This is a genomic window from Neorhizobium alkalisoli, assembly GCF_007829835.1.
Classification (GTDB): Bacteria; Pseudomonadota; Alphaproteobacteria; order Rhizobiales; family Rhizobiaceae; genus Neorhizobium.
Window position 1 is genome coordinate 171,570 of sequence record NZ_VIWP01000006.1, and the last position, 54,415, is coordinate 225,984.

59 protein-coding genes (2 of these 59 only partly in view) are annotated in these 54,415 nt (G+C 60.8%); 32 read left to right on the forward strand and 27 right to left on the reverse strand.

All coding sequences use genetic code 11. The features are described 5' to 3' along the window. The 4 genes from FHW37_RS22440 to ahpC form a co-directional block, all read right to left on the reverse strand. A protein-coding gene (locus tag FHW37_RS22440) for a basic amino acid ABC transporter substrate-binding protein (protein WP_145640432.1) crosses the window boundary here: on the reverse strand, positions 1 to 164 show its 5' portion. It extends 634 nt beyond the left edge of the window; 164 of the gene's 798 nt are visible here — the first part of the coding sequence; it begins with the start codon at positions 162 to 164; the stop codon falls past the left edge of the window. A gap of 107 nt (positions 165 to 271) precedes the next feature. Further along, positions 272 to 1,195 (reverse strand): LysR substrate-binding domain-containing protein, encoded by a 924-nt coding sequence (locus tag FHW37_RS22445; RefSeq protein WP_145640434.1) that lies wholly within the window; start codon positions 1,193 to 1,195, stop codon positions 272 to 274. 28 nt (positions 1,196 to 1,223) lie between these two features. Continuing rightward, positions 1,224 to 2,801 (reverse strand): alkyl hydroperoxide reductase subunit F, encoded by a 1,578-nt coding sequence (gene ahpF, locus FHW37_RS22450; RefSeq protein ID WP_145640436.1) that lies wholly within the window; start codon positions 2,799 to 2,801, stop codon positions 1,224 to 1,226. Between the two features lie 112 nt (positions 2,802 to 2,913). After that, positions 2,914 to 3,477 carry an alkyl hydroperoxide reductase subunit C gene (ahpC, locus tag FHW37_RS22455; RefSeq protein ID WP_145640438.1) on the reverse strand — a complete coding sequence of 188 codons (564 nt, stop codon included), beginning with the start codon at positions 3,475 to 3,477 and terminating at the stop codon, positions 2,914 to 2,916. Positions 3,478 to 3,732: 255 nt separating this feature from the next. Between ahpC and FHW37_RS22460 the strand changes: the two genes are divergently transcribed. Then, positions 3,733 to 5,052, forward strand: coding sequence for an MFS transporter (locus FHW37_RS22460; protein WP_145640439.1), 1,320 nt, complete (start codon positions 3,733 to 3,735; stop codon positions 5,050 to 5,052). 73 nt (positions 5,053 to 5,125) lie between these two features. On the opposite strand, the gene rplS is transcribed toward FHW37_RS22460, so the two are convergent. After that, positions 5,126 to 5,665 carry a 50S ribosomal protein L19 gene (gene rplS / locus FHW37_RS22465; RefSeq protein ID WP_145640441.1) on the reverse strand — a complete coding sequence of 180 codons (540 nt, stop codon included), beginning with the start codon at positions 5,663 to 5,665 and terminating at the stop codon, positions 5,126 to 5,128. Between the two features lie 299 nt (positions 5,666 to 5,964). On the opposite strand from rplS, the gene FHW37_RS22470 reads away from it, so the two are divergent. Beyond that, on the forward strand, positions 5,965 to 6,711 hold the full coding sequence (locus FHW37_RS22470) for a sulfite exporter TauE/SafE family protein (RefSeq protein ID WP_145640443.1): 747 nt from the start codon (positions 5,965 to 5,967) through the stop codon (positions 6,709 to 6,711). Positions 6,712 to 6,722: 11 nt separating this feature from the next. Here FHW37_RS22470 and trmD read toward each other — a convergent pair whose 3' ends face one another. From trmD to ffh, 5 genes are all read right to left on the reverse strand, one after another. Next, positions 6,723 to 7,415: a tRNA (guanosine(37)-N1)-methyltransferase TrmD gene (gene trmD / locus FHW37_RS22475; protein WP_186458371.1), complete on the reverse strand. Its 693-nt coding sequence runs from the start codon at positions 7,413 to 7,415 to the stop codon at positions 6,723 to 6,725. Between the two features lie 20 nt (positions 7,416 to 7,435). After that, positions 7,436 to 8,014: a ribosome maturation factor RimM gene (gene rimM, locus FHW37_RS22480; RefSeq protein WP_145640445.1), complete on the reverse strand. Its 579-nt coding sequence runs from the start codon at positions 8,012 to 8,014 to the stop codon at positions 7,436 to 7,438. 114 nt (positions 8,015 to 8,128) lie between these two features. Further along, complete coding sequence (gene rpsP / locus FHW37_RS22485; RefSeq protein ID WP_145640447.1) at positions 8,129 to 8,494, reverse strand: 30S ribosomal protein S16; 366 nt, start codon at positions 8,492 to 8,494, stop codon at positions 8,129 to 8,131. A gap of 87 nt (positions 8,495 to 8,581) precedes the next feature. Continuing rightward, positions 8,582 to 8,896 (reverse strand): chorismate mutase, encoded by a 315-nt coding sequence (locus FHW37_RS22490; protein WP_145640449.1) that lies wholly within the window; start codon positions 8,894 to 8,896, stop codon positions 8,582 to 8,584. Positions 8,897 to 8,908: 12 nt separating this feature from the next. After that, positions 8,909 to 10,486 (reverse strand): signal recognition particle protein, encoded by a 1,578-nt coding sequence (gene ffh / locus FHW37_RS22495; RefSeq protein WP_145640451.1) that lies wholly within the window; start codon positions 10,484 to 10,486, stop codon positions 8,909 to 8,911. A 65-nt stretch (positions 10,487 to 10,551) separates the two neighbouring features. Here ffh and FHW37_RS34175 point away from each other — a divergent pair, with 65 nt between their 5' ends. From FHW37_RS34175 to FHW37_RS22545, 10 genes are all read left to right on the forward strand, one after another. Further along, complete coding sequence (locus tag FHW37_RS34175) at positions 10,552 to 11,046, forward strand: type II toxin-antitoxin system VapB family antitoxin (RefSeq protein ID WP_246690873.1); 495 nt, start codon at positions 10,552 to 10,554, stop codon at positions 11,044 to 11,046. Next, positions 11,046 to 11,483, forward strand: coding sequence for a type II toxin-antitoxin system VapC family toxin (locus FHW37_RS22505; RefSeq protein WP_145640453.1), 438 nt, complete (start codon positions 11,046 to 11,048; stop codon positions 11,481 to 11,483). Before FHW37_RS34175 ends, FHW37_RS22505 begins: the two co-directional genes overlap by 1 nt. A 19-nt stretch (positions 11,484 to 11,502) precedes the next feature. Beyond that, positions 11,503 to 12,501: an MBL fold metallo-hydrolase gene (locus FHW37_RS22510; protein WP_145640455.1), complete on the forward strand. Its 999-nt coding sequence runs from the start codon at positions 11,503 to 11,505 to the stop codon at positions 12,499 to 12,501. Positions 12,502 to 12,578: 77 nt separating this feature from the next. Next, positions 12,579 to 13,166 (forward strand): biliverdin-producing heme oxygenase, encoded by a 588-nt coding sequence (locus FHW37_RS22515; RefSeq protein WP_145640457.1) that lies wholly within the window; start codon positions 12,579 to 12,581, stop codon positions 13,164 to 13,166. 117 nt (positions 13,167 to 13,283) lie between these two features. Then, the gene (gene dapF, locus FHW37_RS22520; protein WP_145640459.1) at positions 13,284 to 14,189 is read left to right on the forward strand and encodes a diaminopimelate epimerase; all 906 of its coding nucleotides are present in this window, start codon (positions 13,284 to 13,286) and stop codon (positions 14,187 to 14,189) included. Beyond that, complete coding sequence (gene mtaB / locus FHW37_RS22525) at positions 14,186 to 15,472, forward strand: tRNA (N(6)-L-threonylcarbamoyladenosine(37)-C(2))-methylthiotransferase MtaB (RefSeq protein ID WP_145640461.1); 1,287 nt, start codon at positions 14,186 to 14,188, stop codon at positions 15,470 to 15,472. Before dapF ends, mtaB begins: the two co-directional genes overlap by 4 nt. Before the next feature lie 16 nt (positions 15,473 to 15,488). Then, positions 15,489 to 17,003, forward strand: a complete 1,515-nt coding sequence (gene ftsY, locus FHW37_RS22530; protein ID WP_145640463.1) for a signal recognition particle-docking protein FtsY — start codon at positions 15,489 to 15,491, stop codon at positions 17,001 to 17,003. 71 nt (positions 17,004 to 17,074) lie between these two features. After that, on the forward strand, positions 17,075 to 17,725 hold the full coding sequence (locus FHW37_RS22535) for a septation protein A (RefSeq protein ID WP_145640465.1): 651 nt from the start codon (positions 17,075 to 17,077) through the stop codon (positions 17,723 to 17,725). Beyond that, positions 17,722 to 18,300, forward strand: a complete 579-nt coding sequence (locus FHW37_RS22540) for a DUF2585 domain-containing protein (protein WP_145640466.1) — start codon at positions 17,722 to 17,724, stop codon at positions 18,298 to 18,300. The genes FHW37_RS22535 and FHW37_RS22540 overlap by 4 nt, the downstream gene beginning before the upstream one ends. 114 nt (positions 18,301 to 18,414) lie before the next feature. Next, positions 18,415 to 19,608, forward strand: a complete 1,194-nt coding sequence (locus FHW37_RS22545; protein ID WP_145640468.1) for a GGDEF domain-containing protein — start codon at positions 18,415 to 18,417, stop codon at positions 19,606 to 19,608. Between the two features lie 13 nt (positions 19,609 to 19,621). Here the strand turns inward: FHW37_RS22545 and FHW37_RS22550 are convergent, their stop codons facing one another. The 5 genes from FHW37_RS22550 to ccmA all read right to left on the reverse strand — a co-directional run bounded on the left by FHW37_RS22550 (position 19,622) and on the right by ccmA (position 22,734). After that, positions 19,622 to 20,230 carry a DsbE family thiol:disulfide interchange protein gene (locus FHW37_RS22550; RefSeq protein WP_145640470.1) on the reverse strand — a complete coding sequence of 203 codons (609 nt, stop codon included), beginning with the start codon at positions 20,228 to 20,230 and terminating at the stop codon, positions 19,622 to 19,624. Beyond that, positions 20,227 to 20,415, reverse strand: a complete 189-nt coding sequence (gene ccmD, locus FHW37_RS22555) for a heme exporter protein CcmD (RefSeq protein ID WP_145640472.1) — start codon at positions 20,413 to 20,415, stop codon at positions 20,227 to 20,229. Before ccmD ends, FHW37_RS22550 begins: the two co-directional genes overlap by 4 nt. Next, entirely contained in the window at positions 20,412 to 21,179 is a 768-nt protein-coding gene (locus FHW37_RS22560; protein ID WP_145640474.1) for a heme ABC transporter permease, read from the reverse strand. Before FHW37_RS22560 ends, ccmD begins: the two co-directional genes overlap by 4 nt. A 57-nt stretch (positions 21,180 to 21,236) precedes the next feature. After that, entirely contained in the window at positions 21,237 to 21,896 is a 660-nt protein-coding gene (gene ccmB / locus FHW37_RS22565) for a heme exporter protein CcmB (RefSeq protein WP_145640476.1), read from the reverse strand. Between the two features lie 193 nt (positions 21,897 to 22,089). Beyond that, positions 22,090 to 22,734 carry a heme ABC exporter ATP-binding protein CcmA gene (gene ccmA / locus FHW37_RS22570; RefSeq protein WP_145640478.1) on the reverse strand — a complete coding sequence of 215 codons (645 nt, stop codon included), beginning with the start codon at positions 22,732 to 22,734 and terminating at the stop codon, positions 22,090 to 22,092. Positions 22,735 to 23,002: 268 nt separating this feature from the next. On the opposite strand from ccmA, the gene acnA reads away from it, so the two are divergent. From acnA to FHW37_RS22585, 3 genes are all read left to right on the forward strand, one after another. After that, entirely contained in the window at positions 23,003 to 25,696 is a 2,694-nt protein-coding gene (gene acnA / locus FHW37_RS22575) for an aconitate hydratase AcnA (protein WP_145640480.1), read from the forward strand. 317 nt (positions 25,697 to 26,013) lie between these two features. Beyond that, a complete protein-coding gene (locus tag FHW37_RS22580) occupies positions 26,014 to 26,781 on the forward strand; it encodes a DUF1223 domain-containing protein (protein WP_145640481.1) in 768 nt (255 codons plus the stop codon). Between the two features lie 344 nt (positions 26,782 to 27,125). After that, positions 27,126 to 27,524, forward strand: coding sequence for a DUF2794 domain-containing protein (locus FHW37_RS22585; protein WP_145640482.1), 399 nt, complete (start codon positions 27,126 to 27,128; stop codon positions 27,522 to 27,524). 16 nt (positions 27,525 to 27,540) lie between these two features. Here FHW37_RS22585 and FHW37_RS22590 read toward each other — a convergent pair whose 3' ends face one another. The 4 genes from FHW37_RS22590 to FHW37_RS22605 all read right to left on the reverse strand — a co-directional run bounded on the left by FHW37_RS22590 (position 27,541) and on the right by FHW37_RS22605 (position 32,450). Next, complete coding sequence (locus FHW37_RS22590; protein WP_145640484.1) at positions 27,541 to 28,098, reverse strand: GNAT family N-acetyltransferase; 558 nt, start codon at positions 28,096 to 28,098, stop codon at positions 27,541 to 27,543. Positions 28,099 to 28,220: 122 nt separating this feature from the next. Then, positions 28,221 to 29,003 carry a Bax inhibitor-1/YccA family protein gene (locus FHW37_RS22595; RefSeq protein WP_145640485.1) on the reverse strand — a complete coding sequence of 261 codons (783 nt, stop codon included), beginning with the start codon at positions 29,001 to 29,003 and terminating at the stop codon, positions 28,221 to 28,223. Positions 29,004 to 29,199: 196 nt separating this feature from the next. Beyond that, on the reverse strand, positions 29,200 to 31,743 hold the full coding sequence (locus FHW37_RS22600; protein ID WP_145640487.1) for an ABC transporter permease: 2,544 nt from the start codon (positions 31,741 to 31,743) through the stop codon (positions 29,200 to 29,202). Next, positions 31,740 to 32,450, reverse strand: a complete 711-nt coding sequence (locus tag FHW37_RS22605; RefSeq protein ID WP_145640488.1) for an ABC transporter ATP-binding protein — start codon at positions 32,448 to 32,450, stop codon at positions 31,740 to 31,742. The genes FHW37_RS22600 and FHW37_RS22605 overlap by 4 nt, the downstream gene beginning before the upstream one ends. Before the next feature lie 74 nt (positions 32,451 to 32,524). On the opposite strand from FHW37_RS22605, the gene FHW37_RS22610 reads away from it, so the two are divergent. From FHW37_RS22610 to FHW37_RS22625, 4 genes are all read left to right on the forward strand, one after another. Beyond that, on the forward strand, positions 32,525 to 33,187 hold the full coding sequence (locus FHW37_RS22610; protein ID WP_145640489.1) for an arylesterase: 663 nt from the start codon (positions 32,525 to 32,527) through the stop codon (positions 33,185 to 33,187). 66 nt (positions 33,188 to 33,253) lie between these two features. Further along, complete coding sequence (thpR, locus tag FHW37_RS22615; RefSeq protein ID WP_145640491.1) at positions 33,254 to 33,841, forward strand: RNA 2',3'-cyclic phosphodiesterase; 588 nt, start codon at positions 33,254 to 33,256, stop codon at positions 33,839 to 33,841. Between the two features lie 22 nt (positions 33,842 to 33,863). Beyond that, positions 33,864 to 34,166, forward strand: coding sequence for a 4a-hydroxytetrahydrobiopterin dehydratase (locus FHW37_RS22620; RefSeq protein WP_145640492.1), 303 nt, complete (start codon positions 33,864 to 33,866; stop codon positions 34,164 to 34,166). A gap of 67 nt (positions 34,167 to 34,233) precedes the next feature. Next, positions 34,234 to 34,632, forward strand: a complete 399-nt coding sequence (locus tag FHW37_RS22625; RefSeq protein WP_145640799.1) for a YkvA family protein — start codon at positions 34,234 to 34,236, stop codon at positions 34,630 to 34,632. A gap of 20 nt (positions 34,633 to 34,652) precedes the next feature. Here FHW37_RS22625 and FHW37_RS22630 read toward each other — a convergent pair whose 3' ends face one another. Beyond that, the gene (locus tag FHW37_RS22630) at positions 34,653 to 35,219 is read right to left on the reverse strand and encodes a sigma-70 family RNA polymerase sigma factor (protein WP_145640494.1); all 567 of its coding nucleotides are present in this window, start codon (positions 35,217 to 35,219) and stop codon (positions 34,653 to 34,655) included. Between the two features lie 324 nt (positions 35,220 to 35,543). Between FHW37_RS22630 and FHW37_RS22635 the strand changes: the two genes are divergently transcribed. Next, positions 35,544 to 36,047 carry an invasion associated locus B family protein gene (locus FHW37_RS22635; protein WP_145640495.1) on the forward strand — a complete coding sequence of 168 codons (504 nt, stop codon included), beginning with the start codon at positions 35,544 to 35,546 and terminating at the stop codon, positions 36,045 to 36,047. A gap of 222 nt (positions 36,048 to 36,269) precedes the next feature. Continuing rightward, positions 36,270 to 37,511 carry a 23S rRNA (adenine(2503)-C(2))-methyltransferase RlmN gene (gene rlmN / locus FHW37_RS22640; RefSeq protein WP_145640497.1) on the forward strand — a complete coding sequence of 414 codons (1,242 nt, stop codon included), beginning with the start codon at positions 36,270 to 36,272 and terminating at the stop codon, positions 37,509 to 37,511. A gap of 27 nt (positions 37,512 to 37,538) precedes the next feature. On the opposite strand, the gene FHW37_RS22645 is transcribed toward rlmN, so the two are convergent. Continuing rightward, positions 37,539 to 38,180, reverse strand: a complete 642-nt coding sequence (locus tag FHW37_RS22645) for a LysE family translocator (RefSeq protein ID WP_145640499.1) — start codon at positions 38,178 to 38,180, stop codon at positions 37,539 to 37,541. Between the two features lie 61 nt (positions 38,181 to 38,241). After that, entirely contained in the window at positions 38,242 to 39,099 is an 858-nt protein-coding gene (locus FHW37_RS22650) for an SDR family NAD(P)-dependent oxidoreductase (RefSeq protein WP_145640500.1), read from the reverse strand. 113 nt (positions 39,100 to 39,212) lie between these two features. Here FHW37_RS22650 and FHW37_RS22655 point away from each other — a divergent pair, with 113 nt between their 5' ends. The 3 genes from FHW37_RS22655 to FHW37_RS22665 all read left to right on the forward strand — a co-directional run bounded on the left by FHW37_RS22655 (position 39,213) and on the right by FHW37_RS22665 (position 41,099). Continuing rightward, positions 39,213 to 39,473, forward strand: a complete 261-nt coding sequence (locus tag FHW37_RS22655) for a type II toxin-antitoxin system ParD family antitoxin (RefSeq protein ID WP_145640502.1) — start codon at positions 39,213 to 39,215, stop codon at positions 39,471 to 39,473. Beyond that, entirely contained in the window at positions 39,463 to 39,765 is a 303-nt protein-coding gene (locus FHW37_RS34670) for a type II toxin-antitoxin system RelE/ParE family toxin (RefSeq protein ID WP_145640504.1), read from the forward strand. The genes FHW37_RS22655 and FHW37_RS34670 overlap by 11 nt, the downstream gene beginning before the upstream one ends. Positions 39,766 to 39,875: 110 nt before the next feature. Further along, positions 39,876 to 41,099, forward strand: a complete 1,224-nt coding sequence (locus FHW37_RS22665) for an argininosuccinate synthase (protein ID WP_145640505.1) — start codon at positions 39,876 to 39,878, stop codon at positions 41,097 to 41,099. Between the two features lie 60 nt (positions 41,100 to 41,159). Here FHW37_RS22665 and FHW37_RS22670 read toward each other — a convergent pair whose 3' ends face one another. Genes FHW37_RS22670 through FHW37_RS22680 form a run of 3 tightly spaced genes read right to left on the reverse strand, consistent with a single transcriptional unit; the run spans position 41,160 to position 43,336 of the window. Next, positions 41,160 to 42,335, reverse strand: a complete 1,176-nt coding sequence (locus tag FHW37_RS22670; RefSeq protein WP_145640800.1) for a multidrug effflux MFS transporter — start codon at positions 42,333 to 42,335, stop codon at positions 41,160 to 41,162. A 43-nt stretch (positions 42,336 to 42,378) separates the two neighbouring features. Continuing rightward, positions 42,379 to 42,861: a MarR family winged helix-turn-helix transcriptional regulator gene (locus FHW37_RS22675; RefSeq protein WP_145640507.1), complete on the reverse strand. Its 483-nt coding sequence runs from the start codon at positions 42,859 to 42,861 to the stop codon at positions 42,379 to 42,381. A 52-nt stretch (positions 42,862 to 42,913) separates the two neighbouring features. Beyond that, positions 42,914 to 43,336: a hypothetical protein gene (locus FHW37_RS22680; RefSeq protein ID WP_145640509.1), complete on the reverse strand. Its 423-nt coding sequence runs from the start codon at positions 43,334 to 43,336 to the stop codon at positions 42,914 to 42,916. A gap of 173 nt (positions 43,337 to 43,509) precedes the next feature. On the opposite strand from FHW37_RS22680, the gene FHW37_RS22685 reads away from it, so the two are divergent. The 7 genes from FHW37_RS22685 to ppa all read left to right on the forward strand — a co-directional run bounded on the left by FHW37_RS22685 (position 43,510) and on the right by ppa (position 52,827). After that, positions 43,510 to 45,597, forward strand: a complete 2,088-nt coding sequence (locus tag FHW37_RS22685; protein WP_145640510.1) for a M3 family metallopeptidase — start codon at positions 43,510 to 43,512, stop codon at positions 45,595 to 45,597. Positions 45,598 to 45,710: 113 nt separating this feature from the next. Further along, a complete protein-coding gene (locus FHW37_RS22690) occupies positions 45,711 to 46,826 on the forward strand; it encodes an ABC transporter ATP-binding protein (RefSeq protein ID WP_145640512.1) in 1,116 nt (371 codons plus the stop codon). Continuing rightward, positions 46,819 to 47,778 (forward strand): ABC transporter substrate-binding protein, encoded by a 960-nt coding sequence (locus FHW37_RS22695; protein ID WP_145640514.1) that lies wholly within the window; start codon positions 46,819 to 46,821, stop codon positions 47,776 to 47,778. Before FHW37_RS22690 ends, FHW37_RS22695 begins: the two co-directional genes overlap by 8 nt. A 4-nt stretch (positions 47,779 to 47,782) precedes the next feature. Then, entirely contained in the window at positions 47,783 to 49,468 is a 1,686-nt protein-coding gene (locus FHW37_RS22700; protein WP_145640516.1) for an ABC transporter permease, read from the forward strand. A gap of 133 nt (positions 49,469 to 49,601) precedes the next feature. Continuing rightward, positions 49,602 to 51,422, forward strand: coding sequence for a translational GTPase TypA (gene typA, locus FHW37_RS22705; RefSeq protein ID WP_145640517.1), 1,821 nt, complete (start codon positions 49,602 to 49,604; stop codon positions 51,420 to 51,422). Positions 51,423 to 51,626: 204 nt separating this feature from the next. Continuing rightward, entirely contained in the window at positions 51,627 to 52,133 is a 507-nt protein-coding gene (locus FHW37_RS22710; protein ID WP_145640519.1) for a GNAT family N-acetyltransferase, read from the forward strand. 160 nt (positions 52,134 to 52,293) lie between these two features. Then, the gene (gene ppa, locus FHW37_RS22715; protein ID WP_145640521.1) at positions 52,294 to 52,827 is read left to right on the forward strand and encodes an inorganic diphosphatase; all 534 of its coding nucleotides are present in this window, start codon (positions 52,294 to 52,296) and stop codon (positions 52,825 to 52,827) included. Positions 52,828 to 52,832: 5 nt separating this feature from the next. On the opposite strand, the gene FHW37_RS22720 is transcribed toward ppa, so the two are convergent. Both FHW37_RS22720 and FHW37_RS22725 read right to left on the reverse strand, forming a co-directional pair. Further along, on the reverse strand, positions 52,833 to 53,147 hold the full coding sequence (locus FHW37_RS22720; protein WP_145640522.1) for a DUF167 domain-containing protein: 315 nt from the start codon (positions 53,145 to 53,147) through the stop codon (positions 52,833 to 52,835). Between the two features lie 16 nt (positions 53,148 to 53,163). Beyond that, a complete protein-coding gene (locus tag FHW37_RS22725; protein WP_145640524.1) occupies positions 53,164 to 53,454 on the reverse strand; it encodes a YggT family protein in 291 nt (96 codons plus the stop codon). Positions 53,455 to 53,589: 135 nt separating this feature from the next. Between FHW37_RS22725 and FHW37_RS22730 the strand changes: the two genes are divergently transcribed. Continuing rightward, positions 53,590 to 54,415, forward strand: the 5' portion of a protein-coding gene (locus FHW37_RS22730) for an MFS transporter (RefSeq protein WP_145640526.1). 413 nt of this gene lie beyond the right edge of the window; the window shows 826 of its 1,239 coding nt (coding positions 1–826); the start codon lies at positions 53,590 to 53,592; its stop codon lies off the right edge, out of view.

A 54,415-nucleotide genomic window follows, 5' to 3' on the forward strand; every position in this document is an offset into this window, starting at 1 on the left:
GCCTGGCCCGACTTGGGGTCGACGAATTGCAGCGGCGGATAGGCATTTTCCGTGACGACGACGACCTTGCGGCCCTTGAGATCCGGCAGTTCAGCGGCAAGGCCGACGGCGGGCAGAAGGCTGAGCGCGGCGAGGCCGGCGAGAAGTGTGCGGCGGATGATCATCTGGTTGTCCCCCATATCGATTATGGCCCGATCCTCACGAAATCGGCGAGAATGACAAGCACCGAATTCTTACGGGGTTGGCCGATGGAGAAATAGCTTTCCGGCTTTCATTCCGCCGCGATGGCGACGTCTTCCAGCATCGGGGCGATGACATCGCGGATGACGGCGGCGAGATCGCGAAACAGGTTTTCGCGCGCCGAGCTTTTGCGCCAGACAAGCGCGATGCGGCGGCTCGGGGCAGGCGAGGCTTCGAAACGAACGAGGCCGAGTGTGTCGACGGCAGTCGAGGGCGCGAGCGTCGCGAGTTTCGGCAGAAGCGTGACACCGATGCCGGATGCCACCATGTGCCGCAGTGTCTCCAGGCTGGTGCCGCGAAACGTCGGGCGTTCGAAGGCGCCGGACAGGGTGCAGACTTCCAGCGCCTGGTCGCGCAGGCAATGGCCTTCCTCCAGCAGCATCAGCTCTTCGCCTAGAAGTTCCGATGTGGCGATCGTTTCCTGCCGGTTGAGCCGGTGGTTGCGTGGCACGGCAAGCAGAAATGCTTCCTCGAACAGGAAGTCGCTGACGAGCTGGTCGTCGGCGACCGGCAGGGCAAGGATGGCGGCGTCGATCTCGCCGTCGCGCAGGCGGTCGATCAGGCCGTCGCTCTTTTCCTCGATCAGCAGGGTCTGCAGGCTTTTGAAACGCTCGGCAATTCTCGGCATGACGAAGGGCAGAAGATAGGGGCCGAGCGTCGGGAAAATGCCGAGCCGAAGGGCGCCGCTTTCCGGGTTGCGGCTTTCCTGGGCGGCGTCCTTGATGTGTTCGACTTCGGCCAGAATACGTTTCGCCCGCTCGGCCGTCTTCTTGCCGAAGGCGGTCAGGATGGCGCCGCGGGCATCACGTTCGATCAGCTGGACGCCGAGCTCGGCTTCCAGCTTCTTGATCTGCGCCGACAGGGTCGGCTGGCTGATCAGGCATGCCTCCGCGGCCCGTCCGAAATGGCGGTACTTTGCCAGTGCCACCAGATATTCGAGTTCGCGGAGCGTCATGCCTGTCCTGTTGGATGAAGGCGGCCGCTCAGGCCGCCTTGACCTCGACTTCGGCCGGAGCCGAGCTGCGGATCAGGTGATCGAAGGCGGCGAGCGAGGCCTTGGCACCTTCGCCGAGCGCAATGACGATCTGCTTGTAAGGCGTCGTCGTGCAGTCGCCAGCGGCAAAGACGCCCGGCAGCGAAGTCTGGCCGTGCTGGTCGACGATGATTTCGCCGCGCGGCGAAAGTTCGATCGTGCCCTTCAGCCATTCGGTGTTCGGCAGAAGGCCGATCTGGACGAAAATGCCTTCGAGCGCAATCGTGTGGATCTCGCCGGTGACGCGGCTTTCGTAAACGAGGCCGTTCACCTTGGAACCGTCGCCCTTGACTTCGGTCGTCTTGGCCGAGGTGAGGATGGTGACGTTCGGCAGGCTTTTGAGCTTGCGCTGGAGAACATCGTCGGCGCGCAGCTTTGCGTCGAATTCGATCAGCGTCACATGCTGGGCGATGCCGGCCAGATCGATCGCAGCCTCAACGCCGGAATTGCCGCCGCCGATGACGGCCACGCGCTTGCCCTTGAACAGCGGACCATCGCAATGCGGGCAATAGGCGACACCCTTGTTGCGGTACTGTTCCTCGCCGGGAACGCCCATCTGCCGCCAGCGGGCGCCGGTCGACAGGATCACGGTTTTCGACTTCAGCGTCGCGCCGCTGGCGAGAGCAATTTCGAAATGATCGCCATGCTGCGTCAGGCGCTCGGCCGTCTGCAGGTTCATGATGTCGACTTCATACTGCTTGACGTGCTGCTCAAGCGCCGTCGCGAACTGCGGGCCTTCGGTATGCGGCACGGAGATGAAGTTTTCGATCGCCATCGTGTCCAGCACCTGGCCGCCGAAACGTTCGGCCGCGACACCGGTGCGGATGCCCTTGCGGGCAGCGTAGACGGCAGCCGCAGCGCCGGCCGGGCCACCGCCAACGACCAGAACCTCGAACGGTGCCTTGGTCTTGATCTTTTCCGCCGCGCGGGCCGTGGCACCCGTGTCGATCTTGGCAAGGATCTGCTCCGCTTCCATGCGGCCCTGACCAAAAACTTCGCCGTTCAGATAGACGGTCGGCACAGACATGACCTGACGCGCCTCGACTTCCTTCGGGAAGAGGGCGCCGTCGATTGCGACGTGGTGGATGTTCGGGTTGAGCACGGCCATCAGGTTCAGCGCCTGCACGACGTCGGGGCAATTCTGGCAGCTCAGCGAGAAATAGGTCTCGAAGCGGAATTCGCCCTCGATATCCTTGATCTGGTCGATGATCGCCTGCTCGACGCGCGGCGGATGACCACCGACCTGCAGCAGGGCGAGGACCAGCGAAGTGAATTCATGGCCGAGCGGAATGCCGGCGAATTTCAGATGGATGTCGTGGCCGGGGCTGGTCAGCGCGAAGGCCGGGGCGCGGTCGCCGCCTGCATGTTCCGTCACGGTGATCTTGTCGGAGAGCGCTGCGATCTCGGACAGTAGTTCCGCCATCTCGCGGGATTTTGGCGTGTCGTTGACGGAAGCGGTGATCTCGATCGGGCGAACCACCTTTTCGAGATAGGCCTTGAGCTGGGTTTTGAGATTAGCATCAAGCATTGGAAAGCTCCGTTTCATGCGACAGGCCTGATAGGAAAAGGCGGCGCGCTAAAAATTGACGATCAGGAAATGGTCGGTCCGGCGCGGTGCCGGACCGACAGAGCTTTTAGGCTCAGATCTTGCCGACGAGGCTCAGCGAAGGAGCAAGCGTTTCTTCGCCTTCTTCCCACTTGGCCGGGCACACTTCGCCCGGATGCGAGCGCACGTACTGGGCAGCCTTCAACTTGCGCAGCAGGTCGGCAGCGTTGCGGCCGATGCCTTCGGCAGTGATTTCCATGGCCTGGATGATGCCATCCGGGTCGACGATGAAGGTGCCGCGGTCGGCCAGGCCTTCAGCTTCGCGCATGACGTCGAAATTGCGGGTGATCGTGCCGGTCGGGTCGCCGATCATCGTGTATTCGATCTTGCCGATCGTTTCCGACGAATCGTGCCAGGCCTTGTGGGTGAAATGCGTGTCAGTGGAAACCGAGTAGACTTCGACGCCGAGGCGCTGCAGTTCAGCGTAATGGTCGGCAACGTCGCCGAGCTCGGTCGGGCAGACGAAGGTGAAATCGGCCGGGTAAAAGAAGAAGACAGCCCACTTGCCGGCAACATCGGCCTCGGTGACTTCGATGAATTTGCCCTGCTTGAAGGCCTGCGCCTTGAAGGGCTTAATCGCGGTGTTGATAACAGCCATTGGTAATCCTGTTTTTTGGGACAAAAGCGGGAGGGGCTTTCGCGGCGCAACATAATCACCGCAGCGCAATAAAGGAAATAGATAGTTTTGTGAAATCCGATAGATTTTATCTATGGATAAGCGCGAAAGTTGATCGCTCACAGGATCGGCATCCTGCACTTGTCGTCACCTTGGCCCGGCCTAGATCCTTTTGAAGGATACGGAGCGACCGGTACCCCCAAAGCATCCGGGGGACGACTGGTCAGGAGGACTACCATGGTTTCAGAAAGCCGTTTGATTTCAAAGATTACCTGGCGGCTGATGCCGTTTCTCGGGCTTCTTTACTTGATTGCGTATATCGATCGACAGAACGTCTCTTTCGCCAAGCTGCAGATGGTCGATGCGCTCCACATGAGCGAATACGCGTTCGGTCTCGGGGCTTCGCTTTTCTTTATCGGCTATTTCATCTTCGAAGTGCCGAGCAATCTGTTTCTCGAAAGGTTCGGTGCCAGCCGCTGGTTTGCGCGCATCATGATTTCCTGGGGCCTGGTGACGATCGCGCTCGCCTTCACCCAGAACGCGACGATGTTCTACATCCTGCGCTTCCTGCTCGGCTTGGCGGAGGCCGGCTTCTTTCCCGGCGTGCTCTATCTGCTGACTTTGTGGTTCCCGAAGGATTATCGCGGCCGCATGGTCGGCCTGTTCATGATTTTCAGTGCGCTGGCGAATGCGGTGGGGGCTCCGATCGGCGGGTCGCTTCTCGATCTCGACGGCCTGCTCGGGCTTGCCGGCTGGGAATGGGTCTTCATGGCAACCGGCATTCCGGCCGTCATTGCGGGCATCGTGACGATCTTCTATCTCGATGACACGCCGGAAAAGGCAAAGTTCCTGTCCGACGAGGAAAAGCGCTGGCTGGCCGACCGGCTCGCGAAAGAAAATGCCGGCATGGAAAAGCAGGCGGATAACGGCTTCAAGGCACTGGTCAATCCGCGTGTGCTGTTGATGGCGCTTTGTTATGTGGGTTTCCCGCTTGCCGCCTATGGTCTCAGCTACTGGCTACCGACCATCGTCAAGGGGTTCGGCGTTTCGAACACCGTCAACGGCTTCATCAACGTCATTCCCTGGCTGATCGTGGCGATCGCGCTCTGGGCGGTTCCTGCTGCGGCCGATCGTACCGAGAACAAGACACCCTATATCGTCGCGCCTGCTTTTATCGGTGCGGCCTGCCTTTGCCTCTCGGTTCTGGTCGGCTCGCCGATCCTGCAGTTCGCTTTCCTGTGCATTGCCGCTGCCGGCATTTTTGCGGGCCAGCCGGTGTTCTGGAGCCTGCCGTCACGCTTCCTGAAAGGTGCCGGCGCTGCGGCGGGGCTTGCGGCGATCAACTCGGTCGGCAATCTCGGCGGCTTTGTCGCCCAGAATGTCGTGCCCTGGATCAAGGATGCGACGGGCAGCAATTTCCTGCCGATGTTCTTCCTCGCGGCCTGCCTTGCCGCCGCCGGCCTGCTGGTGATCATCGTCGGCAGGATCATGGGGCGCGAACCGGACAAGGTCGCACCCACTGTCGCCTCGGGTGGAATGAGCGGGCGGCATTCCTGAGACAGGCGATGCAGGGAGCAGAAACAAAAAAGGCGGCCGAAAGGCCGCCTTTTCAAATCCATAAGCGAAAAGCTTATTCGGCTGCATTGCCTTCAGCGGCAGCTGCTGCTTCTGCAGCGGCCTTGGCTTCAGCGGCTTCTGCTGCTGCCTTTTCGGCGGCCAGAGCCTGTGCTGCTGCAATCTTTTCGGCTTCGATCTTTGCCTTCTCTTCGGCAGCTGCGGCGCGTTCGGCGTCGTTCAGCTTGCGGGCGCGCGTGCCGGTGTTCTCGACGATACGAGCCGACTTGCCGCGACGATCGCGCAGGTAGTAGAGCTTGGCGCGACGGACCTTACCGCGGCGAACGATTTCGACGCCTTCGACGAGCGGCGAGTAAACCGGGAATACGCGCTCTACGCCTTCGCCGTAAGAAATCTTGCGAACGGTGAAGCTCTCGTTGAGGCCGCCACCCGAACGGGCAATGCAGACGCCTTCATAGGCCTGCACGCGGGTACGGTTGCCTTCCGTCACGCGGACGTTGACGCGGACGGTGTCGCCCGGGGAGAATTCAGGGAGGGTGCGCTTGGCTTCGATCTTGGCGACCTGTTCGGCCTCAAGCTGCTGAATGATGTTCATCGTCTCAAACCTTTGGTTCTTCTTCAAACAGCCAGAGCGCTCGATACTCCCTTTGGTCAAAGCCTCGGGATTTGCCGGTGACGGCAGAGCGAATTCGCCATTCTTTGTTGCTGTCGGACGGGAGCATTTCCCATTTCCGGGTGCGCAAATACACGAAACAAACGGCCTTGTCATCCCATCCCGGCCGGGAGATTGCGATTTTATGACGCCTCTTAAGCCTTTCGGATCATGGCCGTGTTCGCCACTTGCTCCGTTCGCGCCGCATGTTATTGCCTGTGCGGGAGAATTGGGAGGACATCATGACGATCACCATGATCGCGCTGCTGGCTGCGGCGGGCTTTTTTGCGGGCGCGGTCAATGCGATTGCCGGTGGCGGTACGTTTCTCGTGTTCGGCGCCATGACGCTTGCCGGCATTCCGCCGATCGTCGCCAATGCCACCTCCGCCATCGTGCAGTTTCCGGGCTATGTCACGTCAACGCTCGCCTATCGCGACGAGATTTCCAGCCGCTGGCGCAGCGCAATCGTGCTTGTCGTTGTTTCGATCATCGGTTCGACCGGCGGCGCGCTTCTGCTTCTCGCGCTCGATAACCGCTCCTTCCATCTGATCGTGCCCTGGCTGCTTGCAGCCGCGACGCTGATTTTTGCGGCCGGCCCGTGGCTCAGGCCCGCAGGTTCGGCGGAACGCCCGGCCGGCTCGCCGCTTTCCGTCGTCAGCCAGTTTCTGAATTCCATCTATGGCGGTTTTTTCGGTGCCGGCATGGGCGTGATGATGCTCGCCGTGCTGGGCCTGACGACCGGCGGCAGCTATCACCATCTCAATGCGCTCAAGAACATGCTGGCGATGACCATCGCCTCGGTCGCGATCGTCGTCTTTATCGGTGGCGGGGTGATTGCATGGCCGGAAACGATCGTGATGATGCCGGCCGGTGCGCTTGGCGGTTATTCCGGCGTTTGGCTGGCCCGGCGGGTGCCGCAGGTCATTTTGCGCTGGTGCGTGATCGTGGTCGGGGCGGCGCTGACTGTCTATTATTTCGCGAAGGCGTAATTGGCCGCGGGCTATTCGTCGCCGGCATTATCGAGCAGATCCGGCCGCCGCTCCTGCGTCAGCCTTACTGCCTGTTCCAGCCGCCATTTCTCGATGGCGCCGTGATTGCCAGAGGTCAGCACGGCCGGAATTTCGCGGCCTTCAAAGACCTGTGGGCGGGTGTAATGCGGATGTTCGAGCAGACCATGCTCGAAGCTTTCGTTGATGCCCGAGACGGCATTGCCCATCACGCCCGGCAGGATGCGCACGACGCTGTCGAGCAGGGTGAGTGCCGCCGGTTCGCCGCCGGAAAGGATATAGTCGCCGATCGAGACTTCCTCGAGGCCGCGGGCGTCGATGACACGCTGGTCGACACCTTCGAACCGGCCGCAGACGATGACGACGCCTTCGCCTTCCGCCAGCTCGCGCACACGCTTCTGGGTCAGCGGTTTTCCGCGCGGGCTCATCAGGAGCCGGGGGCGCTTGTCTTCGCCGAGCGAATCGATCGCCTTGGCCAGTACATCCGGCTTCAACACCATGCCGGCGCCGCCACCGGCCGGCGTGTCGTCTACCGTGCGGTGACGATCCTCGGCGAAATCGCGGATCTGCACGGCTTCAAGCGACCATTTTCCCTGCTCCATAGCCTTGCCGGCGAGCGAGAAGCCGAGATGGCCGGGAAACATTTCCGGATAAAGCGTGAGGAGGGTGGCGCGGAACGGGATGATGCTGGAAGACATGGCGGCCGTCATCCCTTGCGTGGGCCGGCGCCTTTCGGGAAGCCCGGAGGCGGGCCGTCTTCATCCGGGTCCTCGATCAGGCCGGCCGCACGCGGATCGATGAGGATCTTTCCGCCCTCGAGATCGATCTCCAGAACGGCCGCTTCGGAAAAAGGAATGAGTGCCGGGCGGCGGCCCGGGCCTTTGAGTTCCAAAAGATCGCCGGCGCCGAAATCATGGACGGCGGTTACCGTGCCATAGCTCTTGCCGTCCTGATCGACGGCTTCCAGCCCTTCGAGATCGGCATAATAAAATTCGTCGTCCTCGAGCTCGTCATCCGGCAGGTTGTCGCGGTCGACAAAGAGTTCCAGGCCGTTCAGGGCTTCGGCAGTTTCGCGACTATTGATGCCGCGGAAACGGACAATCACGACGGTCTTTGCCTCGCGGATTTCGAGGATTTCGAAAACCCGGCCGTCCTCGCTGCGCAGATGACCGTAATCGCCGAGAGCCGTCGGATCCTCGGTATAGGAGCGCACGCGCACCTCGCCTCGCAGCCCTTGGGCGGCGCCGATAGTCGCCATCAGAACGGGGTTTTCGAGCTTGCTCATAAAGATCGGTCCGGTTTCATCGCGCTCATTTAAGCGCAACAGTGTTAAATGCAAACGGCAAAACGGGCGGCGCGTTGCCGCGCCACCCGTTCTTCAAGACTTAAAACCTGAAACTCAGGCTTCAGCAGCAGCTTCTGCAGCGTCAGCGGCCTTCTGGGCGCGCTCGGCAGCACGTTCCTGAGCCTTCTTGCCCGGCTTTGCCTTTTCCGGGTTGTTCTTGGCGTCGCGGGTGGCAATGCCGGCTTCAGCGAGGAAGCGCAGAACGCGGTCGGTCGGCTGGGCGCCCTGGGCGATCCAATGCTGGATGCGCTCGTTGTTCAGCTGAACGCGCTGGGCATTGTCCTTGGCGAGCATCGGGTTCCAGGAACCGAGGTTTTCGAGGAAGCGGCCATCGCGCGGCGAACGGGCGTCAGCCAGAACGACGTGGTAGTAAGGACGCTTCTTGGAGCCGCCACGGGCGAGACGAATTTTAAGGGCCATTTCAATTACTCCGAGGGTTCTGTTGGGCCACCGTCAGGTGGTCCGGTTCTTGTTGAGGCCGCCATCAGGCGGTCCGTTTCAGTCTGGTTATGCAGTTTCCTTGCCGCCATGCTCTGCAGCGATGGCTTCATGGTGCCGGATGACTTCCTTGATGACGAAGTTCAGGAACTTCTCGGCGAAATCCGGGTCCAGATGAGCGTCATCCGCCAGGCGACGCAGACGTTCGATCTGGAATTCCTCGCGCGCCGGGTCGGCCGGCGGCAGATCGTACTGGGCTTTCAGGTAGCCCACTTCCTTGGTGCAGCGGAACCGTTCCGCCAGCATATGCACCAGTGCCGCGTCGATATTGTCGATCGACTGGCGGTAGCTCAAAAGCTTTGCTTTGACTTCGGGATCAACCATGGTGGTACTTCCTCACTTCTTCTTCGGCAGGCCGGGAAGGCCCGGCAGGCCACCGAGACCGGGGAGCTTTGCCCCGCCAAGCCCCGGCATGCCGCCCATTCCACCCATGCCGCCGAGACCCGGCATGCCGCCCGGCTTCAGGCCGGCAGCTTCCGCCTGCTTCTGCAGGGCTTCCAGCTGTTTCGGATCCATCTTGGAAAGGTCGGGCATGCCCATACCGCCGCCCATGCCGCCAAGACCCATCTTGGAGGCAAGGCCGCCCATCATCTGCTTCATCATGCCGCCCTTGCCCTTGCCGCCCATCATTTTCATCATGTCGGCCATCTGGCGGTGCATTTTCAGAAGCTTGTTGATTTCCGCAGCATCCGTGCCGGAGCCGGCGGCGATGCGCTTCTTGCGGGAATGTTTCAGCATGTCCGGGTTGGCGCGCTCTGCCTTGGTCATCGAACCGATGATGGCGAGCTGGCGGTCGAACATCTTGTCGTTCATGCCGGATGCGGCGAGCTTGTCCTTCATGCCGGCCATGCCCGGCATCAGGCCCATGATCCCGCCCATGCCGCCGAGCGATTTCATCTGCTTCAGCTGTTCGGCGAGGTCGTTCAGGTCGAACTTGCCCGACTGCATCTTCTTGGCCATCGCCGCGGCCTTTTCCGCGTCGATGTTTTCGGCAGCCTTTTCGACCAGCGAGACGATATCGCCCATGCCGAGAATGCGGTCGGCGATGCGGCGGGGATGGAATTCTTCCATCTCCGTCATCTTTTCGCCGGTACCGATCAGCTTGATCGGCTTGCCGGTGACGGCGCGCATCGAAAGCGCTGCACCACCACGGCCATCGCCGTCCATGCGGGTCAGAACGAGGCCGGTAATGCCGACGCGTTCATCGAAATTGCGGGCAAGATTGACGGCGTCCTGACCGGTGAGGCTGTCGGCAACGAGCAGGATTTCATGCGGATTGGACTTCCGCTTGATTTCCGCCATTTCCTGCATCAGCGGTTCGTCGATATGGGTGCGGCCGGCGGTGTCGAGGATGACGACATCATGGCCGCCGAGCTTGGCCGCCTGCACGGCGCGGGCGGCAATATCGGTCGGCGACTGGCCGGCGATGATCGGCAGCGTATCGACGCCGGTCTGGACGCCGAGCTGGCGCAACTGTTCCTGGGCTGCCGGGCGGCGCGTATCGAGCGACGCCATCAGCACCTTTTTCTTTTCGCGGTCGGTGAGCCGCTTGGCGATCTTGCCGGTCGTCGTCGTCTTACCGGAACCCTGCAGACCGACCATCATGATGACGACGGGCGCTGCGGCGCGCAGATCGATGGAGACGCCTTCGGCACCCAGCATCTCGATCAGTTCGTCATGGACGATCTTGACGACCATCTGGCCGGGCTTGATCGACTTCAGGACTTCGGCGCCAACGGCCTTTTCACGCACCTTGTCGGTGAAGGAGCGGACGACTTCCAGCGCCACGTCCGCTTCGAGAAGCGCACGGCGAACCTCGCGCAGAGCCGCGGAAACATCCGCCTCGCTCAATGCGCCACGGCCGGTCAGTCCACTCAAGATGGAGCCAAGACGGTCCTGGAGGCTTTCGAACATCGTTTCATCCTTCTAGACGTTTTGGGGGAGCCCAGAACGTCGGGTCTTTCTGCGACAAAAACAAGGTGCCCGGAAACGCGCAAAGCCAAAAAGCACCCGAGGGCGCAACGCGCTGTCGGGTGTTGACCTCCGGGCTCAGTGTATCGGCCCCGGTCGGCGGCTCCAAGTTCTCGACTTGTCAGCAGATTGCCGGGCTTAAACAGGAAATGGGTGGGAAAGTCAAGGCAAGGTGGCGCGCTGGGGCGCTGCTTGCGGGAATATGCAATCGGATTATATTGAATATCTATAAGCTGTCCAACCAGATGGTGGCACGTGTGTCTCTTTATATTCGTGATCCGGAGGTCAACGACCTTGCCGACGAAGTGATGCGCCGGTTCGAGACCAAGACAAAAACCGAAGCTGTGCGTATGGCGCTTCAGAACCAGCTGAAGCTGGCCGGCGAAGAACTGTCCATGGAAGAGCGCATACGGCGTATTCAGGAGCGCGTGGCAGCACGGATGGGCCCGCTTAAGGTGGAATTCGATCAGAAGGCTTATATGGACGAGATGTGGGAGGATTGATGTTTCTGGATGCCTCTGCGGTCGTTGCCATTCTGACAGGCGAAACCCAAGCGAGCGCCCTGATCGGGAGGATCAGTAATTCCCGGACGCCGATCTCATATTCATCCATTACCGTTTTCGAAGCGGTCATCGCCATATCGCGCAAGAATGCAGTCAGCCTTTATGGAAGCCAGCGCCCGACACCGCCGGATCTGATCGTCGAAGCACAGCGCGACGTCGACGATTTCATGGTCGGCATTGGTGCAGTCGAGATCGCGATTGAAGCCGGTACGCATCGTGCGGCGCTCGCCGCCGCCCGCACCTACGGTCGTTTCGTCGGCCATCCCGCAAAACTCAATTTTGGTGATTGCTTCACCTACGCCGCCGCAAAATCTCTGAACACACCGCTTCTCTTCGTCGGCGCCGACTTCTCCAAGACCGATATTGCGGTCGCTTGAACTGGATCCTTCTCACCGCATGAGTAAGTCTGCCAATCCCTACTATTCCGGCCCCGTCACCGACCATTTTGACGGTACCTCCTTTTTCAATCCCGGTGGCATCGAACCTCGGGGTGGCACGGATCTGCTGCGCTGGAAATTCGGCGGCGGTAACAAGCCGTGGCCAAAAGCCTATCCGAGTCCGTTTCCACCGGCCGCGCCGGAAAGGCGGGTAAAGGGCGAGCGGCTGGTCGTCACCATGGTCGGGCATGCCTCGATGCTGGTTCAGGTGGCCGGGCTCAATATCCTGACCGATCCGGTCTGGAGCGAAAGGACGAGCCCGTTTTCTTTTGCCGGGCCGAAACGGGTCAATCCGCCCGGCATCCGGTTCGAGGACCTGCCGCCGGTCGATATCGTGCTCGTCACGCATAATCACTACGACCACATGGATCTCGCAACGCTGCGACGGCTGCAGGCTAAGCACAAGCCAAACTTCGTCACGCCACTCGGAAATGATGCGATCATGCGCCCGGTACTCGGTGATGCCAGGATCAGCACGATGGACTGGGGCGGGGCGCTTGCCGTTTCCGGTGATGTCACATTCCATTGCGAGCCCTGCCATCACTGGTCCGCGCGCGGCACAAAGGACAGAAAAATGGCGCTTTGGGCCGCCTTCGTGTTCGAGACGCCGGCCGGCAAGGTTTATCACATCGGCGATACCGGCTTTCACGGCGGCAGGAACTATCGGGCCGCGCAGGAAAAGCATGGCGCGTTCCGTCTCGCCAACCTGCCTTTCGGGGCCTATGAGCCGCGCTGGTTCATGGAAGGGCAGCACCAGAACCCGGAGGAAGCGGTCGAAGGCATGCTCTTGAGCAATGCCGCTTTCGTCGCCGGCCATCACTGGGGTACGGTCAAGCTCACCGACGAGGCGATCGAGGATCCGCTGATTGCGCTTGTCGCCGCGCTTGATGCGCGCGGTCTCGACCCTGCGCGTTTCCGGCCGATGCGGCCGGGGGAACAATTCGAGGTGCCGGTATGAATATTGGCGCGATAGGTGCTTGACGAATCCACCCATCATTTGCTTGATGCGAGAAACATGAGTTTTGGAGGAAAGAAATGCAGATCGAGTTGGAGCGTCCGGCAGAGTCCACCCGCATCCAGCGCCTGAAGGCGCTGACCACGGGCACGCATGACACGCTCGACAAGCGGATCATGCGCGCAGAGCCCTTCGCGAGCCGCGAGCGTTATGCGCTTTTCCTCGACGTGCAGCACAATTTCCACGCCGATGTCGCGCCGCTTTACGCCTCTGCCGAGCTCAATCGCATCCTTCCGGGCCTTGCCGATCGTTGCCGGCTCGAAGCGCTGCGCCAGGATGTTGCCGATCTCGGTGGCGTGCCGGAAGAGCTTGTCTCGACCACTGGTCCCCTGAGCCCGGCTGCCGCACTCGGCTGGGTCTATGTCGCCGAAGGCTCCAATCTCGGCGCCGCCTTTCTGCGCAAGGAAGCAGCCAAGCTCGGCCTGTCCGATGATTTCGGCGCCCGCCATCTTGCCGGTCATCCGGATGGTCGCGGCCTTCACTGGCGCAATTTCGTCTCGGCCTATAACGAGCTTCCACTCTCTGCCGAAGAGGAAATCGAGGCGGCCGAGGGTGCCAAGGCGGCATTCCGGCGCGTGCATGGGCTGGTCGAGGCGGTTTTCGAGTAAGCCAGTTCTCTCGCTGGCTCTCTCATTGGCGCTGTCGCGCAGCACTGGTAATTCCCGCCGCTTTCGGCCATATACGCCTTGAAGAAGGGGCGTATTGCCTAAAGACGGATCATTGCCATGTCACAACAGGTCGAATTTGCGAAGATGAACGGGCTTGGCAACAAGATCCTCGTCGTCGACATGCGCGGCCGTAAAGACATGGTAACGCCGCAGGCGGCGATCGCGCTCAATGGTGATCCTGAGACCCAGTTCGACCAGATCATGGCGATCCACGATCCGAAGCTCGACGGCACGGATGCCTTCATCGACATTCTGAACTGTGATGGCACGAAGGCGCAGGCTTGCGGCAATGGTACGCGCTGTGTCGTACAGGCGCTGGCGTCGGAAACCGGCCGCAAGGTGTTTACCTTCCAGACTGTCGCTGGCATCTTGAATGCGCGCGAGCATGAGGACGGCACGATTTCCGTCGACATGGGCAAGCCCGTCTTCGCCTGGGACAAGATCCCGCTTTCGGAAGAGTTTTTCGATACGAGCCGGATCGAATTGCAGATCGGCCCGATCGATGCTCCCATCCTGCATTCGCCTTCTGCCATGTCGATGGGCAATCCGCATGCAGTTTTCTGGATCGACCGCGATCCGATGGATTTCGATCTCGAACGTTTTGGACCGATGCTGGAAAACCATCCGATGTTTCCGGAAAAGGCCAATATCACGCTGGCGCAGGTTACCTCCAAATCCTCGCTGCGCACCCGCACCTGGGAACGCGGCGCCGGCCTGACGCTGGCCTGCGGTTCCGCCGCCTGCGCTGCCGGTGTATCCGCTGCGCGCACCGGCCGCACCGGTCGCCATGTGACGATCGACGTTGCATCCGCCCCGACGCGCCAGCCGCTCGTCATCGAATGGCGCGAAGACGACCATGTCGTCATGACCGGTCCGGCCGAATGGGAATGGTCCGGCAAGATCGATCCGGTCACCGGCACGTTTGAACGGGATGCAGAACAGTCCGAGGCTCAGGTTCGTTGAGCGGCGTCGAGGTCATAACCTTCGGCTGTCGGCTGAACACCTATGAATCGGAAGTGATGCGGGCCGAGGCCGAAAAGGCGGGCCTCAACAATGCGGTCCTGATCAATACCTGCGCCGTAACCGGCGAGGCCGTGCGTCAGGCGCGGCAGGCGATCCGCCGTGCCCGGCGCGACAATCCGCATGCCCGCATCGTCGTCACCGGCTGCGCTGCGCAGACGGAAAAGCAGACTTTTGCCGATATGCCGGAAGTTGATATGGTGCTCGGCAATGAGGAAAAGCTGAAAAGCGCCTCCTACCGGGCACTGCCGGATTTCGGCGTATCGGCGGAAGAAAAGCTCCGCGTCAACGATATCATGAGCGTCAAGGCGACGGCGCCACAGATGGTGAAGCATATCGATGGCCATGTGCGCGCCTTCATCCAGGTGCAGAACGGCTGCGACCATCGCTGCACTTTCTGCATCATTCCTTACGGTCGCGGCAATTCCCGCTCGGTGCCGATGGGCGCCGTCGTCGATCAGGCGCGAAAGCTGGCAGAGGCGGGTTATCGCGAAATCGTCCTGACCGGCGTTGATGCCACCAGCTATGGTGCCGATCTTCCCGGCCAACCCTCGCTCGGACTGCTTGCCAAGACGCTGCTGAAGCAGGTGCCGGACATTTTGCGTCTGCGCCTCTCGTCCATCGACGGCATCGAGGCGGATCGGCATCTTTGGGACCTGATTGCGGACGAGGCGCGTTTCATGCCGCATCTGCATCTGTCGCTGCAGCATGGCGACGACATGATCCTGAAGCGCATGAAGCGGCGGCATTCCCGCGCCGAGGCGCTTGCCTTCGTCGAACAGGCGCGTCGGCTGCGCCCCGAGATCGCCTTCGGTGCCGATATGATCGCCGGTTTCCCGACCGAGACGGAAGAGATGTTCGAGAATGCCGCGACGATGGCCGAAGAGGCCGGCATTTCCTTCCTGCACGTCTTTCCCTACAGCCCGCGGCCCGGAACGCCGGCTGCCCGCATGCCTCAGGTCGATCGCGCGCTGGTGAAAGACCGCGCGGCGCGGCTTCGGGCGCGGGGCGAAGCCTTGCATCACGCCCATCTCGACCGCATGGTCGGCACGGAGCAGACGGTCATCGTCGAGATGAACGGTTTTGCCCATACGGAAAACTTTTCGCTGGTTGCGGTGCCGGGGCTGGTTCCCCGTGAGCACCAGCGCGTTATGATCACTGGACATAGTGGCAAGCATCTCGACATGCGGGTCATGACCGCCTCGCCCCAAGAACGGGCGGCCTGACCGGAACGGATTTTTCATGGCATTGAGTTTCATCAAGCGCGTCTTCACCTTCGGCGAGCAGCCGGCAGAGGAAAAGACCAACGAGGTTGCGCAGGCGGCGGAACATGCCGCGCTTGAAAAGTCCGTGGTTGAAGGTGATCTGCCGGTTTCGCCGGTCGATCCGGTTTCGGATGTGGAGATCGAGACGGCGGGCGGGCCGTCCGCGGATGCCGTCGCGGAGGAAACGCCTGCCATCTTGCCAGGTGCGGAAGAGACCTCCGAGCTTGGTGTCGTGCCGTTGTCATTGCTGGAGGCTGAGGCTGCCGCTGAGACGGTCAGTTCGCCTAATGCGGAAACACCCCCCTCTGTCCTGCCGGACATCTCCCCCTCAAGGGGGGAGATCACGGATGCGGCCGTTTCGCCTTCATCCGATATCGGTGCGGCAGATGCGGCATCTTCCGTTGGTCAGGGAGCAAGCTCCCAGCCGATCTCCCCCCCTGTGGGGGAGATGCCCGGCAGGGCAGAGGGGGGCATCTCGCCCTCCGCTCCAGCCGTATCCGAACCCGTCCTCCCCAAGGGGTTCTCCACCGCCAAGCCCGAACCGGCTCCGGCCCCTGTCGCGCCCCAGCCAAAACTCTCCTGGTTCCAGCGCCTCAAGGCGGGGCTTGCCCGCACGTCCTCGCAGCTGACCGGCCAGATCACGGCACTATTCACCAAGCGCAAGCTGGATGACGAGACGCTGGAGGAGCTGGAAGACCTGCTGATTCAGGCCGATCTCGGTGTCGAGACGGCGATGCGCATCAGCGGCGCGCTGTCCTCCGAACGTTACGGCAAGGATGTGACCGGCGCGGATGTCTCGCGCATCATGGCCGGCGAGATTGCCAAGGTTTTGACACCGGTCGCAAAGCCGCTGGCGCTCGATCTCAATCACAAGCCGCATGTCATCCTCGTCGTCGGTGTCAACGGCACCGGCAAGACGACGACGATCGGCAAGCTTGCGGCAAAGCTGTCAGGCTCCGGCCTCAAGGTCATGCTCGCCGCCGGCGATACGTTCCGCGCAGCTGCCATCGAGCAGCTGAAGATCTGGGCGGATCGCACCGGGTCGCAATTCATCGGCACGAAGCTCGGCGCGGATGCGGCGGGTCTTGCCTATGACGCCTATGAACAGGCGCGGGCCAACAAGTCGGACGTGCTGATCATCGATACGGCCGGCCGGTTGCAGAACCGCGCCGAGTTGATGGCCGAACTTGAAAAGATCGTCCGTGTGCTCGGCAAGCTCGACCCCGATGCGCCGCATACGGTTCTGCAGACGCTCGATGCGACGACGGGCCAGAACGCGCTGAACCAGGTTGAGATCTTCCGCAATGTCGCCGGCGTCAGCGGTCTGATCATGACCAAGCTCGATGGTACGGCGCGCGGCGGCATTCTTGTCGCCATCGCCGCCAAGCACAAGCTGCCGGTCTATTTCATCGGCGTCGGTGAAGGCGTGGACGATCTCGAGCCCTTTGCGGCAGAGGATTTTGCCCAGGCCATTGCCGGGATTGCAGATTGATGACAGAGAAACGCGACGGTCGCATGAGACGGCCGTCGAGACCCGAATAGAAGTTGGACCTGTTGGACCCCATGCAGACGATAGAAAGCGATGTCACGCCGACCAAGGAAGAGAAGCAGCATCCGATGCTGAAGCTCGCGCTCGAGCTCGGGCCGCTTCTGGTGTTCTTCTTCGGCAACCTGCGCGGCGAATGGCTGGTGGAAAAGGTGCCGGCTTTGTCGGCCGTCGGCGGTCCGCTGTTCGTGGCGACCGCTTTGTTCATGGCTGCGACCGTGATTTCGCTGATCGTCTCGAAAATAGTCTTCCATCATCTGCCGATCATGCCGATGGTCTCGGGCGTCGTCGTGCTGATCTTCGGTTCGCTGTCGATCTGGCTGCAGGACGAGACCTTCATCAAGATGAAGCCGACCATCGTCAACACGCTGTTCGGCGTGGCGCTGCTTGTCGGTCTGGCCTTTGGCAAGTCGCTGCTGGGCTATGTCTTCAATGCCGCCTTCCAGCTCGACGAAGCCGGCTGGAAAAAGCTCACCCTGCGCTGGGGCATTTTCTTCCTGGTGCTGGCCGTGATGAACGAGATTGTCTGGCGGAATTTCTCCGATGCCGTCTGGGTCAATTTCAAGGTCTGGGGCACGATGCCGATCACCATCCTGTTCACGCTCTCCCAGATGCCGCTGATCATGCGCCATACGGTGCCTGAAGCCGGTTCCGAGACGGAAAAGTGAGCGCCGCCGCATCCGCCATTTCCGGCCGCCGCTGGCTTCTCGTCGCGCTCGCCATCTTCCTTGCCCAGATCGCCATTCTCTACGCGATGGGCCGGGTGCCGATCTGCGAATGCGGTTACGTCAAACTCTGGGAAGGCGGGGTGAATACGAGCGGCAATTCCCAGCATATTTCGGACTGGTATACGCCTTCTCATATCATCCACGGTTTCCTGTTCTACGGTCTCGGCTGGCTCGTCCTGCGTCGGGCACCGGTGACGGCGCGGCTTTCTCTGGCGGTGCTGATCGAGGCAGGATGGGAGATCCTCGAAAATTCGCCGATCATTATCGACCGTTATCGCACGGCGACCATGGCGCTCGGTTATTCCGGCGACAGCATCCTCAATTCTGCAATGGATACTGTCTTCATGGCGGCGGGCTTTTTTGCCGCCTCGCGCCTGCCGGTCTGGCTGACGGTGGTCATCGCGATCTTTTTCGAGCTTCTGACCGGTTATCTGATCCGCGACAATCTCACGCTCAACGTACTGATGCTCGTCTGGCCTGTGGAGGCGGTAAAGACCTGGCAAGGCGGCGTCTGACTCTTCTATTTTAGAAAATCTTATTATTTGGCGGCGTGGGTTTCTTAACCCTCCGGGACGTATCGTCCCGGCGATCCGAGGGCTGCCGTTTTTCAGTTTCCTTACGAGACCCCGATGGAATCGACCGATAATTTTGCCTATCTGCTGCCATTCATCTTCTTCATTTTCGGCTGCACCTTTGTCGTCGCAGCGCGCTGGGGCGGCATTTCCTATCGCTGGTGGGGTGCCGGCTACATCGCTGCCGCACTCGGTTTCTCGACGCCGATCCTGCTCTCAAGCCTGCCGGATGTGCTTGGAAACCTCGTTTCCAACGCTTGCTTCCTGATCTCGTTTTTCTCCTATGGCCAGGCCGTGCTCTCGCGTTTCGGCCGGCCTGCGATGCGCTGGCCGCTGATCCTGCTGGCGCTCGCGGGCTTTGCCGTGATCGCCTATTTCATCGTGGTCGCGCCGGATCTGCGCAGTGAGCTGACGGCCGGCGATATCTGCCTCGCGCTTCTTCTGTTGTTTCCGCTCTGGGCCATCCGCCGGGAGGCGCGCCATCCGATGGACCGGCTGCTTGCCTTCATGCTGTTCATGGTCTTCGTCGAGACGGTCGTGCGCGTCTCGTCCTTCGTGGTGCTGACCTCGTCCGGCACCTATCCGACACTTGATGCCTATTTCTCGTCCGAATATGCCTTTGTGGTGCAGGCTGGCGCCAGCGTCATCGGTTTCATTCTGGCGCTGACCATTCTCTGCTCGGCCATGATCGACATCATCCTGCAGCATCGTGATGCGGCCGAGCGGGATGCCCTGACTGACCTGCTCAACCGTCGCGGTTTCGAGCGGGCAGTGCCGGATTTCGGCAGGGGCGAAACGCCCGCGGGTGCCGTTCTCGCCTGCGATATCGATCATTTCAAGCTGATCAACGACCGGTTCGGGCATGCTGCCGGTGATGCCGTGATCGTGGCGATGGCGCAGGCGCTCAGATCCGGGCTTCCCAAGGGTGCGGCCATTACCCGTTTCGGCGGCGAGGAGTTTATTGCCTTTCTTCCCGACGCAGCGCTTTCCGATGCGGCGGCTCTGGCGGAGGCGCTGTGCCGGACGATCGAGCAGCATGCAGGCGCACGGAGCGGCATCGATCAGACGGTGACGGCAAGTTTCGGCGTGTCGCTCGTCGCCCGCGGCGATCACTCGGTGCATGACGCGATCGGGCGTGCGGATGCCAGCCTCTATGCTGCCAAGGCCGGCGGGCGCAATCAGGTGGTGGTGGAGGGAAAGCGCGAGATGGCTGGTCCCATCCCTGCGCTCAGGATCATTCCAAAGCCTTGATCGGCAGTGCTGATCAGCTCTTGGCCGTTGCCTTTTCGATCGCCGGCATCAGCTCGCGGCTGAGGCTTTGCGCATCGAACGGTCCGACCTTCTTATAGAGGATTTTTCCGTCCGGGCCGACGAGATAGCTTTCCGGAATGCCATAGACGCCCCAGTCGATCGCCGACTTGCCGTTCGGATCGATGCCGATCGCCTTGTAGGGATTGCCGAGCTCGCCGAGGAAACGCAGGGCGTTGTCGGACTTGTCCTTGTAATTGATGCCGACGATGTTGAGCCGGCTGTCGTTTGCAAGTTCCTTCAGGATCGGGTGTTCCTGTCGGCAGGGCACGCACCAGGAGGCGAACACGTTGACCAGCGTCAGCTTGCCGGCGATCGCCGCATCCGTCAGGGCGACGGTGCGCGAGCCTTCGAGCGGCGGAAGCGCCAGAGACGGCGCCTGCTTGCCGAGAAGGGCGGAGGGAATGGTCGAGGCATTCAGGCCGTTGACGTCCTGATCGTAGAGCATTTTTCCGGCGATACCGGCAAAGCCGATGAAGACCGCAAGCGGGATAAGCGCGAGGCCGTAACGTGCAAGGCCACGGCGCGGGGCGGGCGCGCTCTCGCTGCCGGTTTCGGTGCTCATGTGCCTTCTCCCTTGGCGGGAGACTCCACCGTCGGTTGGGCAGACCGGCGGCGGAAGCCGGAGGCTTCCAGTTCGGCCAGATCCTTGCGACGGCCACGGCCATCGAGCCAGACCCAGGCGATCAGACAGAGGATGACGAAGGTCGCGACGCCATAGGATGTGTAGACGTAGAAAGCGTATTTCATGCGGCATCTCCGCGGCTTGCCATGCGGGCGGCCATCCGCCGCTGGGCCGTCACGCGGCGACGAAGGATCTCGTTGCGCATGGCGAGAAAATGCAGGGTGAAGAACAGAAGCGTGAACGCGATCGCCATCACCAGAAGCGGCCGCAGAAATTCCGGATCGATGGTCGGGCCGTCGAGCCGCAGAACGCTCGCCTTCTGGTGCAGCGTGTTCCACCATTCGACCGAGAATTTGATGATCGGGATGTTGACGAAGCCGACGAGGATCAGGACCGACGAGACGCGGGCGGCCCGCGACGGATCGGCGATGGCGCGGTTGAGCGCGATCAGGCCAAGATACATCAGGAAAAGGATAAAAACCGAGGTCAGGCGCGCATCGCCCCAGGTCCACCATGTGCCCCACATCGGCTTGCCCCAGAGCGACCCGGTGACGAGGGCAAGCAGCGTGAAGGCGGCGCCGAGCGGCGCTGCGGCCTTGTGGGAAACGTCAGCCAGCGGGTGGCGCCAGACCAGCGTGCCGATCGCCGAAACGGCCATGACAGTGTAGCACATCATCGCCAGCCAGGCGGACGGCACGTGGACATACATGATGCGGACCGTATCACCCTGCTGGTAGTCACCTTCGGTGGTGAAAGCGAGGTAGAGGCCGACGGCAAACAGGATCGCGGTGATCGCAGCCAGCCAGGGCACGACCTTGCCGACAAGCGCTAGAAACCGCGTCGGATTGGCGAGGTCTGAAAATTTGGTGATGGCGAGGCTGTCGGACATTCGTTCAAAACTTTCCGGCCGCAAGGCCGAGGATCTATATTAGGCCTGTCTTTAATCTCAATCGCCGGCATTTCTCAACGCCAATGCAGCGCCGAGCGGGCCGAGTACGGCAAAAAACATCGTGATCGCCACCAGTATCAGGAAAGGCGGCAGGAAGGGAGCCGGTTCCTCGACCGCTGCATAGGCGGCGCTGACGCCGAAGATCAGCACCGGGATCGCAAGTGGCAGAACGACGATCGCGACCAGCAGCCCACCGCGCGGCAGGGCAACGGCGACGGCCGCGCCAACCGCGCCGATGAAGGTGAGCGCCGGCGTGCCGACCAGCAGTGTCAGCATGGTCGCGCCGATCGCGACCTCATTCATGTTCATGAACAGGCCGAGCAGCGGTGAGGCAATCACCAGCGGCAGGCCATTGCCGAGCCAGTGGGCAAGGCATTTGATTAGGACGGTGAGGACAAGCGGATGTTCCTGCATCAGCATCAGGTCGAGCGAACCGTCTTCGCGATCGTTCTGGAACATGCGGTCGAGGCCGAGCAGGGCTGAGAGAAGCGCACCGATCCAGACGATGGCTGGGCCGATGCGGGAAAGCAGGTTCAGGTCCGGGCCGACACCGAAAGGGATGACGGCGACGACCGCGATGAAGAACAGCACGCCGATCAGGGCGCCGCCACCGGCACGGACGGAGAGTTTGATGTCGCGGAGGAGGAGGGCGGTCATTGGGCAGCTCTCCGTTTTGTGTTGGCAAAGCTGCCCCTCACCCTAGCCCTCTCCCCGTAAAAACGGGGAGAGGGGAAGTGCCCCGATTGGGTCGGAGAGAGCGCGGCATATATCCTTCTCCCCGTCCTGACGGGGAGAAGGTGGCCGGCAGGCCGGATGAGGGGCAGAGCCGGCAGGAAGGGCAGATGCATGCTCACCACACCTCCTCCATCACCCCTGCAAATCCCGTCATCTTCAATTCCCGCGCCTTTTCCAGCCCGAGCGGCTGGTGTGTCGCTGCCAGGACGATGCCGCCATCCTTGAGATGCGACTTGATCAGTGTGGTGAACACGCTCTCGGCGCTCACATCGAGGGCTGCCGTCGGTTCGTCGAGGATCCAGACAGGGCGCCAGGAGACCAGCAATTTGGCGAATGCCATCCGCCGCTGCTGACCGGCGGAGAGGTAGCCGAAGGGCAAATGGGCGATGCCGCCGAGGCCGACCGCATCGGCTGCCTCGCCGACCGAAAGGCTGCGATTGTCATTCCGCCTGCTGAAAAAATCCCGCCAGAAGGAGAGGTTCTCGGTGACCGAAAGCTCGGTCTTCATGGCATTGCGGTGGCCGAGATAATGGCTTGCTTCGGCTGCCTTCATCTCTTCTTCGGCATCCGGCGCATGCCAGGTCACCTTGCCGCTTTCGGGGCGCAGCAGGCCGGCGATGACGCGCAGGAGGGTGGATTTGCCGGAGCCGTTGCGGCCGGTCAGCACAAGGCTTTCGCCGGCTTCGAGCGCAAAGGAAACATCCCGGAAAATCAGGTCTTCGCCGCGCCTGGCGCTCAAGTTTTCGGCCGTCAGTCGCATCGGCGCGCCTTCGTTAGGTTTTCGGTCACGCAGACGCAAAAAAATCTCGTCCGCCCTGCGTCTGTATCTGGAAGGCTTCTTAGAAACTATCTATATACATGGCAACCACGCCAGCGGCCGGCGTGACTTCCACCTTGCGCCGGACCTGAAGACAAAAATCTTCTCGTGCGGACAGCGGAAATGGTCGCACCCGCATCCTAAGTGCATCTCAGTGCATAGGTGTCCGCACGCGCGTGTTGGCTCTTGATCTTAGCGGGGTTATCTTTCCGTGACCAAATCTCTCGACAGTTTTCAATGTCGTTCCGTCCTTACCGTGGACGGTAAGGACTATGTCTATTACAGCCTCCCGAAGGCGGAAGCGAACGGCCTTCCCGGCGTTTCGAACCTTCCTTTCTCGATGAAGGTTCTGCTCGAAAACCTGCTACGCTTCGAAGACGGCCAGTCCGTCACCAAGGAGCAGATCCTTTCGGTTGCAGAATGGCTTAACAACAAGGGCCTGACCGAGGCGGAAATCGCCTATCGCCCGGCCCGCGTGCTGATGCAGGACTTTACCGGCGTTCCCGCCGTCGTCGACCTCGCAGCGATGCGCGATGGTATCAAGGCGCTCGGCGGCGATCCTGAAAAGATCAACCCGCTCGTGCCCGTCGATCTCGTCATCGACCATTCGGTCATCGTCGACGAATTCGGCACGCCGACGGCCTTTGCCCGCAATGTCGAACTCGAATATCAGCGCAATGGCGAACGTTATCGCTTCCTGAAATGGGGCCAGCAGGCGTTCAAGAATTTTCGCGTCGTTCCTCCGGGCACCGGCATCTGTCACCAGGTGAATTTCGAATATCTCGGCCAGACGGTCTGGACCAATGAGGAAGACGGCGAAGTCACCGCCTATCCGGACACCTGCGTCGGTACCGACAGCCACACCACGATGATCAACGGTCTCGGCGTTCTCGGCTGGGGCGTCGGCGGTATCGAAGCGGAAGCCTCGATGCTCGGCCAGCCAGTCTCCATGCTTCTGCCTGAAGTCATCGGCTTCAAGCTGACCGGCAAGCTCAAGGAAGGCGTCACCGCGACCGACCTCGTTCTGACCGTCGTGCAGATGCTGCGCAAGAAGGGCGTGGTTTCGAAATTCGTCGAGTTCTTCGGCCCCGGCATGGACAATATGCCGGTCGCAGACCGTGCGACGATCGGCAATATGGGCCCGGAATATGGCGCGACCTGCGGCTTCTTCCCGGTCGATGCCGAAACCGTCAACTATCTCAACATGTCCGGCCGTACCAAGGAGCGTATCGCTCTCGTCGAAGCCTATTCGAAGGCGCAGGGCATGTGGCGCGACAATGACGGTTCGAACCTCGTCTTCACCGACACGCTCGAGCTTGATCTCGGCGACGTCGTTCCGTCCATGGCCGGCCCGAAGCGTCCGGAAGGCCGCATCCCGCTCGAAAACATCGCGTCCGGTTTTGCCGGATCGCTCGAGGGCGAATACAAGAAGCCCGGCCAGCTGGATAACCGTTATGCGGTCGAAGGCACGGATTTCGATCTCGGCCATGGCGATGTGGCGATTGCCGCCATCACGTCCTGCACCAACACATCCAACCCGTCGGTGCTGATCGCTGCCGGCCTTCTTGCCCGCAATGCGGTCGCCAAGGGCCTGAAGACGGCGCCCTGGGTCAAGACTTCGCTGGCACCGGGATCGCAGGTCGTCGGCGAATATCTGGAAAAGTCGGGCCTGCAGAAGGACCTCGACGCGCTCGGCTTCAACTTAGTCGGCTTCGGCTGCACGACCTGCATCGGCAATTCCGGCCCGCTGCCGGCGCCGATTTCGAAGACGATCAACGACAAGGGCCTGATCGTTTCGGGCGTGCTTTCCGGCAACCGTAACTTCGAAGGCCGCATCTCGCCGGACGTTCAGGCCAACTATCTTGCTTCGCCGCCGCTCGTCGTCGCTTATGCGCTGGCCGGCACGGTGCAGAAGGACCTGACCAAGGAGCCGCTCGGCGAAGACCGCAACGGCAACCCGGTCTTCCTCAAGGATGTCTGGCCGACATCTGCCGAGGTGCAGGAATTCATCCAGAAATACGTCACCCGCGAACTGTTCGAAACCAAATACGCGGACGTGTTCAAGGGCGATGCCAACTGGCAGGCCGTCCAGATTCCGGACGGCGAGACCTATGCCTGGGATAACAATTCCACCTATGTCCAGAACCCGCCCTATTTTGTCGGCATGGGCAAGAAGGGCTGCGGTATCAAGGACATCAAGGGCGCCCGCGTCCTCGGTCTCTTCGGCGACAAGATCACCACCGACCACATTTCTCCGGCCGGTTCGATCAAGGCTGCTTCGCCGGCCGGTGCCTACCTCACCGAGCACGGCGTTGCGGTTGCCGACTTCAACCAGTACGGCACGCGCCGCGGTAACCATGAAGTGATGATGCGTGGCACATTCGCCAATATCCGCATCCGCAACCACATGCTCGGCCCGAACGGCAAGGAAGGCGGCTATACGATCCACTATCCTTCGAAGGAAGAGATGTCGATCTATGACGCCGCCATGAAGTACAAGGAAGAGGGCACGCCGCTCGTCATCTTCGCCGGTGTCGAATATGGCAACGGCTCGTCGCGTGACTGGGCTGCCAAGGGCACCAATCTCTTGGGCGTCAAGGCGGTCATCGCCCAGTCGTTCGAGCGTATCCACCGCTCCAACCTTGTCGGCATGGGTGTCGTTCCCTTCGTCTTCGAGGAAGGCACGACCTGGGCCTCGCTCGACCTCAAGGGCGACGAAACCGTGACGATCGAGGGCCTGGAAGGCGATATCAAGCCGCGCGAATGGAAGGTGGCCAAGATCACCTATGGCGACGGAACGGTGAAGGAGATCAACATCCTTTGCCGCATCGATACGCTGGATGAGGTCATCTACATGAACAATGGCGGCATCCTGCAGACCGTTCTGCGCGATCTCGCTGCGTAATCCACTCAAGATAAAGAGATCCGCCGGAAGCAATTCCGGCGGATTTTTCATGAGGGTTACGGGCTGCAGTCCTGGGGCATGACGTTGGCTCCGGCGTAACTTCGGGTTGAGCAGAGTCGCTTTCGATCTTTCATCCCTGTTGCGGCACCCGTTCAGATTGTCCTATGTGAAGCTTGATCACATAATTCGCATTCACCCCCTTGTGACTTCCTGTTTGCGTCCGCCGATGGTTACTTTTCGGCTGTTCGAGCCGCGGGGCGCAGTAGCGTCCGGGCAGACATCCACAATCGAGATCCGCCAGAGAGAGTTTTCCATCCATGCCGTTTCGACTTCCCGCCGCGATCCTGATGGCAGGCCTGTTGCTTGCGACCGGCGCGCTTGCAGGCGAATCCCGGACGCCGAAGGGCGTGGTGGAACTGTTCACCTCTCAGGGCTGTGCATCCTGTCCGCCGGCGGATACGGCTTTCGGTGAACTGGTTGCCCAGGGCGATCTGGTCGCGCTGTCCTACCATGTCGATTACTGGAACTATCTCGGCTGGATGGATACGCTCGGCTCGAAGGAAAATACCGAGCGGCAATATGGTTATGCCAAGACGCTCGGCCGCAGCGGCGTCTGCACACCGCAGGTGATCATCAACGGTCGCGACCATGCCAAGGGCACGGACCTGAAGACGATCAATTCCAAGATCGATTACCTGCGCGACAAGGGCGAGGGCCTGACGGTTCCGGTCAATGCGACGATGCGCGGTGACGAGATCGAGATCGAGATCGGCGCCGGCCAGTCTCAGGATGTGCGCGAGGCCGATGTTGTCGTTGCCTATTTCACCAAGCAGCAGCAGATCGAGGTCACCAAGGGCGAAAACAGCGGCAAGAGCATGAACTACTGGCACAGCGTCTATGACGTACAGTCGGTCGGCATGTGGAACGGCCAGAGCATGACGCTGAAACTGCCCGGCAAGCTCATGGGCAAGTCGAAGAAGGATGGCTGCGCCATTCTTGTCCAGACATCCGGAGCAAATGGCGAGCCGGCGGCTATCCTTGGTGCGGCGGTCCTGATGGTCGGCCGCAAGAAGGAAAACAACTGATCTTTTTTCCGCGCGATTACGGCGGGTCGCGTGCGGCGCCGTGCCACCACACGCGTTTGCGAATCATATTTTGGAGAGCGTGTTGGCGGCCCGATCCAGGATCATTGGGGGGCTGGGGGTAAGGGTCAACGAACCGAACCGGGCCTGATGGCGCCAAGAAACGCGCCAACCAACGCTGCGAAGATGATATGCGAATTCGGCACCGATTTGTCCGAAATGGGGCGAGAATAAAAACCTCTGCCGGGAGGGTGCCTCCATCGGGTGGGCTTGCATTTTCCGCCATCTGGGGCAGACTGTCACCTGTTTGACATGTGAGCCTTTTGGCCGACAAGACCGGAGCATTGATGACCGATCAGCCTGAATTGCCAAGAGGGCAAGGGGGCCAGGGGGGGCAAGAGACAGCCTCCGTCGTCAGCCTCAGCGAATATCGCAAGAACCTCGATCCCGCTCCCGTAACGTTTCACCGCCGCGAACTGGATGCGATTCTCTGGATCTACGGCCGCATGGTCGGCGAGGGGGAATGGAAAGACTATGCAATCGATCACATGCGGGAAAAGGCCGTGTTCTCGATCTTCAAGCGATCGGGCGAAATGCCGCTTTTCCGGGTCGAGAAAAACCCGAAACTGGCCGCCAAGCAGGGCGCCTTTTCCGTCGTCAACACCCACGGCATGATCCTGAAACGCGGGCACGACCTGCAACAGGTTCTCAAGGTGTTCGACAAGGCGCTGAAGCTGATCGACTGAGCAGATCAGCCGGCCCTTATTCCGAGAACAGCGTGCCGGGATAGGTTTTGAGGTCGGGATCCGTCGCCTTGCCGTCTCCGAGCTCGATCTGCATCAGGACGGTATCCAGCCATTTGCCGTGCTTGAAGCCGGTGCCTTTCAGGGTGCCGGTCATCTCGAACCCAAGGCTTTTGTGCACGCCGACCGAGGCCGGGCTGGCGCCGCCGATGACGGCGACCATCTGGCGGAAGCCGAGTGCCTCACAGCGCACCAGCAATTCCTTGAGCAGCGCCTTGCCGACGCCGCGGCCACGCGCTGCCGGTGCGAGATAGATCGAATCCTCCACCAGCCAGCGATAGGCCGGGCGTGTGCGGAAGGCCGAGGCATAGGCGTAGCCGAGAAGCGCGCCGTCCTCATCGCGTGCGGCGATATAGGGGTAACCCTTTGCGGTGATCGCTTCGAAGCGGCTGGCCATCTCCGCCTCGTCAGGTGGCGTAATTTCGTAGCTGGCGGTGCCGGTTAGGACGCTGTCCCGATAGATCTCGGTGATGGCAGCAATGTCGGCGGCAGTCGCGTCTTCGAGATGAAACGTCATGGGCGGGGATACTGAGGCTCAAGCGGTTTTGAATGGGCAGAGACTATGTTTGACCCCGCAGAGCGGCAACAAAAAAAGCGGCCAGAAAGCCGCCTTTTCTGAAATTCTCTTGGTCGTACCGCTTAGTTGTTCCGGTTGCCCAGGAACTGCAGCAGGAAGGTGAAGAGGTTGATGAAGTCGAGGTAGAGCGTCAGCGCACCCATGATGGCCTTGCGGCCCATGACGGCGACGTCGTCGGCTTCGAAATACATTTCCTTGATCTTCTGCGTATCGTAGGCGGTGAGGCCTGCGAAGATCAGCACGCCGATCACCGAGATGGCGAAACCGAGTGCAGACGACTGCAGGAAGATGTTGACCAGCGAGGCGATGATGACGCCGAACAGGCCCATGATCAGGAACGAACCCATGCCCGACAGGCTACGCTTCGTGGTGTAGCCGTACAGCGACAGCGCGCCGAAGGAAGCGGCGGTGATGAAGAAGGTCTGGACGATGCTCTGGGCGGTATAGACCAGGAAGATCGACGACAGCGACAGACCCATCAGCGCGGCATAACCCCAGAAGGTGCCCTGTGCTGCGCTCACGCTCATCTTGTTAACGCGGTAGCTCAGGAAGAACACCAGGGCGAGCGGGGCGAGCATGACGACCCAGCGCAGCGGCGAGCCATAAACGGCAGCGCCAAGGCTGGTCAGCATGATGCCGTTCGGAAGACGTGCAACCGCTGCAGCGGCATCGGTCGTCGTCGCAAGCGCGGACATGCCGAATGCTGCAATGCCCGTGATGGCGAGGCCGATGGCCATCAGGTTATAGACCTTGAGCATGTATGCACGAAGGCCTTCGTCGATCATCGCACCCGACTGGGCGCGAGCCTGCGCCATTCGGTTTTGATAGTTATTGAAGTCAGCCATTGTTTCCTCTTTAAGCTCCGGATTGAATACGGTGTCGGGCCCCCTTTGGTCAGACCCAGGCGCCGCTGCGGAGCTCCAGCAAGCCTGCTATGAAATATGATGCGATATCGCGACACATACAAGGGGTGAGCCGCGCGGTGCGGGCCGCACAGGCTTTCTCAACGTGATTGCACCGTCGATTCGTCCAATTAAGCGATCACAATTCGCGGAGCACGGGCGCTGCCTTCTGCCCCAGTACGCGCCATGTGCCCGCAAGCCCGATGCCGACCGTCAGGACCAGCGAGGCGACGATGGTGATGATCGCCACATCCGGCAGGAAGGTCGATTGCAGATGCATGATCTTCACGACGATGAACCAGGCGGAAATGCCGCCCGCGACCAGTGCAAAGACCGCCGTTGCCGCGCCGAGGATCATGTATTCGTAAGAGAAGGCGCGGATCAGCATGGAGCGTGTGCCCCCAAGCGTCTTCAGGATCACGGCATCATGGGTGCGGGCCCGGTTGCCGGCGGCAAGTGCGCCTGAAAGGACGAGGACGGAGGCGATGAGGGCGACTGCGGCAGCCGCTCGGATGGCGGTCGCCAGCTGGCCGATCAACTGGTCGACGATATCGATCGCATCCTTGACCCGGACGGTGGTGATGGTCGGATAGGCATTGCTGACGGCGCGCAGGGTGGCCGCTTCCTGTTGCGGCGTGGCGGAAGGATCGCTCAGCGTCGCCAGCCAGGCATGCGGCGCACCGCGGAACGTGTTGGGCGAAAACACCATGACGAAGTTGATGGAGAGGTTCTGCCATTCCACCTGCCGGAAATTGGCGATCTTTGCCGTGATGTTGCGGCCGAGAACGTTGACAGTAACCGTGTCGCCAATCTTCAGGCCCAGTTCCTTCGCCTCCTGCGCGGAGAAGGAGACGAGCGGCTCGCCAGCATAATCCGGTTTCCACCATTCGCCTTCGACCAGTTTCGAATTCGACGGCAGGCTTTCCTCATAGGTGATGCCGCGGTCGCCGCGCAGCACCCAGCGTCCGGCCTGCGGCACGTTCATCTGGCTGACATCCTTGCCGTTGAAGGCGAGGATACGGCCGCGCAGCATCGGCACCTGGGTGATGGTTCCCTGCGGGGACTGCTGCTTCAAGATATTGACGAAACCTTGGCGTTCCGTGCCCTGGATATCGACGAAGAAGAAGTTCGGTGCCTTTTCGGCGATGCTGCCGGTCAGCTGGCGGCGCATGTTGCCGTCGATCAAAGCGAGCGTCACGAGGAGCGCGAGGCCCAGGCCGAGTGACAGTACGACGGAAGGCGTGAGCGCTCCGGGGCGGTGGATATTGCCGATCGCGAGCCGCAGCGCGGGGGAATTGACGCGCGGGCTACGCCGGGCGATCGCCGCAATCAGGGCCGCGACGAGGCGCAACAGGACGAAGGCGCCTGCGACGGCGGCGAGAAAGACCCAGGCAATGAAGCGGTCTTCGGCCGAATAGACGGCAAGCGCGGCAAGGGCTGCCAGCGATGCGGCTGCACCGAGCAGGTAAAGCAAAGGCGGCCAGCGGGCGGCATCAAAACTCTGTTCGCGGAAAAGCGCGGTTGCCGGCACACGTCGGGCGTGGCCGAGCGGCAGAAGCGCGAAGGCAATGGTGATGAGCAGGCCGAAGAGCGCTGCGAGAATGAGGGCGCCGGGATAGAAGACCGGGCCTTTTGGCACAGGCAGGACGCCGTCGAGGAAATGCAGGGCTGCGATCGGCGCGATCGTGCCGAGGGCAAGGCCGATCGCGATGCCGATCAGTGCCAGAATGGTGATCTGGAAGAGGTAGATCATCGTCACGACCGAGGCCGGTGCGCCCAGGCATTTGAAGGTGGCGATTGTCGTGCGCTTGGAATCGAGAAAGGCGCGGACGGCATTGGCGACGCCGACTCCGCCGACGATCAGTGCCGTCAGTCCGACCAGCGTCAGGAACTGGCTGAAGCGCTGGACATTTTCGGTCAGCGACGGCGCGGCCCTGTTGCTGGTCCGTACCGACCAGCCGGCGCTCGGAAATTTCTTGTTGGCGCGGTCCGTCAGGGTGGCGCGGATGGCCGGATCGTTGAGCCTGATCTTGTAGGCATGTTCGACAAGGCTGCCGGTCGTGATCAGGCCGGATGCGACCAGCGCATCACGGCTGACCATCAGCCGCGGCGCGAAACCAAAGCCGTCGGACAGGGCGTCTGGTTCGGATTCGACCGTGCCGCGCAGGGTGATTTTTGTGTTGCCGAGCAGGAGTTCGTCGCCCGGCTTGATGCCGAGACGTTCGAGAAGCAGCGGAGCGGCGAGCGCGCCAAAGGTGTCGCCCTGTTTGGCTAGCAGGTCGGAAAGCGGTGCCTGCGGCTCGGAACGCAGCGTGCCATAGAGCGGATAGGCGTCGTCGACGGCTTTCACCTCGACCAGCGCCTGTTCCGATCCGTCCGGCTTGCGGGCCATGGAGCGCAGGCCGGTCGCGACCGAGACTTTTCCAAGACCATCGAAGAAGGCGCGTTCAGCGCCGGTCGCTTCGCGATTGTTGAGCTCGAAGCGGATGTCGCCGGCCAGAAGTTCCTGGCCCTGGCTGGCAATCGCTTCGGTGATCGCCTGCGAGACGGAATTGACGGCGGCAATCGCCGCGGTGCCGAGCGCGATACAGGCGAGAAAAATGTAGAAACCGGCAAGCCCGCCGCGCATTTCGCGCAGGGCCAGCCGGAAAGCGATCCGCAGGCGGTGCAGCGATACGCTCATGCGGAGGCAACCTTGGCGCCGCTGCGCTCATTGCTGTCGCCGACGATCTCGCCGGAACGGACGCGGATCTGGCGGGAGCAGCGGGCGGCCAGCGCGTTGTCATGGGTGACGAGCAGCATGGTCATGCCGCGTTCGGCCTGTTTGGCGAAAAGAAGATCGGCGATCTGCTTGCCGGTCTCGGTATCGAGATTGCCGGTCGGTTCGTCGGCGATCAGCACGGAAGGCGAGGGGGCAAGGGCGCGGGCAATCGCCACGCGCTGCTGTTCGCCGCCGGAAAGCTGGCCGGGATAATGGCTGAGACGTTCGCCGAGGCCGACGGCGGTCAGCTCGCGTCTGGCGATGTCGAAAGGGTTTTTCACATTGGCGAGTTCGAGCGGGACTGCGACGTTTTCGAGTGCCGTCATGTTGGCGATCAGGTGAAAGGACTGGAAGACGATGCCGATATTGCGGCCGCGGAAATCGGCGAGCTTGTCTTCGGAGAGATCATGCAGGGCGGTGTCCTTGATGACGATCTCGCCGCTGTCCAGCCTTTCGAGACCGGCCAGAACCATCAGAAGCGTGGATTTTCCGGAGCCGGACGGGCCGACGATACCGACCGCTTCGCCTGCTGCAATATCCAGATCGATGCCTTTGAGGACATGGACGGAGGCTGCGGCGCTGCCGAGGGTCAAATCGGCGTTCCTCAACGCGATGATGGTTTTAGTCAAAGCGAAGCATCCTATATTGGGGAACCGGGCAGATCGTGCCGCATTGCGGTAAAGGCCAATTTAGGAGACGGATCGTGCGTTTTAAAGCAAGCCTGCTTCAATTCATCGTCATGAGCGCAGTCGCGCTCTCTGGAACCCAGGCTTTTGCGCAAGGGACGCCAAAGGGGGCTCCGGTTCAGCTGGTCGGTTTCGGCGACAGCCTGATGGCCGGTTACCAGCTGGCGCCGACGGAAAGCTATACCGCACAGCTCGAGGCGGCCCTGAAGGCGAAGGGGCAAAACGTCACCATCACCAATGCCGGCGTTTCCGGCGATACGACCTCGGGCGGGCTGGCGCGGATCGACTGGTCGGTGCCGGATGGCACGTCCGGCGTCATTCTGGAACTCGGCGCCAATGATGCCCTGCGCGGCATTTCGCCGGAACAGTCGGAAAAGAACCTCGATGCGATGATCACGCGGCTGAAGGCGCGCAACATCCCGATCTTCCTGATCGGTATCTTCGCGCCGCCGAACATGGGCGGCGATTACGCAGACAAGTTCAATCCGATCTACAAGCGGCTGGCCGACAAATATGCGCTGCCGCTCTACCCCTTCTTCCTCGATGGCGTCGCGACCGTGCCGGGCACGCAGCTGGAAGACGGCATGCACCCCAATCCGAAGGGTGTCGGCATCATGGTGGAGAAGAGCCTACCTGCAGTGGAAACCTTCCTGGGGGCGATCGAAAATAAGGGAAAATAACAGCTTGCACGGAACCTCGTTGCGTGATTCGCTGTTAGCGTCTGCAATAGATTCGAGGAGGTCCCAATGCCGAGACTTTTCACCGCCCTCGAAATTCCACGCAATGTCGCCATGAGCCTCTCGCTTCTCCGGGGAGGAATTCCCGGGGCCCGATGGATCGACGTGGAAAATTATCACATCACCCTGCGTTTTATCGGTGATGTCGATGGACGGACTGCCGACGAGATCGTCGATCGCCTCGACCGTATCGATCGGCCAGAATTCCAGACAACCCTGACCGGTATCGGTTCCTTCGGTTCGAAGAAGCCGCATTCGGTCTATGCAAGCGTTGCACCTCATCCTGAAATGTATGCGCTGCAGGGGGAAATCGAGCGGATCTGCCAGCGTATCGGGCTGCCGCCCGATCCAAGGAAGTTCACGCCGCATGTGACCTTGGGGCGGCTGAAAAACTGCCGTCTCGATGATGTCGTACACTACCTGTCAGGGCGCAGTAATTTCTACACTGCGCCTTTTACCGTTTCACGCTTCGTGCTTCTGTCTTCGAAGGAATCCGTCGGTGGCGGGCCTTATCTGACGGAGGAAGTGTTTCCGCTTCGTGAGCTAAGCTTCGGCAATGTTCACGACGACATGGAGACGGTGAAAAGCTTCTACTGAGGCTTTGGCCGGAGTTTTTGACATGCGTTACGAGACGCTGGATGCGGGCGCCGTGCAGGCGGCGCTCGAAACGGTTGATGGCTGGGCGCTTGCGCCGTCCGGCAAGGCGATCACGCGGACTTTCGTTTTCCGGAATTTCGTCGAGGCTTTCGGCTTCATGACGGAATGCGCACTTCTGGCCGAAAAGCTCGATCACCACCCGGATTGGTCCAACAGCTATTCGCGCGTCGAGGTGTCGCTGACGACGCATGTGACGAAGGGGCTGACCGACCGGGATTTCAAGCTGGCGCAGGCCATGGACCAGGCATTCTTGCGCCGCAATTGAATTCCATCCTGCCATTCCCATATTGCGAAGCGAGTTTTCTGGTGGAGTGACCATGGCTGATACCAACATGGACGACGTGAAGATCGGCGAAATCCTGCTGCCCGGCGACGAGGAAACCCAGGGCCGGCGCGAAAAACAGGTTAAGGCAAAATTCTGGCCGACCCTGAAACGTGCCATGCGGCAGGTCCCGTTCAGCCGCGATCTGGTCGCCGCCTATTATTGTGCCATCGATCCCCAGACGCCGACGCGGGTGCGTGGCCTGCTTCTGGCAGCGCTCGCTTATTTCGTTTTGCCCTTCGATTTCGTGCCGGATTTTTTTGCGGTCGTCGGTTACACGGACGATATCGCGGTTCTGGCCACGGCGCTTCGGATGATCCAGGGCCATATTGCCGACCGGCATTACGATGCAGCCGATGAGGCGCTCGGCACCCATCCCGATATCAAGGCGGATATGCACAAGGCCTGATCGGGCTCCTACCTCAGCGCTCACTCGCCGGAGGCGGGTTCGTCGAGTACGCGGCGCAGGCGCTCGAAGGCGAGCCGGATACGTGATTTTACCGTGCCGAGCGGCAGGCCTGTGGAAGCCGCAATCTCCGAATGGGTCTGACCTAAGAAAAACGCTGCGCGAATAAGCTCCATCTGCTCGTCGGGGATCTGCGACAGCGCCTGACGCACCCGCGCGTCGCGCTCCTCGCTTTCGAACAGGGTATCGACGCCCGGTACCTCGATCAGCTGCAGCAGCGGCTCACGGCCTTCCAGCGTGCGGGTCTTGGCGCGGCGCTGCGCATCGATGCGGCGATTTCGCGCAATGCGGAACAGCCAGGTGGAGAGGCTCGACCGACGAGGATCGTACAGATTGGCGCGATGCCACAGAATGGTCATCACTTCTTGTACAAGCTCCTCCGCCTCGTCGGTTTTCATGCCGCGTTTAGTCAGCCATGATTTCAGGCGGGGTGCAAAATGATCGAAAAGAAGGGTGAACGCGGCTTGATCGCGCGTCTCGGCCACTGCCTTCGTCAAGCGGGCGAAGTGGTCTCTTTCGTCACCTTGCATCTAATCTGCGCTAAGCTTTCCTGTGAAGGCGCATCTCTTACGGGCATTCTAATGTCAACTTGCGAGTTCCGAAAAGGACAAACTCTTGCCCAGATCCTTTGACTTTCGTCAGGTAGAGCCGTCAAGCACGTTTCAGACGGGATATTTAGCCATGCGCAGGACGATCGGCAATCACAGAAATGTGATCAAATCGATACGTACATACCATTCAACCGAAGCTGTTGACGCTTTGGTAACCGGAATTAAGTCAAAATGAACCCAACCATAGCCCGCCTCGAAGGCTTGCCCGCTCGGGCCGTTGAAATGAGAAATTGGCAGGAAATCATGTCGTTCAGAACAGTCGCAATCGCAATGGCACTCACCCTGGCGAGCACCGGCATCGCTTCGGCCCAGACGCCTAACCGTATCCAGCAGTTCAAGGCCTGGGGCGCCTATTCCTACAAGCAGGGCAATAGCACCGTCTGCTACGTGCTGTCCGTTCCGACGACGAAGGAACCGGCAAGCGTCGATCACGGCGATATCTTCTTCATCGTCTCGCAGCGTCCCGGCCAGAACATTTCCTACGAACCGCAGGCCATGGTCGGTTATCCGCTGCAGGCCAATTCCAAGGTCACCGTGACGATCGACAACAAGAGCTTCACGATGTTCACCAAGGACAAGGCTGCCTGGGTGGAGAACGCTGCCGAAGAACCGGCCCTCGTCGCTGCCATGAAGACCGGCCACGGCATGAAGGTCAGCGCGGTTTCCGGTCGCGGCACCAAGACCTCCTATGACTATTCGCTGCAGGGCGTATCGGCGGCGCTGAAGCAGATCGAATCCTGCAAGTAAGCCTTTTTGATTTTTCGCTATGTAAAGGCCGGTCATCTGACCGGCCTTTCGCGTTTAACCAAGAATAGTGACGCGGCGGCATTTTGATGATAAAGCCCGCGGCAACAATGGTCCGGAGCCGAATGCTGCCGGGGCCTTACTGGTTTCACGGATAGACATGCAACGCACGGCGCCGCTCCCAAGGTGCGCGGCGAAGGCATGCTTTGAACGGGATTAAAAGAAATGTCGGTCTCAGAGGTTTTGGCGCCCCTCGCCATCAAGACGCCGCTCGTTGCCAATCCTGACCTCTTCAGCACGAAGCCGTCGCTGATCGGGTTGACGCGCGAAATGATGGCGCAGGCGCTGAATGAAAAGGGCGTACCGGAAAAGCAGGTGCGCATGCGTGTCAGCCAGCTCTGGCACTGGCTCTATATCCGCGGCGTCTCCGATTTCGACCAGATGACGAATGTGGCGAAGGACATGCGCGAAATGCTGAAGACGCATTTCACCATTGCCCGCCCGGAAGTGGTCGAAGAACAGATCTCCAATGACGGCACCCGCAAGTGGCTCTTGCGCTTTCCGCCGCGCGGGGCAGGGCGTCCGGTCGAGGTCGAGACGGTTTATATTCCGGAAGAGGGCCGCGGCACGCTGTGCATTTCGAGCCAGGTCGGCTGTTCGCTCACCTGTTCCTTCTGTCACACCGGCACGCAGAAACTGGTGCGCAACCTGACGGCCGAGGAAATTCTGGCGCAGCTGCTTCTGGCGCGCGATCGTCTCGGTGACTTTCCGGGTGTCGATACGCCGCCGGGCGCTTTCGTGCCGACCGGCGATCGCAAGGTCACCAATATCGTCATGATGGGCATGGGCGAGCCGCTCTACAATTTCGACAGCGTCAAGCAGGCGCTGCTGGTCGCGACCGATGGCGATGGGCTGTCGCTCTCCAAGCGCCGAGTCACGCTCTCGACCTCCGGCGTCGTGCCGGAAATCTATCGCACGGGCGAAGAGATCGGCGTGATGCTGGCGATCTCGCTGCATGCGGTGCGCGACGAGCTGCGCGACATGCTGGTGCCGATCAACAAGAAATATCCGTTGAAGGAACTGATCGAGGCCTGCCGCAAATATCCGGGCCTGTCGAATGCCCGCCGCATCACCTTCGAATATGTGATGCTGAAGGACGTCAATGACAGTCTGGAAGATGCCAAGGCGCTGACGCAGCTCCTGAAGGGCGTGCCGGCGAAGATCAATCTCATCCCGTTCAACCCCTGGCCGGGCACGAACTACCAGTGTTCCGACTGGGCGACGATCGAAAAGTTTGCCGATTTCATCAATCAGGCCGGTTACGCCTCGCCGATCCGCACCCCGCGCGGCCGCGACATTCTCGCTGCCTGCGGCCAGCTGAAGTCGGAATCGGAGCGCATGCGCAAGACCGAGCGCCTCGCCTTCGAGGCGATGATGATCGCCGGACACGGCGAAGACGATGATTGATAAAAGGGCCGGCTTTGCCGGCCTTTTTTATTTCGCTTGGGTCAGGAATATCTTTGCCGCGAAAACCGAGAAGACGCCGGCAAAGGTATAGTCGATGCCGCGCAGCACTTTCGGATTGGCTTGGAGCCAGCCGGCCAGTTTATCGGCCGCGAGGATCGCCGCGACGTTCACCGGCATGCAGATGACGATGAAATAGAAGCCGAAGAAGATCAGCTTGTGCGTCACGGTCGGGTCGCCGGCGGTGACGAATTGCGGCAGGAAGGTCATGAAGAAGATGATGACCTTGGGGTTCAGGAGATTGACCCAGAAGCCGGTCGAGATATTGGCGAGCGCGCTCGTCCTGCCGCCTTCGACACGCTCGACCGAAAGGCTTGAGCCGTAGCGGATGGCCTGGATCGCCAGCCAGAGAAGGTAACCTGCACCACCGGTCTTCAGCAGGAAGAAGGCGGTCGGCGAGGCGGTGATCAGCGCGGAAATGCCGAAGGCGACGAGCAGCGTGTGGCAGACGACGCCCATGCTGGTGCCGAGAACCACGAAAAGCGCCGGCTTCGGCCCCTGTGCCAGCGCGCGGCTGATCGACAGCGTCATGTCCGGCCCCGGCGTCAGCGCCAGAAGAAGGCCGGCGGCGGTGAAGGCAAGGAGGGTGGCAAGGCTGGGCAGGAAATCCATGGAAATCTCGAAAGCCGGGTGATGGGTGGTTTCATTTACCCGGCTTTCGAGTGCTTGCCAATCAGCGCTTGGAGATGAAGGCCTTGGAGGCTTCCTCGTAATCCGGATGCCAGCGTGACAAAGGCGGGCGATTTTCGACGACATCGCCGATCGCCCAGATCATCCGCCGCTCGTCGGTGGCGCGATCGACATCATTGTCGGGGCAGAGGATGTAGAAATCGCCGCGCTCGGCGCTTTCCAGCATGAAGGTGACCGTCTGTTCCGGCGTCCAGGCGCCGGCAGGCTTCTCGGTGCGGTCGCCCTTGGTCATGCCGGTGAAGACGAAGCCGGGGATGAGGAGATGCGCCGTGACATTGCAATTCGGCGTGTTGCGCAATTCGTGCTGCAGCGCCTCGGTGAATGCTTTTACGCCCGCCTTGGAGACGTTGTAGGCGGGATTGCCCGGCGGCGTGGTGATGCCCTGCTTCGAGCCGGTATTGATGATCAGCGCCGGTTCGCCATGGGCGATCATGGCCGGGCCAAAAATGCGGGTGCCGTTGATGACGCCGAGCAGGTTTACGGCAAACGTGCTGTCCCAGCTGGATTGCGCGCCGAAGATCGAGCTTTCCGGACCGATGCCGGCATTGTTCATCAACACATGGACGCGGCCGAAGCGCTGGATCACGGTGCGCTCGAGCGCTTCGATCTCGTCGGGCTTGGAAATGTCGGTGCCGATTGCCGCGACATCGTGCTCGCCGCCTTCGGCAAGCGCCGTCACTTCCTTTGCTGCTTCGGAGAGCCGATCGCCTTCGAGATCGGCAAGGACAACACACATGCCGAGGCGCGCGAATTCCTTGGCGGCGGCAAGACCGATGCCGGAGGCTGCTCCGGTGATGACGGCAACATTGCCTTTCTTCAGAGCGGGATGAGCGATGGCCATTGGAAGTCTCCTCTATGACGCTGCTGTTCAAAGGTTTCGGGCGATATGTTACCATGAGACCGTTTGGTCAACATGACGGGACGTCACAGCCTGAACCCCGTAGGGAGAATCTGATGGGCGAAATCACATCGATCAGCGTGGACGGGGAGCTGGCCGCCTTCGTCGAAGGCCAGGTCAGGGATGGATATTACGCTTCTGCAAACGAGGTGGTGGAAGCGGCGTTGCGGTTGCTGAAAGAGAGCGAAGAGAGCACAGGGGATTGGACTGCGGAGGCGCTTCGAGCCGCAATTGAGGAGGGTGAGGCTTCAGGAGAGCCGGAGCCATTCGACCCGGATGCTTTCTTGGCCGAAATGCACCGCAAACATGTCCGTTGAACGGGATAGATATAAGCTTGCGCCGCGCGCCAGACGAGATCTTGAAGATATCTGGCTCTACACTTTCAAGACGTGGTCCCGCATTCAGGCCGATAGCTATTATGATGATCTGATCGCGGCGATAAAAGCCTTAGCGAATGGCTCAAGGCGTGGAAAGCCGATCGGCGAAGTTCCTGCAGGCTACTTTAGCTTTCTCTCGGGTTCACACCGGATTGTCTACAGACATGCAGGTGGAAGGTTGCTTGTCATCCGCATCCTGCATCAGCGCATGAATGTGCGGCGCCATCTCTAATCTCGTTCGCCCGGTTTCCCTTGCGCGCCTAGATAAACTCGCTAAAAGTTCCGCCATCCAAGATTTTTGCGGTCTTACGGCCGCATCACCCGCAGACGGACATCATCGACATGGCACTTCCGAAAGACGTAAAGAAAGTCGTTCTCGCCTATTCCGGCGGTCTCGACACCTCGATCATCCTGAAATGGCTGCAGACCGAGCTTAATGCTGAAGTCGTCACCTTCACCGCCGATCTCGGCCAGGGTGAAGAGCTGGAGCCGGCCCGCAAGAAGGCCGAGATGCTCGGCATCAAGGAAATCTATATCGAGGATGTGCGCGAAGAATTTGTGCGCGATTTCGTCTTCCCGATGTTCCGTGCCAATGCCGTTTATGAAGGCGTCTACCTGCTCGGCACGTCGATCGCCCGCCCGCTGATTTCCAAGCACCTGATCGAGATCGCCAAGAAGACCGGCGCCGATGCGATCGCCCATGGCGCGACCGGCAAGGGCAATGACCAGGTCCGTTTCGAGCTGTCGGCCTATGCGCTGAACCCGGATATCAAGGTCATCGCACCGTGGCGCGACTGGGCCTTTAAAAGCCGCACAGATCTCCTGAATTTTGCCGAAGCCAACCAGATCCCGGTTGCCAAGGACAAGATGGGCGAAGCGCCGTTCTCGGTCGACGCGAACCTGCTGCACTCCTCGTCGGAGGGCAAGGTTCTGGAAGATCCGGCTGTCGAGGCCCCCGAATACGTGCATATGCGCACGATTTCGCCGGAAGCCGCACCGGATAAGGCAACCACGATCAAGATCGGCTTCAACAAGGGTGATGCCGTCTCGATCAACGGTGTCGCCATGTCGCCGGCAACCCTGCTTGCGACGCTCAACAACTATGGCCGCGACAACGGCATCGGCCGTCTCGACCTCGTCGAGAACCGCTATGTCGGCATGAAGTCGCGCGGCGTCTACGAGACCCCTGGTGGCACGATCCTGCTGGCTGCACACCGTGCGATCGAGAGCATCACGCTCGACCGCGGTGCCGCCCACCTCAAGGACGACATCATGCCGCGTTATGCGGAGCTCATCTATTACGGCTTCTGGTTCTCGCCGGAGCGCGAGATGCTGCAGGCGCTGATCGACAAGAGCCAGGAACATGTCGAAGGCGAAGTGACGCTGAAGCTCTACAAGGGCAATGTCATGGTCATCGGCCGCGAGAGCGAAAAGTCGCTCTACTCCGACAAGCTCGTCACTTTCGAAGACGACCAGGGCGCCTACGACCAGAAGGATGCCGCCGGCTTCATCAAGCTCAATGCGCTGCGCCTGCGCACGCTCGCCAAGCGCAACCTGTCGAAGTAACTGACAGTCTGCCCGATCCTATCAAGAGGCCCGCTTCCGGAAGGTGGCGGGCCTTTTGCGTTACTGGCGCTTGTTGATGATGCGATAGGCGACGTAGCTGCCGACGGCGAGATATTCCATCGCGGGAATGATGGTGCCGATGGAGGTCAGCGGCGCGGCAAAGGCGGAGGCGATCAGGCCGCCGACAAAGCCGCCGCCCATCTGGATGAAACCCATCAGCGCCGAAGCGGAACCGGCAATCTTGGGGAAGGGCGCAAGCCCGGCCGTCACCGTATAGGGGGTGATGAAGGCGATGCCGAATGTCGAAACGCCGACCGGCAGCATGATCGAGAGGAAGGATGGCGGCAGAAGCAGGACCGAGAGCAGCATCATCGTGCCGCCTATGCCGCTGAATGTCAGTCCGATCATCACGGTCGCAGGACCGCTCAACCGTTTCGAGACGAGGCGCAGGGCGATCGATCCGCCGAGATAAGCGCCCGTCTGGATCAGCATGCCGAGGCCGAACTGGGTCGGCGTCAAGCCGACGACGCCGATCATCACGAAAGGCAGCATCGTGCCCTGCGCGTAGAGCGCCCCGATCGCGCCGCCAAGCACCATGGACGGCAGAAGGAAGCGCAGGTCGGTGATCAATGTCGCGTAGGTCGAGATCAGCGTCAGTGGCTTCAGGCGGCTGCGGTCCGGTATCGTCGTTTCCTTGAGGAAGACGAAACAGCTGGCCAGCAGGACAAGTCCGATCAGGACCATCAGGACGAAGATCGATTTCCAGCCGAAGACCGATAGTGACAGGCCGCCGAGGCTTGGTCCCATGGCCGGGCCGATGGCAAGAATGATGCCGATCAGGTTCATGATCCGGGCGGCTTCCGCGCCGACGAACTGGTCGCGCACGGCAGCCCGCGCCACGGTCATGCCGACCGATGCGCCGATGCCCTGAATCAGCCGGCCGGCAAGTATCCATTCGACTGAAGGTGCGAAGGTCGCCATCAGCGAACCCGCCACATAGATCAGCAGGAAGGAAATGCTGGCGAAACGGCGGCCGAAGGCGTCCGAAATAGGGCCGGCGGCCAGTTGCGCGAGGGCAAAGCCGCCGAAATAAAGCGAGAGGCTGAGCTTGATGGCGGCCTCGGTGGTGCCGAAGGCGCGTACGAGTTCCGGCATGGCGGGCGTATAGATCGCCATCGAGACCGGACCGATGGCCGTCAGCATCGCGCCGAGTGTCGCGGTCCTGCGCTCGCTCATGGTGGCCGGTGCCTGGGCGGTCACATTGTCAGCCGTCATGCTTCTAGGCCTGCAACGCAGGCGGCGTATCGAGGGCCTGCAGATTGTTGTTGAACATCGTCAGGGCGTCGCAGAGCTGATGTGCCATCTCCGCGTCCATGCCTTCGGTGGCGCAGGCGATGACTTCCTGGAACTCGCGCCGGATTGCCGTCAGCAGTTCGGCGGATGCCGGCGTCAGCCTTATCCGTTTGGCGCGGCGATCGGCGTCACATTGCTGGCGGTCAATCAGGCCGATTGCCTGCAGCTTGTCGAGATAACCGCAGAGCGTCATCGGCTCGACACCCATGCGTGCGGCGATATCGAGCTGGCGGCTGCCGTCGAGAGTGGCAATGTTCATCAGGGCCCGTGCTTCGCCGGGGGTGAGGCCGAGCCCCGCCTGGGCAATTCGTCGCTCGAAGGCGGCACGCAGCAATCGCGCGGCATCCACCAACAGGAAACCCAATATGTCGACGTCTCGGTCTGGCCGGTTTCCGGGTGCGCTCTTCATAAGGAAGCCTTACTATCTTTCGCCATTGCGGCAAATGAAAAAGCGGGCTTGATCAGGCCTTCATGAAAGCAAGCACGGATTGCAGAATGCTGGCGCGCCGTTCGTCCCCCAGGTTCGAAGCAACTTCCAGCTGATTGCTGTAATATTCCTTGAAATCGAAACCGGTCTCGTCCGTCACATCCGAGAGATCGAGAACCTGGCCGAGCGGATCCACCGCATGGCTCGGCAGATCTTCCGAAAGCGTGAAATAGGTGTCCTGGTCGATATTGCCGGCCTGATAATTTTCAAGCGCGACCTGACGCAGATCACGTGGGGTGATCTGGGAAAAATTGACGGAAGGCCCACTTATAGCGGGGACCTCAAAAATCACCTGGTCCTGCATGAATTTCTGCTGTGTGGGTCTATCGACCTTCACCTGCCGGGTATTATCCTGGTGCAGAAAGCTGCCGGACCAGCGCAAGGAATTAATTTCCATGGCTGTCATCCCTAAATCATCGGGTGCTATGGAAAATACTGAAGAGTCGGTGAGCGTGCAAATGGTTAATACCTGTTAATTATTGTGCATGAATTCTTGTCGATATTACTCGGAAGGCGAGCAGTTAGGCTCCAACCACGAACTGAACATGCGTAATCTTGAAGGATATTCTCATGGCAAATCTATCGGTTAATCCTGCACTGGTGAAATGGGACGGCCACAAGGGCCTGCCGCGTTTCGACCAGGTCGGCGATCAGGACTTCGCACCCGGCTTCGAGGCGGCGCTTGTTGCCCACGAGGCGGAGATCGATGCGATCGCCAACAATCCGCAGGCGCCGACTTTCGACAATACGGTCGTGGCGCTGGAAATTGCCGGCGACGAGCTGTCGCGCGTTTCGGCGCTGTTCTGGGGCAAGGCCGGTGCCCATACCAACGAGACGATCCAGGCGCTGGAACGCGAGATCGCGCCCAAAATGTCGCGCCATTATTCGAAGATCGGCATGAACCCGGCTTTGTTCGCACGCATCGATGCGCTTTGGGAAAAGCGTGGCGCGCTTGATCTTTCGGTGGAGCAGGAGCGGGTTCTGGAACGCCACTGGAAGGGTTTTGTCCGCGCCGGTGCGAAGCTGCCGAAGGCGGAACAGGAGCGGCTTGCAGATATCAATGAAAAGCTTGCCGGCTTTGGTGCGCGGTTTGGCCAGAACGTTCTCGGCGACGAAAAAAGCTGGTCGCTGAAGCTGACGGACGAGGCCGATCTTGACGGCCTGCCGGGGTTCCTTAAGGACTCCATGGCTGCTGCCGCCCGTGACGCTGGCGATGCGGATGGTTATGCCGTCACCCTGTCGCGCTCGATTATCGAACCGTTCCTGACGTTCTCCACCCGCCGCGATCTACGTGAACAGGCTTTCAAGGCCTGGGTGGCGCGCGGCGAAAATGGCGGTGAGCGGGACAATATCGCGATCATCCGCGAAACGCTGGCGCTCCGGGCCGAAAAGGCGAAGCTCCTGGGTTACGACAGTTTTGCTGCGCTGAAGCTCGACAATACGATGGCGAAGACGCCGGATGCGGTGAACGGCCTTCTGCGCAAGGTCTGGGCGACGGCGCGCAACAAGGCGTTGGAGGAAGAGGCAAGCCTCGGCAAGCTGATCGCGGAAGAGGGCAAGAATCATCCGGTCATGCCCTGGGACTGGCGGCATTATGCGGAGAAGCTGCGCGAGCGGACCTTCTCCTTCTCGGAATCCGAACTCAAGCCCTATCTCCAGCTCGAAAAGATCATCGAGGCCTGCTTCGATGTCGCCGGCCGCCTGTTCGGCATCAAAGCGGTGCCGGTCAAGGATGCGGCTGCCTATCATCCTGACGTTAGAGTGTTCGAGATCCGGGCCGAAGACGGTTCGCTGAAAGCGCTGTTCCTCGGCGATTATTTTGCCCGGTCCTCGAAACGCTCCGGCGCCTGGATGAGCTCCTTCCAGTCGCAGCACAAGCTGACCCTGAAGAACGGCTCGGTCGGCGAGATCCCGATCATCTACAATGTCTGCAATTTCGCAAAGCCTGCGGAGGGCAAGCCGGCGCTGCTGTCGATCGACGATGCCCGCACCCTGTTCCATGAATTCGGCCACGCGCTGCATGGTATGCTGTCGGATGTCACCTATCCGTCCGTCTCGGGTACCGGTGTCGCACGCGATTTCGTCGAACTGCCGTCGCAGCTTTACGAACATTGGCTGACCGTCCCGGAGATTTTGGAAAAATACGCCGTGCATTATGAGACCGGCGCACCGATGCCAAAGGATCTGCTCGACAAGGTTCTGGCGGCGCGCACGTTCAATGCCGGTTTCAATACGGTCGAATTCACGTCCTCGGCGCTGGTCGACATGGCGTTTCATACGCGCGGTGCCGTCGAGGATCCGATGGCGGTGCAGGGTGAGGTTCTGGCAGAACTTGGCATGCCAGCCTCGATCGTCATGCGGCATGCGACGCCGCACTTCCAGCATGTGTTTTCCGGTGATGGCTATTCGGCCGGCTACTATTCCTACATGTGGTCGGAAGTGCTGGATGCCGATGCCTTCTCCGCCTTCGAAGAGACCGGCAATGCGTTCGATCCGGTCACGGCGCGCAAGCTGAAAAACAACATCTATTCGGTCGGCGGTTCGATCGATCCGGAAGAAACCTACAAGGCCTTCCGCGGCAAGCTGCCGGATCCGACTGCAATGCTGAAGAAGAAGGGACTTGCCATGCTGGAGGAGCTGGCCGGCAGCGATGCCTGATGCCAATCCCGGCATGGCCGAAACTGTCATCTGATTGTCATGAAATTGTAACGTGACCGTCATCTAAGCCCCATAAGGAACCGGCATCGCCCTCAACCGATGCCGGTTTTTTCATGACAGCTTTCCGCCCTGTAAACGACGTTGCCGTCTCGACGGCAGGGGTGGAACTGCATTACGGCGAAACGCCAGTCCTCAAGGGCATTGATGTCTCCCTCTCCAAGGGCAAGACGCTGGCGCTGCTCGGACCTTCCGGCTGCGGCAAGACGACCCTTTTGCGCCTCGTCGCGGGTCTTCTGGCGCCGACAAAAGGGTCGATTTCGATTGCCGGCCAGGTTGTGGCAGATGCCGCGAGTGGCGCGTTTGCGCCGCCGGAAAAGCGCAATCTCGGCATGGTCTTTCAGGATTACGCGCTCTGGCCGCATCTGACCGTCGGCGGCAATGTATCCTTTCCGCTCGAAATGCGCGGCATCGGTCGTGCGGATCGCAAGGCGCGGACCATGCGGGCGCTGGAGCGGGTCGGCCTGCAGGCCTATGCCGATCGCCGTCCGAGCGATCTTTCCGGTGGCCAGCAGCAGCGCGTGGCGATTGCCCGCGCCATCGTTGCCGAGCCGCAGCTGATCCTGTTCGATGAGCCGCTTTCCAATCTTGATCGTGAATTGCGCGAAAACATGGTCGGCGAGCTGGCCGAGCTGATCACCTCGCTCGGTCTTACCGCGATTTACGTCACCCATGACCATAGCGAAGCGCTGACGCTGGCCGATGACGTCGCCGTCATGCGCGGCGGGCTGATCGAACAGCTCGCTTCTCCCGATAAGCTGATTGCCAGCCCGGCAACGCCCGAAGTCGCGGATTTCCTGCGTCTCGGCGGCATCGCCGATCTCGAATGTCGCGATGACCTCTGGTTCTTCAAGGGATCCGACGTTGCCCTGCTGCGGCATGAAGGTCGGACGGGCAATGTCGTTCGCGTGCTTATTCCGACATCGGCCATCTCAGCCGGCGAGATCGCGCCCGGCCGGCTTGCGGCTACCGTTCTGCGCTCGCAGTTCCGCGGCGACGGACATCTGGCGACCGTCGCGCTTGTCGGCCCATCGAATGTCGAATTGCAGGTCTTGAGCCGCGCCAAGCTGCGCGCCGGCGAGGGTGTCGGTCTCTCGATCGATCCGACCCAGGTCCATTGTTTTGGAAATACCGTTCTTTCGTTTAACCAGGAGATATCTCAACATGCTTAAGTCGCTGAAGAGCCTTACGCTTGGCGTTGTTGCCGCCGCCCTGATGGCTGGCGTCGCTCATGCCGACATCACCGTTTACACTGCAGGTCCGCAGAGCCTGATCGACAAGCTGTCGGCCGGCTTCACCAAGCAGACTGGCGTGAAGGTCAATGTCTTCCAGGCAACGACCGGCAAGGTCATGGCCCGTATCGAAGCCGAAGCCGCAAACCCGGTCGTCGACGTTCTGATCTCTGCTTCCTGGGATACGGCCACCGATTTCGCCAAGCGCGGCTGGCTGGTCAAGTATACGAGCCCGAACGCTGCCAAGGTTCCGGACTTTTTGAAGACCGAAACTGCCGTCGCACAGGGCATTTCGGCTCTCGGCATCGCCTGGAACACCAAGAGCGGCACGCCGAAGCCGTCCGAATGGGCTGACCTGACGAAGCCGGAATACAAGGACCTCGTCAACATTCCGGATCCGGCCCAGTCCGGTTCGTCCTTCGAGCTGACCGCCGCTCTTGCTGGCCAGGATCAGTTCAAGCTGTTCAAGGATCTGCAGGCCAATGGCGCGATCATTGCCGGCGCCAATGCTGATGCCCTGAACCCGGTTCTGCAGGGTGCCAAGGCTGCCGTCTTCGGCGCCGTCGACTACATCACGCTCGCTGCCAAGAAGAAGGGCGAATCCATCGACGTGATCTTCCCGGCTTCCGGTACGGTTATCGCGCCGCGTCCGGCCATGATCCTCAACTGGTCCAAGCAGCAGGATGATGCCAAGAAGTTCATCGATTACATGCTGTCCGACGAAGGCCAGAAGCTGGTTGCCGACCAGATGCTGATGCCGGCCCGCACCGACGTTGCGGCTGACCGTCCGCTGATCGGCGACCTGAAGCTCCTGAAGTACGATACCGACGCCGTTTATGGAAAGCGCAAGGAAACGCTGGCCGAGATCACCAAGATCTACGGCGGCAAGTAAGATCATGGCAGCGAAGGGAAGCTCGATCGGCGGTTTCGCTCCGGCGGCCTGGCTCGCGATTGCGGGACTGATCGTCGTCGTCGCCATTCCCTTCGTCGCCGTTGTCCTGCAGGGCATTTTCCCCAATCTCGGACAGGGCTCGCTTGCGGGCCCTTTCTCCTCCTTCGTCACGACGCTGGGTGACAGCGCCCTGATCGGCATGGCCGGCAATACGATCCTGCTCGGCTTCTGCGTCGTCGTCGCCTCGGCCCTCGTTGCCGTACCGCTCGGCGTGTTCCGGGCGCTCTATCGCATTCCGTTTGCTTCCGTCTGGGACGTGCTTCTGCTCGTGCCCTTCATGATCCCGCCCTATATCGCCACGCTCGGCTGGATCATGACCTTGCAGCCGCGCGGTTATCTGCAGCAGCTGCTGGGCTTCAATCTGGCACCCTTCCTGTTCTCGCTGCCGGGCATGACTTTGGTCATGACCTTCAACACCTTTCCGGTCGTCTATTTCGCCGTCTCCCGCACGGTCGAGGCGGTTGGCGCCCGTTATGCGGATGTCGGCCGGGTTTTTGGCGCAACGCCGGCCAAGGCCTTTTGGCGCATCACGCTGCCGCTTTCGGCGCCGGGCCTCGCCGCCAGCCTGATGCTGGTCTTTGCCGCTGCCATCGAGGAATACGGCACGCCGGCAGCGCTCGGCCGCCGCGCCGGTTTCCAGGTTCTCGTCACCGGTATCGATTTGCGCATCACCGATTGGCCGATCGATCTTCCGGGTGCTGCGATCCTGTCGATCCTGCTGGTCGCCATGTCGCTCGCGACTTTTCTGCTGCAGCGCTGGATCCTTGCCCGCCGCTCCTATCAGACGGTCAGCGGCAAGCCGATGGCCAAGGACAAAAGGCCGCTCGGTTCGATGCAGCTGCCTGTTCTCGCAGCCTTTGCGGTCGTTGCCTTCCTCGCGACCGGTGTGCCGCTGCTCGCCATTCTGGCGACGGCTCTGTCGCGGACGATCTCCGGCGGGTTGGCGCTCGATAATATCAGCCTCAACAATTTCATGCTTGTCTTCAGCGGCGAGGCGGATGCGCTGGTTGCGCTCGGCAACAGCTTTTCGCTCGGCATTGCCAGCGCCATCATCACCGGCCTGATCGGCGTCACCGCCGCCTATACCGTGGTCAAGACGAAGATCCGTGGCCGGCTTGCGATCGATTCGATGACGATCCTGCCGAATGCGCTGCCCGGCATTGTCGTTGCCGTCGGCCTCATCCTCGCCTGGAACATGCCCTGGCTGCCGGTGACGCCTTACAATACCGGCTTCATTCTTCTGCTCGCCTATTGCTGCATCCTTCTGCCGCAGCCGGTGCGCTATGCGACGGCGGCCTTCCAGCAGATCGGCGACAATCTCGAAGCCGCAGCCCGCGTTTTCGGTGCGTCCGGGGTTACGGCCTTCCGGCGCATTCTTCTGCCGCTCGTCTTTCCGAGCCTCGCCTCATCCATGCTGCTGGTCTTTGCACTTGCCTCACGCGAACTGGTGGCCTCGGTCGTCGTGGCGCCGGTCGGCATGCAGACGATCGCCACCTTCATCTGGCGGCAGTTCGAGCAAGGGTCGATCGGGCTCGGCATGGCCATGGCCTTCATCGCCATCGTCATCACGACACTTCTGCCGCTTCTGCTCCTGACGCTGCTGAGACGCAGCGGTCTGGTGGCGGAATAAGCCTGCACTTTTATGCATGACTGCAATTATGACGACCTCCCCTTTCGCAATTGCGAAAAAAAGGATATGAGCCCGCCAACGAAATAAGGTGCGTTACCCCAATCGTCGCGCCGCAGCTTCAGAGACAATCAATATGGCACTTCGCAACATCGCGATCATCGCGCACGTTGACCATGGGAAAACGACCCTCGTTGACGAACTCCTGAAACAGTCTGGCTCGTTCCGCGAGAACCAGCGCGTCGCAGAACGCGTGATGGACTCCAACGATCTCGAAAAGGAACGCGGCATCACCATTCTCGCCAAGGCGACCTCGGTTGAATGGAAGGGCGTTCGCGTCAACATCGTCGACACCCCCGGCCACGCCGACTTCGGTGGCGAAGTCGAACGTATTCTCTCGATGGTGGACGGCGCGATCGTTCTCGTTGATAGCTCCGAAGGCCCGATGCCGCAGACCAAGTTCGTCGTCGGCAAGGCGCTGAAGGTCGGCCTGAAGCCGATCGTCGCGATCAACAAGATTGACCGTCCGGACGGCCGCCACGAAGAAGTCATCAACGAAGTTTTCGACCTGTTCGCAAACCTCGACGCGACCGACGAACAGCTCGACTTCCCGATCCTCTACGGTTCGGGTCGCGATGGCTGGATGAACGTCAACCCGGAAGGCCCGAAGGATGAAGGCCTTGCACCGCTGCTCGACCTCGTGCTGAAGCACGTGCCGGAGCCGAAGGTCGAAGAAGGTCCGTTCCGCATGATCGGTACGCTTCTCGAAGCCAACCCCTTCCTCGGCCGTATCATCACCGGCCGCGTTGCTTCCGGCTCGATCAAGCCGAACCAGGCCGTTAAGGTTCTGTCGCAGGACGGCAAGACGGTCGAAACCGGCCGTATCTCCAAGATCCTCGCATTCCGCGGCATCGAGCGTCAGCCGATCGAAGAAGCGGTTGCCGGTGACATCGTCGCCATCGCTGGTCTCTCCAAGGGCACCGTCGCCGACACGTTCTGTGACCCGGCCGTCAACGAAGCGATGAAGGCCCAGCCGATCGACCCGCCGACCGTCACCATGTCCTTCATCGTCAACGACAGCCCGTTGGCCGGCACCGAAGGCGACAAGGTCACCAGCCGCGTCATCCGTGACCGTCTGTTCAAGGAAGCCGAAGGCAACGTCGCACTGAAGATCGAAGAAGCCGAAGGCAAGGATTCGTTCTACGTGTCCGGCCGTGGCGAACTTCAGCTCGCCGTTCTGATCGAAACCATGCGCCGCGAAGGCTTTGAGCTTGCCGTATCGCGTCCGCGCGTCGTCATGCACAAGGACGAAGCGACCGGCGAGACCATGGAGCCGATCGAAGAAGTCGTCATCGACGTTGATGAAGAGCATTCCGGCGTCGTCGTTCAGAAGATGTCCGAACGCAAGGCGGAAATGACCGAGCTGCGTCCTTCGGGCGGCAACCGCGTTCGCCTCAAGTTCCTCGCTCCGACCCGCGGCCTGATCGGCTACCAGTCGGAACTCCTGACCGACACGCGCGGCACTGCCATCATGAACCGCCTGTTCAACGACTATCAGCCTTACAAGGGTGAAATCGCTGGCCGTACCAACGGCGTTCTTCTGGCCAACCAGGCTGGTGAAGCCGTCGCCTACGCCATGTTCAACCTGGAAGACCGCGGCCCGATGATCATCGAGCCGGGCGAAAAGGTTTACATGGGCATGATCATCGGCATTCACAGTCGTGACAACGATCTGGAAGTCAACGTCCTCAAGGGCAAGCAGCTGACGAACATCCGTTCGGCCGGCAAGGACGAAGCCGTCCGCCTGACCCCGCCGATCCGCATGACGCTCGACCGCGCTCTCTCCTGGATCCAGGACGACGAGCTGATGGAAGTGACGCCGAAGTCGATCCGCCTGCGCAAGATCTATCTCGACGCCAACGACCGCAAGCGCTTCAGCAAGGCCAAGATCGCCTGATCTTTTCAAGCCTTTTGCAAGACGTCCAAGCCCGGCAGCGATGCCGGGCTTTTTTCTTGTGCCTTGATTTCGTCAACACTTGTAGCGAGCGTTAAAAATACGTTAACGTCCGATCATCGTCCACATGAGAAGCCTGTGGGCAATCCGCCTCGGCGCCTCGCGCGCTATGGTGGAGAGCCGGGGGCGGGACTTAAAGTTAACGTTATGAAGACGCTGTCTATCGATGTCCGGCGAGCCGAGCCGCAAGATGCCGCATCCATTTCGGATGTGCACCGGCAGGCGTGGATTCAGGCCTATGCGGGCCTCATTCCGCACAAGTCGCTGACCCAGATGCTGGAGCGTCGTGGCGAAGCCTGGTGGCGCAAGGCCGTGCGTGGCCCGGCAACACTTCTGGTGCTCGATGTCGGCGGCACGATTGCCGGTTACGCGACGATCGGGCTCAATCGCGCCCGTGCGCTTCCCTATGACGGCGAAGTCTACGAAATTTACCTGCGGCCGGAATTCCAGGGTATCGGTCTTGGTCGTCGCCTGTTCGGCGAAAGCCGGCGCCTGCTGAAGTCGCTCGGCTGTGAAGGTCTGGTCGTCTGGTGCCTGGAAGACAGCGAACACGCCGCAAGTTTCTTCCGCCGCCATGAGGGCCGCGACATTGCCGAGGGCATGGAAGATTTCGGCGGCAAGCAGCTCAAGAAGCTCGGTTTCGTCTGGTCCTGAGACAGAAGCAGAAACACGGCTTGGCAAATATCGGTAACCCGGTGCCTGAGCAGGCTTATTAGGCCTCTGCGGCCTTATGTTCCGGCCATTGCCGTGTTGCCTTGCAGCGGAATTCCCGCTATCGACGGTGCACTTCGTGTAAACCTGACCGGGGATAAAAATGCGTATCGATGCAATTTCAGTGGGCAAGAATCCGCCCGAAGACGTCAACGTCATCGTTGAAGTGCCGGTCGGCGGCCAGCCGATCAAGTACGAGATGGACAAGGAAGCTGGCGCGCTGATCGTCGACCGTTTCCTCTATACGCCGATGACCTATCCGGGCAATTACGGCTTCGTGCCGCATACGCTTTCGGAAGATGGCGACCCGATCGACGTCCTGATCTGCAACACCCGTCCGTTGGTTCCGGGCTGCGTCATCAATGTCCGCCCGATCGGCGTCATGGTCATGGAAGATGACGGTGGCAAGGACGAGAAGATCATTGCCGTGCCGGTTCCGAAGCTGACCCAGCGTTACGACAAGATCAAGAACTACACCGACATGCCGGAGATCACGCTCAAGCAGATCGAGCACTTCTTCGAGCACTACAAGGATCTCGAGCCCGGCAAGTGGGTCAAGATCGAAGGCTGGCAGGATGTCGACACGGCCAAGCGCCTGATCGTCGAGGCCATCGAGCGTTACCAGGCGCAGAAGTAAGCCTTTTAGGCTTTCACGCTCGCTTTCAGCCTGTTTTCCAAATCCTCCGGGTCGCCCTCGATCCGGAGGATTTTTTTACGCGCTGTTTCGCCGGAAAAGATCGAGATCGAGGATTTGGGCAGGCGCAGCGCCTCTGATATCAGCAGGATCAGCGCCTTGTTGGCCTTGCCGTTTTCGGGCACGGCGGTGACCCGTGCCTTCAGAAAACACTCGCCATCGGCTGCGGTTTCGAAACCCTCGACAGCATTGCGGCCCGCGTTCGGCGTCAGCCGGACAACGAGCCGCAGATGGTCTTTATGCTTGCTGTAGGCTTCGCTCACGCGACCAGCGTTTCGCTCACGCAACCAGCGGATAGATGCTGGTCCAGAGCAGCGAGCGCAGGAAGAAGATGATCAGCATGACGATGATCGGCGAGATATCGATGCCGCCGAGATCCGGCATGATGCGGCGGATCGGCCGCAGGACAGGTTCCGTCACGTTGAAGAGAAAACGGCCCACCGCATCGACGAACTGGTTTCTGGAATTGATGACATTGAACGCGTAGAGCCATGAAAAGATGGCGCTGGCGATCAGGATCCAGGTGTAAAGGTTCAAGGCCAGGTCAATGGTCTGAAACAGGGCGAGCATTCACGTCTCCATTTCTTTGTTGACAGACATGTAGACATTGGGGAACTAACGGGCAAGTGCCGTGCCCGCCCATCGTCACAGCATGTTTAATGGGACGGGTGGAATGCCCTGCCGGGCCTGTCTGAAAGAGCTTCCATGTCCTTGCCCGTGTCGGGTGACCGTTTTGCCGCCTTTCGGCATCGATCCTATACCCGCTTCTTCCTCGCCCGGTTCTTCTCGGCCTTTGCGATCCAGATCATCAGCGTCGCCGTCGGCTGGCAGATGTATGACGAGACGCGCAACCCGCTCTATCTCGGCCTGATCGGGCTTTTCCAGTTCCTGCCGTCACTGCTTCTGATCCTCGTTACCGGCTCGGTCGCCGACCGTTATAACCGGCGGATGATCATGGCGATCTGCATGGTGGTCGGTGCGGCCTGTTCGGCAGCCTTGCTGGGGCTTACCGTCACGCATTCCTTTGCGCCCTGGCTGGTGTTTGCAATTCTCATCGTCTTCGGCATCGAACGCGCCTTCATGGGGCCGGCCGTGCAGTCGCTCGGGCCGAACCTCGTGCCGGAACAGGATCTGCCGAACGCGATCGCCTGGAATTCCTCTTCCTGGCAGACGGCCTCGATCATCGGGCCGGTGCTCGGCGGTCTTCTTTATGGCGTCAGCGCGACGCTCGCCTATTCGATCGCCTTCGTGCTTCTGGTCATCGCCGCTGCCCTCGTTTTCATGATCCCGAAGCCTGCGCAGCGCAGCCCGGCCTCCAAGGTCAGCTGGGGCGAGATGCTGGCCGGTTTCCATTTCATCGCGAAGGAAAAGGTGGTGCTCGGGGCCATCTCGCTCGATCTCTTCGCCGTGCTGCTCGGCGGAGCCGTGGCGCTGATGCCGATCTTTGCCCGCGATGTGCTCGAGCTTGGCCCCTGGGGTCTCGGCCTACTGAGGGCCGGTCCCGGTTTCGGTGCCATCGCGGTTGCGATCT

What these genes read in the sequence shown, in the direction of transcription:
- FHW37_RS22445 (WP_145640434.1), bottom strand. Translation starts at nt 1,195, where the DNA reads ATGACGCTCCGCGAACTCGAATATCTGGTGGCACTGGCAAAGTACCGC.
- ahpF (WP_145640436.1), bottom strand. Translation starts at nt 2,801, where the DNA reads ATGCTTGATGCTAATCTCAAAACCCAGCTCAAGGCCTATCTCGAAAAG.
- ahpC (WP_145640438.1), bottom strand. Translation starts at nt 3,477, where the DNA reads ATGGCTGTTATCAACACCGCGATTAAGCCCTTCAAGGCGCAGGCCTTC.
- FHW37_RS22460 (WP_145640439.1), top strand. Translation starts at nt 3,733, where the DNA reads ATGGTTTCAGAAAGCCGTTTGATTTCAAAGATTACCTGGCGGCTGATG.
- rplS (WP_145640441.1), bottom strand. Translation starts at nt 5,665, where the DNA reads ATGAACATCATTCAGCAGCTTGAGGCCGAACAGGTCGCCAAGATCGAA.
- FHW37_RS22470 (WP_145640443.1), top strand. Translation starts at nt 5,965, where the DNA reads ATGACGATCACCATGATCGCGCTGCTGGCTGCGGCGGGCTTTTTTGCG.
- rimM (WP_145640445.1), bottom strand. Translation starts at nt 8,014, where the DNA reads ATGAGCAAGCTCGAAAACCCCGTTCTGATGGCGACTATCGGCGCCGCC.
- rpsP (WP_145640447.1), bottom strand. Translation starts at nt 8,494, where the DNA reads ATGGCCCTTAAAATTCGTCTCGCCCGTGGCGGCTCCAAGAAGCGTCCT.
- FHW37_RS22490 (WP_145640449.1), bottom strand. Translation starts at nt 8,896, where the DNA reads ATGGTTGATCCCGAAGTCAAAGCAAAGCTTTTGAGCTACCGCCAGTCG.
- ffh (WP_145640451.1), bottom strand. Translation starts at nt 10,486, where the DNA reads ATGTTCGAAAGCCTCCAGGACCGTCTTGGCTCCATCTTGAGTGGACTG.
- FHW37_RS22505 (WP_145640453.1), top strand. Translation starts at nt 11,046, where the DNA reads ATGTTTCTGGATGCCTCTGCGGTCGTTGCCATTCTGACAGGCGAAACC.
- FHW37_RS22510 (WP_145640455.1), top strand. Translation starts at nt 11,503, where the DNA reads ATGAGTAAGTCTGCCAATCCCTACTATTCCGGCCCCGTCACCGACCAT.
- FHW37_RS22515 (WP_145640457.1), top strand. Translation starts at nt 12,579, where the DNA reads ATGCAGATCGAGTTGGAGCGTCCGGCAGAGTCCACCCGCATCCAGCGC.
- dapF (WP_145640459.1), top strand. Translation starts at nt 13,284, where the DNA reads ATGTCACAACAGGTCGAATTTGCGAAGATGAACGGGCTTGGCAACAAG.
- ftsY (WP_145640463.1), top strand. Translation starts at nt 15,489, where the DNA reads ATGGCATTGAGTTTCATCAAGCGCGTCTTCACCTTCGGCGAGCAGCCG.
- FHW37_RS22535 (WP_145640465.1), top strand. Translation starts at nt 17,075, where the DNA reads ATGCAGACGATAGAAAGCGATGTCACGCCGACCAAGGAAGAGAAGCAG.
- FHW37_RS22545 (WP_145640468.1), top strand. Translation starts at nt 18,415, where the DNA reads ATGGAATCGACCGATAATTTTGCCTATCTGCTGCCATTCATCTTCTTC.
- FHW37_RS22550 (WP_145640470.1), bottom strand. Translation starts at nt 20,230, where the DNA reads ATGAGCACCGAAACCGGCAGCGAGAGCGCGCCCGCCCCGCGCCGTGGC.
- ccmD (WP_145640472.1), bottom strand. Translation starts at nt 20,415, where the DNA reads ATGAAATACGCTTTCTACGTCTACACATCCTATGGCGTCGCGACCTTC.
- FHW37_RS22560 (WP_145640474.1), bottom strand. Translation starts at nt 21,179, where the DNA reads ATGTCCGACAGCCTCGCCATCACCAAATTTTCAGACCTCGCCAATCCG.
- ccmB (WP_145640476.1), bottom strand. Translation starts at nt 21,896, where the DNA reads ATGACCGCCCTCCTCCTCCGCGACATCAAACTCTCCGTCCGTGCCGGT.
- ccmA (WP_145640478.1), bottom strand. Translation starts at nt 22,734, where the DNA reads ATGCGACTGACGGCCGAAAACTTGAGCGCCAGGCGCGGCGAAGACCTG.
- FHW37_RS22580 (WP_145640481.1), top strand. Translation starts at nt 26,014, where the DNA reads ATGCCGTTTCGACTTCCCGCCGCGATCCTGATGGCAGGCCTGTTGCTT.
- FHW37_RS22585 (WP_145640482.1), top strand. Translation starts at nt 27,126, where the DNA reads ATGACCGATCAGCCTGAATTGCCAAGAGGGCAAGGGGGCCAGGGGGGG.
- FHW37_RS22590 (WP_145640484.1), bottom strand. Translation starts at nt 28,098, where the DNA reads ATGACGTTTCATCTCGAAGACGCGACTGCCGCCGACATTGCTGCCATC.
- FHW37_RS22595 (WP_145640485.1), bottom strand. Translation starts at nt 29,003, where the DNA reads ATGGCTGACTTCAATAACTATCAAAACCGAATGGCGCAGGCTCGCGCC.
- FHW37_RS22600 (WP_145640487.1), bottom strand. Translation starts at nt 31,743, where the DNA reads ATGAGCGTATCGCTGCACCGCCTGCGGATCGCTTTCCGGCTGGCCCTG.
- thpR (WP_145640491.1), top strand. Translation starts at nt 33,254, where the DNA reads ATGCCGAGACTTTTCACCGCCCTCGAAATTCCACGCAATGTCGCCATG.
- FHW37_RS22620 (WP_145640492.1), top strand. Translation starts at nt 33,864, where the DNA reads ATGCGTTACGAGACGCTGGATGCGGGCGCCGTGCAGGCGGCGCTCGAA.
- FHW37_RS22625 (WP_145640799.1), top strand. Translation starts at nt 34,234, where the DNA reads ATGGACGACGTGAAGATCGGCGAAATCCTGCTGCCCGGCGACGAGGAA.
- FHW37_RS22630 (WP_145640494.1), bottom strand. Translation starts at nt 35,219, where the DNA reads ATGCAAGGTGACGAAAGAGACCACTTCGCCCGCTTGACGAAGGCAGTG.
- FHW37_RS22635 (WP_145640495.1), top strand. Translation starts at nt 35,544, where the DNA reads ATGTCGTTCAGAACAGTCGCAATCGCAATGGCACTCACCCTGGCGAGC.
- rlmN (WP_145640497.1), top strand. Translation starts at nt 36,270, where the DNA reads ATGTCGGTCTCAGAGGTTTTGGCGCCCCTCGCCATCAAGACGCCGCTC.
- FHW37_RS22645 (WP_145640499.1), bottom strand. Translation starts at nt 38,180, where the DNA reads ATGGATTTCCTGCCCAGCCTTGCCACCCTCCTTGCCTTCACCGCCGCC.
- FHW37_RS22650 (WP_145640500.1), bottom strand. Translation starts at nt 39,099, where the DNA reads ATGGCCATCGCTCATCCCGCTCTGAAGAAAGGCAATGTTGCCGTCATC.
- FHW37_RS22655 (WP_145640502.1), top strand. Translation starts at nt 39,213, where the DNA reads ATGGGCGAAATCACATCGATCAGCGTGGACGGGGAGCTGGCCGCCTTC.
- FHW37_RS34670 (WP_145640504.1), top strand. Translation starts at nt 39,463, where the DNA reads ATGTCCGTTGAACGGGATAGATATAAGCTTGCGCCGCGCGCCAGACGA.
- FHW37_RS22665 (WP_145640505.1), top strand. Translation starts at nt 39,876, where the DNA reads ATGGCACTTCCGAAAGACGTAAAGAAAGTCGTTCTCGCCTATTCCGGC.
- FHW37_RS22670 (WP_145640800.1), bottom strand. Translation starts at nt 42,335, where the DNA reads ATGAGCGAGCGCAGGACCGCGACACTCGGCGCGATGCTGACGGCCATC.
- FHW37_RS22675 (WP_145640507.1), bottom strand. Translation starts at nt 42,861, where the DNA reads ATGAAGAGCGCACCCGGAAACCGGCCAGACCGAGACGTCGACATATTG.
- FHW37_RS22680 (WP_145640509.1), bottom strand. Translation starts at nt 43,336, where the DNA reads ATGGAAATTAATTCCTTGCGCTGGTCCGGCAGCTTTCTGCACCAGGAT.
- FHW37_RS22685 (WP_145640510.1), top strand. Translation starts at nt 43,510, where the DNA reads ATGGCAAATCTATCGGTTAATCCTGCACTGGTGAAATGGGACGGCCAC.
- FHW37_RS22690 (WP_145640512.1), top strand. Translation starts at nt 45,711, where the DNA reads ATGACAGCTTTCCGCCCTGTAAACGACGTTGCCGTCTCGACGGCAGGG.
- FHW37_RS22695 (WP_145640514.1), top strand. Translation starts at nt 46,819, where the DNA reads ATGCTTAAGTCGCTGAAGAGCCTTACGCTTGGCGTTGTTGCCGCCGCC.
- FHW37_RS22700 (WP_145640516.1), top strand. Translation starts at nt 47,783, where the DNA reads ATGGCAGCGAAGGGAAGCTCGATCGGCGGTTTCGCTCCGGCGGCCTGG.
- typA (WP_145640517.1), top strand. Translation starts at nt 49,602, where the DNA reads ATGGCACTTCGCAACATCGCGATCATCGCGCACGTTGACCATGGGAAA.
- FHW37_RS22710 (WP_145640519.1), top strand. Translation starts at nt 51,627, where the DNA reads ATGAAGACGCTGTCTATCGATGTCCGGCGAGCCGAGCCGCAAGATGCC.
- ppa (WP_145640521.1), top strand. Translation starts at nt 52,294, where the DNA reads ATGCGTATCGATGCAATTTCAGTGGGCAAGAATCCGCCCGAAGACGTC.
- FHW37_RS22725 (WP_145640524.1), bottom strand. Translation starts at nt 53,454, where the DNA reads ATGCTCGCCCTGTTTCAGACCATTGACCTGGCCTTGAACCTTTACACC.